The 57,388-nt window shown below is 38.4% G+C and carries 61 protein-coding genes; 56 read left to right on the top strand and 5 right to left on the bottom strand.

Annotation, left to right across the window (positions count from 1 at the left end; translation table 11 throughout):
- On the top strand, nucleotides 1–663 hold a 663-nt coding region (locus LDK52_RS15225; protein WP_277586801.1), incomplete at its 5' end, for an ISL3 family transposase.
- A gap of 476 nt (nucleotides 664–1,139) precedes the next feature.
- Here the strand turns inward: LDK52_RS15225 and LDK52_RS15220 are convergent.
- Nucleotides 1,140–1,655, bottom strand: a complete 516-nt coding sequence (locus LDK52_RS15220) for a DUF2529 family protein (protein ID WP_277586800.1) — start codon at nucleotides 1,653–1,655, stop codon at nucleotides 1,140–1,142.
- 280 nt (nucleotides 1,656–1,935) lie between these two features.
- Here LDK52_RS15220 and LDK52_RS15215 point away from each other — a divergent pair, with 280 nt between their 5' ends.
- The 41 genes from LDK52_RS15215 to LDK52_RS15015 all read left to right on the top strand — a co-directional run bounded on the left by LDK52_RS15215 (nucleotide 1,936) and on the right by LDK52_RS15015 (nucleotide 37,479).
- Nucleotides 1,936–2,292: a response regulator gene (locus LDK52_RS15215; protein ID WP_277586799.1), complete on the top strand. Its 357-nt coding sequence runs from the start codon at nucleotides 1,936–1,938 to the stop codon at nucleotides 2,290–2,292.
- A gap of 123 nt (nucleotides 2,293–2,415) precedes the next feature.
- On the top strand, nucleotides 2,416–3,273 hold the full coding sequence (locus LDK52_RS15210; protein WP_277586798.1) for a class II fructose-bisphosphate aldolase: 858 nt from the start codon (nucleotides 2,416–2,418) through the stop codon (nucleotides 3,271–3,273).
- Between the two features lie 85 nt (nucleotides 3,274–3,358).
- Nucleotides 3,359–4,006: a fructose-6-phosphate aldolase gene (fsa, locus tag LDK52_RS15205; RefSeq protein WP_277586797.1), complete on the top strand. Its 648-nt coding sequence runs from the start codon at nucleotides 3,359–3,361 to the stop codon at nucleotides 4,004–4,006.
- A gap of 18 nt (nucleotides 4,007–4,024) precedes the next feature.
- Nucleotides 4,025–5,302 carry a UDP-N-acetylglucosamine 1-carboxyvinyltransferase gene (locus LDK52_RS15200; protein ID WP_277586796.1) on the top strand — a complete coding sequence of 426 codons (1,278 nt, stop codon included), beginning with the start codon at nucleotides 4,025–4,027 and terminating at the stop codon, nucleotides 5,300–5,302.
- A gap of 129 nt (nucleotides 5,303–5,431) precedes the next feature.
- Complete coding sequence (gene glpX, locus LDK52_RS15195; protein ID WP_277586795.1) at nucleotides 5,432–6,394, top strand: class II fructose-bisphosphatase; 963 nt, start codon at nucleotides 5,432–5,434, stop codon at nucleotides 6,392–6,394.
- Nucleotides 6,395–6,527: 133 nt separating this feature from the next.
- On the top strand, nucleotides 6,528–7,811 hold the full coding sequence (rho, locus tag LDK52_RS15190) for a transcription termination factor Rho (protein WP_277586794.1): 1,284 nt from the start codon (nucleotides 6,528–6,530) through the stop codon (nucleotides 7,809–7,811).
- Between the two features lie 160 nt (nucleotides 7,812–7,971).
- A complete protein-coding gene (rpmE, locus tag LDK52_RS15185; protein ID WP_277586793.1) occupies nucleotides 7,972–8,190 on the top strand; it encodes a 50S ribosomal protein L31 in 219 nt (72 codons plus the stop codon).
- Nucleotides 8,191–8,318: 128 nt separating this feature from the next.
- Nucleotides 8,319–8,891, top strand: a complete 573-nt coding sequence (locus LDK52_RS15180) for a thymidine kinase (RefSeq protein WP_277586792.1) — start codon at nucleotides 8,319–8,321, stop codon at nucleotides 8,889–8,891.
- A gap of 776 nt (nucleotides 8,892–9,667) precedes the next feature.
- Nucleotides 9,668–10,747 carry a peptide chain release factor 1 gene (gene prfA, locus LDK52_RS15175; RefSeq protein WP_277586791.1) on the top strand — a complete coding sequence of 360 codons (1,080 nt, stop codon included), beginning with the start codon at nucleotides 9,668–9,670 and terminating at the stop codon, nucleotides 10,745–10,747.
- Nucleotides 10,740–11,594, top strand: a complete 855-nt coding sequence (prmC, locus tag LDK52_RS15170; RefSeq protein ID WP_320415369.1) for a peptide chain release factor N(5)-glutamine methyltransferase — start codon at nucleotides 10,740–10,742, stop codon at nucleotides 11,592–11,594. Before prfA ends, prmC begins: the two co-directional genes overlap by 8 nt.
- Nucleotides 11,595–11,952: 358 nt before the next feature.
- Entirely contained in the window at nucleotides 11,953–12,480 is a 528-nt protein-coding gene (locus LDK52_RS15165) for a stage II sporulation protein R (protein ID WP_277586789.1), read from the top strand.
- Nucleotides 12,481–12,548: 68 nt separating this feature from the next.
- Complete coding sequence (locus tag LDK52_RS15160; protein WP_277586788.1) at nucleotides 12,549–13,577, top strand: L-threonylcarbamoyladenylate synthase; 1,029 nt, start codon at nucleotides 12,549–12,551, stop codon at nucleotides 13,575–13,577.
- A 63-nt stretch (nucleotides 13,578–13,640) separates the two neighbouring features.
- On the top strand, nucleotides 13,641–14,144 hold the full coding sequence (locus LDK52_RS15155) for a manganese efflux pump (RefSeq protein WP_277586787.1): 504 nt from the start codon (nucleotides 13,641–13,643) through the stop codon (nucleotides 14,142–14,144).
- Nucleotides 14,145–14,203: 59 nt separating this feature from the next.
- The gene (locus LDK52_RS15150) at nucleotides 14,204–14,650 is read left to right on the top strand and encodes a low molecular weight protein arginine phosphatase (protein ID WP_277586786.1); all 447 of its coding nucleotides are present in this window, start codon (nucleotides 14,204–14,206) and stop codon (nucleotides 14,648–14,650) included.
- On the top strand, nucleotides 14,647–15,951 hold the full coding sequence (locus tag LDK52_RS15145; protein WP_277586785.1) for a methyl-accepting chemotaxis protein: 1,305 nt from the start codon (nucleotides 14,647–14,649) through the stop codon (nucleotides 15,949–15,951). Before LDK52_RS15150 ends, LDK52_RS15145 begins: the two co-directional genes overlap by 4 nt.
- A 231-nt stretch (nucleotides 15,952–16,182) precedes the next feature.
- Nucleotides 16,183–16,623, top strand: coding sequence for a ribose 5-phosphate isomerase B (rpiB, locus tag LDK52_RS15140; RefSeq protein WP_277586784.1), 441 nt, complete (start codon nucleotides 16,183–16,185; stop codon nucleotides 16,621–16,623).
- 15 nt (nucleotides 16,624–16,638) lie between these two features.
- Entirely contained in the window at nucleotides 16,639–17,184 is a 546-nt protein-coding gene (locus tag LDK52_RS15135; protein ID WP_277586783.1) for a TIGR01440 family protein, read from the top strand.
- Nucleotides 17,181–18,440, top strand: coding sequence for a serine hydroxymethyltransferase (gene glyA / locus LDK52_RS15130; RefSeq protein WP_277586782.1), 1,260 nt, complete (start codon nucleotides 17,181–17,183; stop codon nucleotides 18,438–18,440). Before LDK52_RS15135 ends, glyA begins: the two co-directional genes overlap by 4 nt.
- 155 nt (nucleotides 18,441–18,595) lie before the next feature.
- Nucleotides 18,596–18,856 (top strand): PAS domain-containing protein, encoded by a 261-nt coding sequence (locus LDK52_RS15125; protein WP_277586781.1) that lies wholly within the window; start codon nucleotides 18,596–18,598, stop codon nucleotides 18,854–18,856.
- A complete protein-coding gene (locus LDK52_RS15120; protein WP_277586780.1) occupies nucleotides 18,849–19,208 on the top strand; it encodes an EAL domain-containing protein in 360 nt (119 codons plus the stop codon). Before LDK52_RS15125 ends, LDK52_RS15120 begins: the two co-directional genes overlap by 8 nt.
- A gap of 73 nt (nucleotides 19,209–19,281) precedes the next feature.
- The gene (gene upp, locus LDK52_RS15115) at nucleotides 19,282–19,911 is read left to right on the top strand and encodes a uracil phosphoribosyltransferase (RefSeq protein ID WP_277586779.1); all 630 of its coding nucleotides are present in this window, start codon (nucleotides 19,282–19,284) and stop codon (nucleotides 19,909–19,911) included.
- 737 nt (nucleotides 19,912–20,648) lie between these two features.
- Entirely contained in the window at nucleotides 20,649–21,023 is a 375-nt protein-coding gene (locus LDK52_RS15110; RefSeq protein ID WP_277586778.1) for an ATP synthase subunit I, read from the top strand.
- Nucleotides 21,024–21,049: 26 nt separating this feature from the next.
- On the top strand, nucleotides 21,050–21,763 hold the full coding sequence (gene atpB / locus LDK52_RS15105; protein ID WP_277586777.1) for a F0F1 ATP synthase subunit A: 714 nt from the start codon (nucleotides 21,050–21,052) through the stop codon (nucleotides 21,761–21,763).
- Nucleotides 21,764–21,825: 62 nt separating this feature from the next.
- Nucleotides 21,826–22,050 carry a F0F1 ATP synthase subunit C gene (gene atpE / locus LDK52_RS15100; RefSeq protein WP_277586776.1) on the top strand — a complete coding sequence of 75 codons (225 nt, stop codon included), beginning with the start codon at nucleotides 21,826–21,828 and terminating at the stop codon, nucleotides 22,048–22,050.
- 118 nt (nucleotides 22,051–22,168) lie between these two features.
- Nucleotides 22,169–22,693 (top strand): F0F1 ATP synthase subunit B, encoded by a 525-nt coding sequence (gene atpF, locus LDK52_RS15095; RefSeq protein ID WP_277586775.1) that lies wholly within the window; start codon nucleotides 22,169–22,171, stop codon nucleotides 22,691–22,693.
- The gene (locus LDK52_RS15090; RefSeq protein WP_277586774.1) at nucleotides 22,690–23,226 is read left to right on the top strand and encodes a F0F1 ATP synthase subunit delta; all 537 of its coding nucleotides are present in this window, start codon (nucleotides 22,690–22,692) and stop codon (nucleotides 23,224–23,226) included. Before atpF ends, LDK52_RS15090 begins: the two co-directional genes overlap by 4 nt.
- A gap of 28 nt (nucleotides 23,227–23,254) precedes the next feature.
- Nucleotides 23,255–24,763, top strand: coding sequence for a F0F1 ATP synthase subunit alpha (gene atpA / locus LDK52_RS15085; protein WP_277586773.1), 1,509 nt, complete (start codon nucleotides 23,255–23,257; stop codon nucleotides 24,761–24,763).
- A 45-nt stretch (nucleotides 24,764–24,808) separates the two neighbouring features.
- The gene (gene atpG, locus LDK52_RS15080) at nucleotides 24,809–25,669 is read left to right on the top strand and encodes an ATP synthase F1 subunit gamma (RefSeq protein ID WP_277586772.1); all 861 of its coding nucleotides are present in this window, start codon (nucleotides 24,809–24,811) and stop codon (nucleotides 25,667–25,669) included.
- Between the two features lie 35 nt (nucleotides 25,670–25,704).
- Nucleotides 25,705–27,120, top strand: coding sequence for a F0F1 ATP synthase subunit beta (atpD, locus tag LDK52_RS15075; protein ID WP_277586771.1), 1,416 nt, complete (start codon nucleotides 25,705–25,707; stop codon nucleotides 27,118–27,120).
- Between the two features lie 24 nt (nucleotides 27,121–27,144).
- Complete coding sequence (locus tag LDK52_RS15070; protein ID WP_277586770.1) at nucleotides 27,145–27,549, top strand: F0F1 ATP synthase subunit epsilon; 405 nt, start codon at nucleotides 27,145–27,147, stop codon at nucleotides 27,547–27,549.
- A 226-nt stretch (nucleotides 27,550–27,775) separates the two neighbouring features.
- On the top strand, nucleotides 27,776–28,012 hold the full coding sequence (locus tag LDK52_RS15065) for a DUF1146 family protein (protein ID WP_277586769.1): 237 nt from the start codon (nucleotides 27,776–27,778) through the stop codon (nucleotides 28,010–28,012).
- 323 nt (nucleotides 28,013–28,335) lie between these two features.
- On the top strand, nucleotides 28,336–29,631 hold the full coding sequence (murA, locus tag LDK52_RS15060; protein WP_277586768.1) for a UDP-N-acetylglucosamine 1-carboxyvinyltransferase: 1,296 nt from the start codon (nucleotides 28,336–28,338) through the stop codon (nucleotides 29,629–29,631).
- Nucleotides 29,632–30,583: 952 nt separating this feature from the next.
- Complete coding sequence (spoIID, locus tag LDK52_RS15055; RefSeq protein WP_277586767.1) at nucleotides 30,584–31,525, top strand: stage II sporulation protein D; 942 nt, start codon at nucleotides 30,584–30,586, stop codon at nucleotides 31,523–31,525.
- Between the two features lie 31 nt (nucleotides 31,526–31,556).
- Nucleotides 31,557–32,219 carry a M23 family metallopeptidase gene (locus LDK52_RS15050; RefSeq protein ID WP_277586766.1) on the top strand — a complete coding sequence of 221 codons (663 nt, stop codon included), beginning with the start codon at nucleotides 31,557–31,559 and terminating at the stop codon, nucleotides 32,217–32,219.
- A 68-nt stretch (nucleotides 32,220–32,287) separates the two neighbouring features.
- Entirely contained in the window at nucleotides 32,288–32,560 is a 273-nt protein-coding gene (locus tag LDK52_RS15045) for a sporulation transcriptional regulator SpoIIID (protein ID WP_211893058.1), read from the top strand.
- Between the two features lie 883 nt (nucleotides 32,561–33,443).
- A complete protein-coding gene (gene mreB, locus LDK52_RS15040; protein WP_277586765.1) occupies nucleotides 33,444–34,436 on the top strand; it encodes a rod shape-determining protein in 993 nt (330 codons plus the stop codon).
- Nucleotides 34,437–34,503: 67 nt separating this feature from the next.
- Nucleotides 34,504–35,343, top strand: coding sequence for a flagellar hook-basal body protein (locus LDK52_RS15035; RefSeq protein WP_277586764.1), 840 nt, complete (start codon nucleotides 34,504–34,506; stop codon nucleotides 35,341–35,343).
- A 44-nt stretch (nucleotides 35,344–35,387) separates the two neighbouring features.
- On the top strand, nucleotides 35,388–36,227 hold the full coding sequence (locus LDK52_RS15030; RefSeq protein ID WP_277586763.1) for a flagellar hook-basal body protein: 840 nt from the start codon (nucleotides 35,388–35,390) through the stop codon (nucleotides 36,225–36,227).
- A gap of 24 nt (nucleotides 36,228–36,251) precedes the next feature.
- Nucleotides 36,252–36,524 (top strand): DNA-directed RNA polymerase subunit beta, encoded by a 273-nt coding sequence (locus LDK52_RS15025; protein WP_277586762.1) that lies wholly within the window; start codon nucleotides 36,252–36,254, stop codon nucleotides 36,522–36,524.
- Nucleotides 36,525–36,550: 26 nt separating this feature from the next.
- The gene (gene fabZ, locus LDK52_RS15020; RefSeq protein ID WP_277586761.1) at nucleotides 36,551–36,991 is read left to right on the top strand and encodes a 3-hydroxyacyl-ACP dehydratase FabZ; all 441 of its coding nucleotides are present in this window, start codon (nucleotides 36,551–36,553) and stop codon (nucleotides 36,989–36,991) included.
- A gap of 152 nt (nucleotides 36,992–37,143) precedes the next feature.
- Nucleotides 37,144–37,479 carry a hypothetical protein gene (locus LDK52_RS15015; RefSeq protein ID WP_277586760.1) on the top strand — a complete coding sequence of 112 codons (336 nt, stop codon included), beginning with the start codon at nucleotides 37,144–37,146 and terminating at the stop codon, nucleotides 37,477–37,479.
- Between the two features lie 1,056 nt (nucleotides 37,480–38,535).
- Here the strand turns inward: LDK52_RS15015 and LDK52_RS15010 are convergent.
- Complete coding sequence (locus LDK52_RS15010) at nucleotides 38,536–38,964, bottom strand: YwpF family protein (RefSeq protein ID WP_277586759.1); 429 nt, start codon at nucleotides 38,962–38,964, stop codon at nucleotides 38,536–38,538.
- Between the two features lie 258 nt (nucleotides 38,965–39,222).
- Here LDK52_RS15010 and LDK52_RS15005 point away from each other — a divergent pair, with 258 nt between their 5' ends.
- Entirely contained in the window at nucleotides 39,223–39,618 is a 396-nt protein-coding gene (locus LDK52_RS15005; RefSeq protein WP_277586758.1) for a single-stranded DNA-binding protein, read from the top strand.
- Nucleotides 39,619–39,712: 94 nt separating this feature from the next.
- Here the strand turns inward: LDK52_RS15005 and LDK52_RS15000 are convergent, their stop codons facing one another.
- From LDK52_RS15000 to LDK52_RS14990, 3 genes are all read right to left on the bottom strand, one after another.
- Nucleotides 39,713–42,424: a DEAD/DEAH box helicase gene (locus LDK52_RS15000; RefSeq protein WP_277586757.1), complete on the bottom strand. Its 2,712-nt coding sequence runs from the start codon at nucleotides 42,422–42,424 to the stop codon at nucleotides 39,713–39,715.
- Entirely contained in the window at nucleotides 42,421–44,001 is a 1,581-nt protein-coding gene (locus tag LDK52_RS14995) for a hypothetical protein (protein WP_277586756.1), read from the bottom strand. The genes LDK52_RS15000 and LDK52_RS14995 overlap by 4 nt, the downstream gene beginning before the upstream one ends.
- A gap of 142 nt (nucleotides 44,002–44,143) precedes the next feature.
- Nucleotides 44,144–44,542, bottom strand: a complete 399-nt coding sequence (locus tag LDK52_RS14990; RefSeq protein WP_277586755.1) for a helix-turn-helix domain-containing protein — start codon at nucleotides 44,540–44,542, stop codon at nucleotides 44,144–44,146.
- Between the two features lie 259 nt (nucleotides 44,543–44,801).
- On the opposite strand from LDK52_RS14990, the gene LDK52_RS14985 reads away from it, so the two are divergent.
- The 13 genes from LDK52_RS14985 to LDK52_RS14925 all read left to right on the top strand — a co-directional run.
- Nucleotides 44,802–45,083, top strand: a complete 282-nt coding sequence (locus LDK52_RS14985) for a hypothetical protein (protein WP_277586754.1) — start codon at nucleotides 44,802–44,804, stop codon at nucleotides 45,081–45,083.
- Nucleotides 45,084–45,895: 812 nt separating this feature from the next.
- Nucleotides 45,896–46,336, top strand: a complete 441-nt coding sequence (locus tag LDK52_RS14980) for a transcriptional regulator (protein WP_277586753.1) — start codon at nucleotides 45,896–45,898, stop codon at nucleotides 46,334–46,336.
- Nucleotides 46,337–46,734: 398 nt separating this feature from the next.
- Nucleotides 46,735–47,547 carry a flagellin N-terminal helical domain-containing protein gene (locus LDK52_RS14975; RefSeq protein ID WP_277586752.1) on the top strand — a complete coding sequence of 271 codons (813 nt, stop codon included), beginning with the start codon at nucleotides 46,735–46,737 and terminating at the stop codon, nucleotides 47,545–47,547.
- Nucleotides 47,548–47,730: 183 nt separating this feature from the next.
- Complete coding sequence (locus LDK52_RS14970; RefSeq protein WP_277586751.1) at nucleotides 47,731–49,104, top strand: S41 family peptidase; 1,374 nt, start codon at nucleotides 47,731–47,733, stop codon at nucleotides 49,102–49,104.
- A 16-nt stretch (nucleotides 49,105–49,120) separates the two neighbouring features.
- A complete protein-coding gene (locus LDK52_RS14965; protein WP_277586750.1) occupies nucleotides 49,121–49,801 on the top strand; it encodes a hypothetical protein in 681 nt (226 codons plus the stop codon).
- A complete protein-coding gene (locus LDK52_RS14960; protein WP_277586749.1) occupies nucleotides 49,798–51,057 on the top strand; it encodes an efflux RND transporter periplasmic adaptor subunit in 1,260 nt (419 codons plus the stop codon). Before LDK52_RS14965 ends, LDK52_RS14960 begins: the two co-directional genes overlap by 4 nt.
- A 549-nt stretch (nucleotides 51,058–51,606) precedes the next feature.
- Entirely contained in the window at nucleotides 51,607–51,867 is a 261-nt protein-coding gene (locus LDK52_RS14955; protein ID WP_277586748.1) for a YhdT family protein, read from the top strand.
- Nucleotides 51,864–53,312 (top strand): sodium/pantothenate symporter, encoded by a 1,449-nt coding sequence (gene panF / locus LDK52_RS14950; protein WP_277586747.1) that lies wholly within the window; start codon nucleotides 51,864–51,866, stop codon nucleotides 53,310–53,312. Before LDK52_RS14955 ends, panF begins: the two co-directional genes overlap by 4 nt.
- Before the next feature lie 11 nt (nucleotides 53,313–53,323).
- Entirely contained in the window at nucleotides 53,324–54,229 is a 906-nt protein-coding gene (locus tag LDK52_RS14945; protein ID WP_277586746.1) for a DMT family transporter, read from the top strand.
- A 167-nt stretch (nucleotides 54,230–54,396) separates the two neighbouring features.
- Nucleotides 54,397–54,774 carry a hypothetical protein gene (locus LDK52_RS14940; RefSeq protein WP_277586745.1) on the top strand — a complete coding sequence of 126 codons (378 nt, stop codon included), beginning with the start codon at nucleotides 54,397–54,399 and terminating at the stop codon, nucleotides 54,772–54,774.
- A 261-nt stretch (nucleotides 54,775–55,035) separates the two neighbouring features.
- A complete protein-coding gene (locus LDK52_RS14935) occupies nucleotides 55,036–55,725 on the top strand; it encodes a hypothetical protein (protein ID WP_277586744.1) in 690 nt (229 codons plus the stop codon).
- A 175-nt stretch (nucleotides 55,726–55,900) separates the two neighbouring features.
- Nucleotides 55,901–56,644: an RNA polymerase sigma-I factor gene (sigI, locus tag LDK52_RS14930; RefSeq protein WP_277586743.1), complete on the top strand. Its 744-nt coding sequence runs from the start codon at nucleotides 55,901–55,903 to the stop codon at nucleotides 56,642–56,644.
- A partial coding sequence (locus tag LDK52_RS14925; protein ID WP_422662708.1) for an anti-sigma factor domain-containing protein occupies nucleotides 56,641–57,388 on the top strand: 748 nt, incomplete at its 3' end. The genes sigI and LDK52_RS14925, both read left to right, overlap by 4 nt.

Here is a 57,388-nt window from a genome sequence, read left to right as displayed (position 1 = left end):
AAAAAAACGATAAAGCACTATCTTCAACAACATGGAGCAAATGTAGAAATTGTCATCATGGACATGAGTCCATCTTTTAAAGCTGCAGTTACAAGTGCTCTTGGTAAGCCTGTCATTGTGGCAGATCGTTTTCATTTTGTTCGTTATATTTACTGGGCATTAGATGGTGTACGGAGAAGAATCCAATCTACTTGGAATGATTATGACCGAAAAAAGTGTAAGAGAATGCGGTACGTATTCCACCGGAATTCCAAGAAATTAACAGAGGAAGACCGTTGGTATTTAGATCGTTATCTCTCCATGTCTGAAGAATTAAAGCAGGCCTATGAATTGAAGGAAGCCTTTCAACTATGGTTTACTCAAGCAAAAGAGAATGGTCCAGAGGAAATCCTCCAGACCAAAGAAACATTATATGCTTTTTATGAGCATGTAAAACAAGTGGATATTCCGGAATTCAATAAGGCTATAAAAACGCTACAAAATTGGCAAGTAGAAATTCTTAATAGCTTTGTTTACAACTATTCTAATGGTTTTTTAGAAGGCATTAATAATTTGACAAAAGTGATTAAAAGAAACGCATTTGGTTATCGAAATTTCTTGAGATTTCGAGCTAAAATCTTACTAACGCACAAGTATAAAAAGATTGGAACTCATGTTGGTTAAGGTGAAGGAAATTTTACTTCACCCCAACATTTGACGTAGAACCTATATAACAAATTAAACACATCTCACAGTATAAAAAAGGGAAAAAATTCCGTTCCGCTAGTATTTCCTCAACCTGCGCAAGTAAACGAAGAATAACCGCCAGTAACTAACAGTGGACCACCAGTAAAGTTTCATTGGGCGCAAGTAAAGAACCCGGCTCCGCAAGTAACGGATTATATATAATGGAATCTCTGTTTAAGAAGGAATTCTCTCAGTAATTACTCTATATTTGATTGGAATGTAATTACCGATCCGTGCGGAAAGTGTCCGACTGTAACGGAAATCATAGTACTTGCTCTTAACCTCTGTTTACTCTCGTTCAACAGGCAAATACTCGCGCTGCTAGATTACACACTCGCGAAAAGGGGAAAAATACCAAAATTCATCAACAAAAAATGCCTAAAGAAAACTATCTCTAGGCATTTTTGTATAAACTATTCACCAACCAGCATTTCGTTTATCTTCATCTTCACTGCTTCATAAACAAATAATCCACCCAGAGCATGCGGGAGAACGATACGTGTTCCATCTTCCGCGGGAAGTAGCCCTTTAGTGAGTTTTGTAGGTATGTATGTATAAGCAAGGTCGGCTAGCATATTATCATAGCTTGCCGGTTCAGCCGCTAAGGCACTAAAAGGAATAAACTCATCACTCAACTTTTTAGCTAGAGTCAGGGCCTCTTCGTCGTAACAGGAACGAGTGAGAATCCAAACACGATCTGCACTTGTCAGTTCGATTTCGTCTGACCAAGATTGCATAGAAGGGAATGGCTCCGCTGCAAACTGTGCATTAATGGAAATACTTTTCATTTCCCCGAAAGTAGCGAAAAAAATAGTTCCTTCACCAGCTGCGGCTTGCGCAAGTAAACGAGCTGTTTCCTCGATATTCTCTTCCTCAGAGCTAGAAATTCTTTGTAGCAAACCCGAAAGTTGTGTAGTTAACATTTTCATAGTAATTCACCTCTCCTTTATTATAAAGTAAAAATTCCGTCAATAGTGGTTTGACAGACTGCTTACATTCCACCTATTTTTCTCGGATTACCTAAAAAGTTTGAGGTGGGGGTATTACAGCCTGTTAAACCGGGATAAAACAAAGTTCGTCACTCCGTACGCTATCAATTAGTAGGTAATATATCTATAAAAGATGGAAAATAGTTTAAAAAATAGAGGACTTGTCTTAATCGATATCGTATTATATAAGTAGGGATTAACAAAGAAGGGGTTTTCTTGTATGAGACATATTTTAATAGTGGATGATCAGTTAGGAATACGGTTGTTGTTAAAAGAAGTGTTTACGCAAGATGGGTATGAAGTCAGTCTAGCTGCAAATGGGTATGAGGCGTTGGAACTTATTAAGAAGCACAAAATCGATGGAGTTTTACTCGATATGAAAATCCCTGGTATGGATGGAATTCAAATTTTAAAGTTAATCAAACAACAGTGGAGTGATCTCCCGGTCATGATGATGACCGCATACGGGGAGTTAAACTTCATAGAAGAAGCAAAGAGATTAGGGGCGTCTTTGTATTTCACTAAGCCATTTGATGTATTTGAACTAAGAGATTCTGTAAATAATCTCCTGAAATAAGTTGTAACACCGGGCAGTGGAAAACATCGCCTGTTTTTGTTATGATGGAGAAGAAAAGTAGAAAATACCATTAAATTAAAGATAATCGCGGAGTGTAACAGCAAACAGAGGAGGTCCATTTCAATGGCTTTAGTTTCGATGAAAGAAATGCTGGAAAAAGGGAAAAGAGAAGGATATGCAGTAGGACAATTTAACATTAATAATTTAGAGTTCACGCAAGCAATCCTTTTAGCGGCAGAGGAAGAAAAATCACCAGTAATTCTAGGTGTATCTGAAGGTGCAGCAAAATATATGGGTGGCTTCATTGCAGTCGTATATATGGTAAAAGGATTAATGGAATCTTATAAAATTTCCGTACCAGTGGCAATTCATTTAGATCACGGATCTAGCTTTGAAAAATGTAAAGAAGCAATTGATGCAGGATTCACATCTGTCATGATTGATGCTTCTCATCATTCCTTTGAAGAAAACGTTGAAATCACAACTAAAGTTGTAGAATATGCACATGCACGCAATGTATCTGTAGAAGCCGAACTGGGAATAGTAGGTGGACAAGAAGATGACGTTATTGCGGATGGAGTTATTTACGCAGACCCTGCTGAATGCGCAGAACTTGTCAAACGTACAGCAATCGACTGTTTAGCACCTGCTTTAGGTTCTGTTCATGGACCATATAAAGGGGAACCAAACTTAGGTTTCAAAGAAATGGAAGCAATCTCGAAACTTGCGGACCTTCCACTTGTATTACATGGTGGAACAGGTATACCAACACATGATATTACACGCTCAATTTCATTAGGAACTGCGAAGATTAATGTAAATACAGAAAGCCAAATTGCCGCAACTAAAGCAATTCGTGAGTATTTAGCGTCTGACACAGAGCAATATGACCCGCGTAAATATTTGACGCCTGCCCGCGATGCTATTAAAGCAACAGTAACCGGTAAAATGCGTGAGTTTGGCAGTTCAAATAAAGCCTAATTATAAGTAAGAAAAATAGCTACAGGGGAGAAGAGTTCAAAAGAACCTTCTCCTGTTTTTCCATCATGAGGAGGATATGAGTCATATGAAATTTTTTATCGATACTGCCAATTTTGACGAAATAAAAGAAGCACATGCTTGGGGGATTCTATCCGGAGTAACAACGAATCCATCGCTAGTAGCAAAAGAAAATATCTCATTTCACGATCGCCTTCGTGAAATTACTGCGTTAGTTGACGGTTCTGTTAGTGCGGAAGTAATTGCACTTGATGCAGAAGGTATGATTAACGAAGGAAGAGAACTTGCTGCCATTGCACCGAATATTACGGTAAAACTACCTATGACTCCAGAAGGACTTAAAGCTTGTTCTGTATTCCGTTCAGAAGGTATTAAAACGAATGTAACGCTTATTTTCAGCGCAAACCAAGCGTTGCTAGCAGCACGTGCTGGAGCAACTTACGTATCGCCATTTTTAGGTCGCTTAGACGATATCGGTCATGATGGAATGGAATTGATAGCAAAGATTGCGGAGATCTTTAATATCCATAATATTGAAACTGAAATTATTGCAGCTTCAATTAGACATCCGCAACATATTACGGATGCAGCTTTAAACGGTGCGCATATTTCCACAACACCTATTAAAGTCCTAAGACAACTATTTAATCATCCTTTAACAGACAAGGGAATTGAAGGATTTCTAGCGGATTGGAACAATCGTAAAAGCGAGTAACAAGACGAGGAGAACTGTATGGAAGTTTATAAAATAAAAGGGGGAAAACGCCTTCAAGGAACCATTAAGGTAAGCGGGGCGAAAAATAGTGCAGTAGCACTTATTCCCGCTTCATTATTGGCGAATTCCCCTGTAACTATCGAAGGTTTGCCAGAAATTTCAGACGTTTTGACATTAAAAGAAATTTTAGAAGAAGTAGGAGCAGTAGTAACATTTGAAAATGGAACAATGACGATTGATCCGACAAATGTTGTGGATATGCCTCTTCCAAATGGTAACATCAAAAAACTACGTGCTTCTTACTATTTAATGGGTGCAATGCTTGGAAGATTCAAAAAAGCAGCAATAGGCTTACCTGGTGGATGCCACTTAGGCCCAAGACCAATCGATCAACATATTAAAGGTTTCGAGGCGTTAGGTACATCCGTTTCAAATGAACATGGTGCTATTTATTTGCGTGCGCAAAATTTAGTCGGTGCGAAAATCTATTTAGATGTTGTGAGCGTAGGTGCTACCATTAATATTATGTTGGCAGCTGTTAAAGCAAAAGGTCGTACGATTATTGAAAATGCTGCAAAAGAACCAGAAATTATTGACGTAGCAACTTTGTTATCTAATATGGGTGCTAATATCAAGGGTGCAGGAACAAATGTTATTCGAATTGATGGTGTAGAAGAATTACACGGGACAAAGCACACGATTATTCCCGATCGTATTGAAGCTGGTTCTTTTATGATCATGGCAGCTTTAGCTGGAGACGGCGTTACGATTGACAATGTGATTCCCTTTCACGTGGAGGCATTAACTGCTAAGCTCCGTGAAATGGGTGTGAAAGTGGAAGAATACGAAGAACAGATTGTCATTCCTAAAGTGGAAAATCTATTACCTGTTGACGTGAAAACATTGGTGTATCCTGGATTTGCAACTGACCTACAACAACCTTTTTCTGTATTGATGACCCAAGCAACGGGAACTTCTGTAATCACAGATACTATATATTCTGCTCGTTTTAAACACATCGATGAGTTACGTCGGATGAATGCAAATGGACGAGTGGATGGAAGAACAGCAATTATTACAGGTCCAGTGAAATTAGAAGCTGCTACCGTAAGGGCAAGTGATCTTCGGGCCGGAGCAGCGCTTGTACTGGCAGGTTTAATTGCTGATGGAGAAACGGAAATCCAAGATATTTTTCATATAGAACGAGGATATAGCTCTTTAGTTGATAAGCTTCAAGGACTAGGTGCGGATATTAGAAGAGTAGAAATAAAAGAAGTGGAAATAAATAATGATTAAAATTCTACTAGCCATGTGATTTGTTTATGGATAATTGTCACTTAGTAATCTTGACAAATATGCTACAATGAGACAGGAAGAAATTAGGCTCGGAATTCGGATAATGCAAAACTGGAGGCTTATATAATAATGGAACGTAGTTTATCAATGGAATTGGTTCGAGTAACAGAAGCAGCAGCAATCGCATCTGCACGTTGGATGGGTAGGGGTTTAAAAAACGAAGCGGATGATGCAGCAACAACTGCTATGCGTACAGTTTTTGACACAATCCCTATGCAAGGCGTCGTTGTAATCGGAGAAGGAGAGATGGACGAAGCACCGATGTTATATATTGGTGAAAAACTTGGTCTTGGTACTGATGGTCCTCACGTAGACATCGCAGTAGATCCTTTAGAAGGTACAAATATCGTAGCCTCAGGTGGTTGGAATGCACTTGCGGTAATTGCAATAGCTGATCGTGGAAATTTACTCCATGCCCCAGATATGTATATGGATAAACTTGCTGTAGGGCCTGAATCTGTGGGTCTAGTTGATATAAATGCATCGGTTTTAGATAATCTAAAAGCAGTTGCTCGTGCAAAAAATAAAAACATTGAAGATGTTGTGGCAACTATTTTAGGTCGTCCTCGTCATCAAAAAATGATTGATGAAATTAGAGCAGCTGGAGCACGTATAAAGCTAATTACTGATGGTGATGTTGCAGGAGCTATTAATACAGCGTTTGATGAAACAGGTGTAGATATTTTATTCGGAATGGGTGGAGCTCCAGAAGGTGTTATCTCTGCTGTCGGATTAAAGTGTCTAGGTGGAGAAATCCAAGGGAAACTTGTGCCTCAAAACGAGGCAGAGCTAGCACGTTGCATCAAGATGGGTCTCGATGTAAACAAAGTTTTACGCATGGAAGACTTAGTTAAAGGCGATGACGCTATTTTTGCAGCAACAGGTGTGACAGATGGAGAACTTCTTCGTGGAGTACAATTTAAAGGTGCCTTCGGTTCAACGCATTCTATCGTTATGCGCGCTAAATCAGGTACAGTTCGATTTGTTGAAGGACGTCACAGTCTGAACAAAAAACCAAATTTAGTACTGTAAAATAAGAAACTTTCCTTTATGTTTTACCCGGCGACCAAACAAGGACGTCGGGTATCCTCTTATAAAACTTCTTTCTTCAACATTTCAAAATTAGCAAAACAATAAAAAATTATAAAGAGTGGTGCATTCCTATATGACACAAACAACAATTAATGAGTTAGAAAACATGACTCTAAAAGAACTTTACACACTTGCGCGGAAATTTAAAATAGCCGCTTATAGTAAACTTTCAAAAAAAGAACTTATCTTCGCAATCTTAAAATCTCGTGCGGAACAAGAAGGATTTTTCTTCATGGAAGGCGTACTGGAAATTATTCAACAAGAGGGCTTCGGTTTCTTACGTCCAATTAACTACTCACCTAGCTCAGAGGACATCTATATCTCTGCTTCTCAAATTAGAAGATTTGACCTTCGAAATGGGGACAAAGTTACAGGGAAAGTGCGACCACCAAAAGAAAGTGAACGCTATTATGGATTGCTGCATGTAGAATTAGTTAACGGCGAGGACCCAGAAGTAGCGAAAGAAAGAGTTCATTTTCCAGGACTAACTGCTTTATATCCTGACCGCCATATCAAATTGGAAACAGAACCTGATAAACTATCAACTCGTATTATGGATCTAGTTGCGCCTGTAGGTTATGGACAACGTGGATTAATTGTGGCGCCACCGAAAGCTGGTAAAACATCACTTATTAAGGAAATTGCTAATGCAATAACAACGAATCATCCCAATGCAGAACTAATTGTTTTATTAATAGATGAGCGTCCAGAAGAAGTAACGGATATTGAGCGTTCTGTAAAAGCAGACGTTGTAAGTTCGACATTTGATGAGGTTCCAGAAAATCACGTCAAAGTGGCAGAGCTAGTACTTGAAAGAGCCATGCGTTTAGTAGAACATAAACGCGACGTAATCATTTTGATGGACTCCATCACTCGTTTAGCACGTGCCTACAACTTGGTTATCCCACCAAGTGGTCGTACACTTTCAGGTGGTATTGACCCAGCAGCATTCCATCGTCCAAAACGATTTTTCGGAGCAGCACGTAATATTGAAGAAGGTGGTAGCTTAACTATTCTTGCTACTGCACTAATCGATACTGGATCTCGTATGGACGAAGTTATTTATGAGGAATTTAAAGGAACTGGTAACTTAGAACTTCATTTAGACAGAAATCTTGCAGAGCGTAGAATCTTCCCAGCTATCGATATTCGCCGTTCTGGAACGAGAAAAGAAGAGTTACTTATTCCGAAAGATCAGTTGGAAAAACTTTGGGCAATTCGTAAAACATTCTCGGATTCATCTGACTTTGGTGAGCGCTTCTTGAAAAAAATTCGCTTATCTAAAACAAACGAAGCATTTTTTGAGCAACTAGCTGTAGAAATGAAAGCACATCGCAGCGGAAAAGTAACCTTATAATAACTAAACATTTGCATTAGATTTCTAAATGTGGTATTATATTTAACGTAACAACACATATTTCTGCTACATATGCGATTGACAACAATCGGATCGTGTAAGGTATCAGTATCATAACCAACTCTGTTCCAGATGGTTCAGGGCGAGAGGAGAGATAGAGATGAAAGCAGGAATTCATCCCGATTACAAAGAAGCAACAGTATCATGTTCATGTGGTAACGCATTTACAACTGGTTCTGTAAAATCTGACATTAAAGTCGAGTTCTGTAACGAATGTCACCCATTTTACACTGGGCGTCAAAAATTCGCATCAGCTGATGGCCGTGTAGATCGCTTCAACAAAAAATACGGCATTAAAGAAGAAATCGAAGAAAACTAATACTAGAGTACCTGCAAAGCATTATGCTTTGCGGGTATTTTTGTTTTTGGGTAAATATGATTTCCGATAATAGTTCACGTATGTTATAAATAAGTAGAAGAAATACATAGAACACAAGGAGACAAATTATGGCACAATTATTTTATAAACATGGGGCAATGAATAGTGGGAAATCAATCGAAATCTTAAAAGTTGCTCATAATTATGAGGAACAAAACAAACCGGTTTTAATATTCACACCAGGTATAGATACACGGGACGAAGTTGGTCATGTTTCTAGTAGAATTGGATTGAAAAGAAAAGCAACAGCTATCTACGATGAAACCAACTTATTTGAATTAGTTCATGCAGAATCTCCAAAACCTTACTGTGTCTTAATCGACGAAGTGCAGTTCCTATCAAAGGACCATGTGCTACAACTAACAAAAATTGTCGACGAATTAGACATTCCGGTAATGGCCTTTGGACTAAAAAATGATTTCCAAAACGAACTTTTCGAAGGTAGCCGCTACCTGCTGATCTACGCCGACAAAATTGAAGAAATGAAAACCATCTGTTGGTTCTGTCATAAAAAAGCAATCATGAATCTACGTGTTGACGACCAAAGAAAACCTGTCTACACGGGCGAACAAATCCAAATAGGCGGCAACGACTCCTACTACCCAGTATGCAGAAAATGCCACGCCAACCCACCGTTATAAAGTATATTAAAAACACTTCATGCATTTTTTGAAGTGGTTTATTAAAAGAATAAAATCCAAAATTACTATTGATTTCCGTTTCAGGCGAACGCTTTCCGCGGGGTGAGCGATGAGCTATCACCGTCGCTCCGCGTCGTTGTGATATCTCATCTGTCTCACTCATCCCACCGGAGTCGTCACCTTTCACTACAATCAATGAAGTGAGTAGTACTCAATATTTAGATTTAACATATCCTATCGCTTAGATGATAATAGTGCTCAAAGTTAGTATAGTGACAAACCCTCTGCTAAATTAGGAATACTATTCTGAAATGCAGGATGAAACAAGTAGATTTTCTTTCATCTAGTGGAAATAAGAGAAATAGTAAGTGTTTACTAAATAAAGAAGCGAGATTGCGAACGAAATTGTATCTTCGTGAGCTTCCTCTATAAGTAGGAAAGTACCTTTTCTCTAGTTACCCAAAAAGCCCTTAACCTGTTTCTAAGAGTTTCAGGAGGGCGACGGACAGATAAGTCCATAAAATTACCGAAAAAAGAGAGGCTAGTCGTGACAAAGTCACGACTAGCCTCTCAAAAAATCAATCGGTAATAACATAGTAACAAGTCTGTCCAAAGCCCTTCGAAAACGATAGAAAACAGATTTTGACCTTAAAGACCATCGCATTTTTCTTAATATTTTTATACTACAACCAAAACCTTTACAGAAAAAGTAGCGGGAATGTTACTTTTTCTTTATAATAGGAATGATATAGACTTAAACGAACGAGGTGAGCTCGATGTTTGATCGATTACAATCGGTAGAAGATCGTTACAATAATTTAAACGAATTACTTAGTGACCCAGAAGTGGTCAATGATCTAAATAAACTAAGAGAATATTCAAAAGAACAATCGGACTTACAAGGAACTGTAGATGCGTACCGTGAATACAAAGAAGTTAAAAGCCAGTTTAAAGACTCAAAGCAAATGCTTGAGGAAAAACTAGACACGGATATGCGAGATATGGTGAAAGAAGAAGTCAGTGAATTAGAAGACCAAATCGAAGTATTGGAAGAACGACTAAGACTGTTGTTAATTCCAAAAGATCCAAATGATGATAAAAACGTTATTATGGAAATTCGTGGCGCAGCAGGTGGAGACGAAGCTGCTTTGTTTGCAGGGAACTTGTTCCGTATGTATAGCAGATTTGCAGAAACCCAAGGCTGGAAAATTGATATTATGGACTCTAATCCAACAGGACTTGGCGGCTTCAAAGAAATAATTTTTATGATTAACGGAAAAAGTGCATTTTCCAAAATGAAATATGAAAATGGTGCACATCGCGTTCAACGTGTACCAGAAACAGAATCCGGCGGTCGTATTCATACTTCCACTGCTACTGTTGCCGTACTTCCGGAGGCTGAGGAAGTAGATGTGGAAATCCATGAAAAGGAAGTCCGCGTAGATACATTCGCTTCATCTGGAGCTGGGGGACAATCGGTAAACACTACGATGTCTGCGGTTCGTATGACACATTTACCAACGGGAATTACTGTTTCCATGCAAGATGAAAAATCACAGATCAAAAACAGAGAAAAAGCGATGAAAATTCTTCGTGCTCGCGTAGCGGATAAATTCCGTCAAGAAGCACAAGCAGAATACGATGCTGTTCGTAAATCAGCAGTAGGAACGGGTGACCGCTCGGAACGTATTCGTACGTATAACTACCCGCAAAATCGTGTGACGGATCATCGCATTGGTTTGACTTTGCAAAAACTCGATCAGATCCTAGAAGGTAAAATGGATGAAGTGATCGATGCTTTAATAATGGAAGACCAAGCAGAAAGATTAGAGAGAATGAATGATACCAATGTGTAAAACAAATTTTGAGGCCCTAAAACGGGCTTCTTCTTTTTTAGAAGGAAATAACCGTGAAAAAGAAGTTGCTCGCTACTTATTGCAGCATGTCTTACAGAAGAATTACTCCGAGTTAATGATTGCTATATATGATGATATAACTCCCGAAGCATATCAAACCTTTTGGACTTATGTGGAAGAACACGCAACAGGTCGCCCTTTCCAATATATTATTGGACAAGAAAGCTTTTACGGTCGGGATTTTTTAGTTAATGAGGATGTCCTGATTCCAAGACCGGAAACCGAAGAATTAATTGAAGAGGTCAAAAAAAGAGCCAGAAAGCTTTTCGAGGTAAATAAAACGATAAAAATTGCGGATATCGGAACAGGTAGTGGTGCAATAGCTTTGACTATTAAAAAGGAAATGCCTAATGCATGGGTGACCGCAACAGACATATCTTCAAAGGCACTAAACGTTGCAAAAAAAAATGCCGAACGCTTAAATGCAGAGGTAGAATTTAACCTAGGAGATTTACTAGAACCAATTGCCGATCAAAAATGGGATATTATTTTATCGAACCCTCCTTATATCGGGTCACTTGAAGCAGAAAACCTATCGGACACAGTGATAGATTTTGAGCCACATCTCGCTTTATTTGCAGCAGAAGATGGCTTACAGTTATATAGAAAAATGACAGAACAGCTTCCGGTTATGATGAATACTCCAGCCTTCATAGGATTTGAAATTGGTTACGAGCAAGGTCCAGCTGTCCATAAAATGCTTCAAAATGCCTTCCCGGATGCACTAGTAGAAGTAGTTCAAGATATTAACCAAAAAAATCGCTTTGTTTTTTGCACAATCAAGTAGTTTCATCATTTCACTAGTAAAGCTTATATTCATTTGTTTGCATATAATCCAATTATAACAGTGGACCTCATTGATTGGAACGCAGGTGGCGACTCCAGCGGGAACAGCGCGAGCTGAAAGCCCCGCAAGAACGCTTGAAAGGGACAAAGGCTAAAAGGCGCCACATCGTGTGGCAACGCCTTCGTGACCAACATCCTGTTGGCCCGAGGAGATTGAAGTCGTGCCCGCGGAAAGCGTCCGCCTCAAGTGGAAATCAACTATATTCGAGTTTCAGTAATAATTAATTTTATGAAGTTGACTCAATCACTGAATAAAATATGAATCTACTGGTAACAATGTTCCTAAGGGGGAATGTTAGATGTTACCAGATTACGAGATTAAGAAGACACCGAGGATAGGAAAACAAATAGATGCATTAATTTTCTTCGTATGGATGCTGTTACTAATTCAGTTTTGTTTATTCCTACTGTTTCAAGGAGAAGAACAAGAAGGTATTCGTTTTAGACTAATTGCAAATAGCAATACAATAGAAGATCAACAAATAAAAAATGACGTGAAGCATTATATCGAACCGATCTTACTAAACTACCAAAATAATCCGCAAAATACGTTTAACGAATTAGAGCAAGTTGTTCAGAAGCTATCAAACTCACTAGACACTAAAATTACAATTTCTAAAGGGCTGGCAAGTTTTCCACCGAAAGTTTGGAATGAAGGAATTTCTTCGCAAGTAATGACAGAATCGATTGTTATTTCCATTGGTGACGCAAGGGGAGATAACTGGTGGTGCGCACTTTTTCCAAAAGTATGCTATAAAGAAGAACTAAAAGAAGAAAAACCTAAATTCTGGGTTTGGGAGTGGTTGAAAAAGAAGTTTTCCACATAGTTACTAACAATTTCATGAAAGTTATCAACAATTTGTGGATAAGTATGGAAGAATGGAGTAAAACTAATATGAAAACTACCATCGTGGTTGTGGATAATTTATCAACAAACAAGTCTAGTTATACACAGGCTGTGGATTTGTTAACAAAAGGGGAATTAGTAGCTTTTCCAACTGAAACTGTATACGGATTAGGTGCGATTGCCACGTGTGAAGAAGCTGTAGCTAAAATATTCGAAGCAAAAGGTAGACCGCAGGATAATCCACTTATTGTCCACATTGGCTCTAAAGAGGAGATAAAAGCATTTACGCACGATATTCCAAAGCTTGCGGAAATGTGTATGGATATGTTTTGGCCGGGTCCATTAACACTTATATTGCCACTAAAAACAGATACTTTGGCTAAAAATGTAACAGCTGGACTACAAACAGTAGGTGTTAGAATACCAGAACATACTGTAGCCTTAGAACTATTGAGATTATTAAAGCAACCTGTTGCTGCTCCTAGTGCAAATAAAAGCGGAAAGCCAAGTCCAACAAAAGCAGCTCATGTATATCATGACTTAGAAGGAAAAATCCCTCTTATCTTAGATGGCGGAACAACAGGTATAGGACTGGAATCTACTGTAATAGATTTTGTAAGTGAAATACCAACTATTCTTCGTCCAGGCGGAGTAACAAAAGAGATGCTAGAAAAAGTGATTGGGCAAGTGAGAGAAGCGAAACCAACGGATCATGAAGAAGCTCCGCGGGCACCGGGTATGAAATATGCTCATTACGCACCGGATTCTCCTGTATATTTAATAGAAGCATCTATAGTAAAACTCCAAGAAGCAGTAGAAAAAATACATAGTGAACAGAAAAAAGTAGCGATCATTGCAAGTGAATCATTTAATCAGGTGAAGGTAGACTACTTCTTTTCATTAGGTAAAAAAAATGAGCTGAATGATGCAGCACACTTACTATATCAGGCTTTAAGAGATTGTGATGAAACAGATGTCGATATCATTCTTGTACCGGTATTGTCTACAGAAGGTGTAGGAACGGCTATTATGAATCGTCTGGAAAAAGCATCAAATGGAAAATGGTATATTGGCTAATATTGTATTCTCCTTCGTCTATTTGCATACATTTAAGTATGTAAATAGACGGGGGAGATTTTTTTGTGGCGTGAAATTTTAGCAGGCGCCTTGATGTCTGTGGATGTACTTATTTTATTTTCATTGGTTGTATATCGAAAGCAAATCTTTACACTGGCTGCATGGGTTGCGTCTTTACATATGCTTTTTCCATTAATCGGGTATTATGCGGGGGTGGTCGTACAAAGTTATTTGGCGTATGCAAGTCCTTATTTATCGGGTATTTTGCTGTCGCTTGTAGGATTACAAATGATTTTAGCCCAATCTCCAAAACAGGTACCACTGTTGTCTCCTTATTTACTTGCAGTATTTGCAAGTTTAGATACCTTTTCAGTTAGTGTTTCATTTGGTATGCTTAAATTAGAAAAATTTGTGTTTATTTTGAGTGCTGGATTCTTTTCTTATATCGCTGTATTTATAGCGCAAAAGGTCATATTTAAACATACTTTTATGAACCGAGCGATTATTTTAAGGTTGGCCGGCGTACTTATTTTCTTAATGGGTATTCTGACTTTACGAAATATTTAACAATTTTTAAAACAATTATAGGAATAATTAATATATACTAGAGATGAGGAAATAGATCTATGAAAATTCTGTTTGTTTGCACAGGTAACACATGTCGCAGTCCGATTGCCGAGGCATTATTAAAGGCTCGAAACATGGATGGCTTGGAGGTTCGTTCCGCTGGCATCTATGCTATGGAAGGCGGGCTTATATCTCGAAATAGTCAATTAGTATTAGAACAAGGAATGATACCATTTACGCATACATCTGCTTCTGTGGATGAGAAGTTGATAGATTGGGCGGATCTTATCCTAACAATGACTGCCTCTCACAAACACACAATTATTTTAGGATTCCCTCACGCAATCTCCAAAGTGTATATGTACAAAGAGTTTGCCACCCCTAATGATGTAATGGATGTATCAGATCCATATGGGGGAGATTTGCTTACATATGAAAATACCTTTCGAGAACTACAAGTTTTAACAGATGAACTAGTGAAAAAACTACAGGGGGAAATGGGATGAACAAGAAAAAGAAAAAGTACAGTTTTGGACTTCAAAAAAAGATTGTGCTGTTTGTTACGGTTTTAGCATTGATCACGTATACAACAAGTGCTGCATTTATACACTTCTTGCAGCCAATATTGTTTGAAGGAGCAACGAGTTCTCGGGGATTTGAAATTGCGACTTATGCACTTGGAATTTTCTGGTCAGGTGTTTTAGCTTATTTTTTCAGTGGACTTATTATCAAGCCTTTATTCAACTTAGAAAAGGTCGCAATTTTGGCATCAGAGGGGAAAATTGGTGTTAATGTTGATGTGCCGAAATCGAAAGATGAAATCCAGTCAGTGGCTATAGCTTTTCAGTCTATGCTAGTTAACTTAAGGGAAATGGTTCAAAGTATTGAAGATAACTTTGAGAAAACAAATAAAACAGTTCAACAGCTTTCCGTAGAATCGTCCATTGCTTCTGAGCAGGCAGAAGCAATCGCTCAAACGATCGGTCAGATTTCAGAAGGTGCAGAGCAATCCGCTGTAGCAGTTCAGGAAACAGCAGAATCAGTAGAGGATGTTCGAGTATTAGCTTCCGAAGTAAATATTCGTGCAGAAAAGTCTTCTAAACAATCCAATGAAATGATCACAGTTTTATCCAAAACGACGGAGGTTATTGAGTCGCTAGTAAATGGAATTCAAAAAATTGCTACTGGTAATGAGGCGGCCCTTGGAAATGTTCATCAATTAGAAGTCAATGCTGGGAAAGTAGAAAGTATTATTCAATTAGTTGGAGATATTGCGGCACAAACGAATTTGCTTGCACTAAATGCATCCATTGAAGCAGCACGCGCTGGAGAACATGGCAAAGGATTTGCTGTAGTAGCGGAGGAAGTTCGTAAACTAGCAGATGAAAGTGCTAAAGCTGTACAAGGTATTTCTGAATTGATTTTAGCTATACAAACGGACGTACAAACAGTTGTCCACCAGATGACGGACCAAGTAAGCTTTGCAGTTGGGGAGGCTAAACGAGTTTCCGAAACAAATGCAGCAATTGAAGGAATGTCTACAAAGATTCATGAGATGGCGGATTCTGTAGTGGAAATTTCATCTCTAGTGGAAAAACAATTAACCAATATAGAAAACACGGCACGTCAGTCACAAGATGTAGCGGCCATTGCCGAACAGACTTCTGCAGGAGCTGAAGAGGTTCGCAGTGCGACGGATGAACAAGCTCGTTCCATCGAGCAAATTGAATTCGTATCATACGACTTAAAGCAACAATCGGAAGAATTATTTAAAGTTATATCTCAATTTGATCGAAAAACTACCTAGTAGAAAGATCGATTTACTAGTAAGATATAAACACGAACGTTATATATAAAAAAATAGGTAAGGTTCGTGTTTTGTAGATTATTTCATGTTATTCTATGATTTATTTATTTTATTTTCAGAAATTGGTCCAATTTAACAAAAATAACACAACTCAATTTGCATGAGTTGTGTTATTTTTTATTGATAGATGGTATGATGATATGGAGTAATATACAGAAAAGAGGGAACGCGTTGAAAATTGCTATTTCTTCCGATCATGGCGGAAATAATCTTCGTCAGGAAATTATGCAGCTTCTTGAAGAATTAGGATTATCTTATGAAGATTTTGGACCAAAAAATGACGATTCTGTTGACTTTCCAGACTTTGCAATGCCAGTAGCAGAAGGTGTGGCAAATGGTCATTTCGATCGTGGTATTTTAATCTGTGGTACTGGTATCGGTATGTCTATTGCAGCAAACAAAGTGAAAGGTATCCGATGTGCACTAGTTCATGATGTGTTTTCTGCGAAGGCTACTAGAAATCACAATGATTCCAACATTATTGCAATGGGTGAACGTGTTATTGGAGCAGGGCATGCAAGAGAAATAGTTTCAACTTGGCTTGCACAGGACTTTGAAGGTGGACGTCATAAGCGCCGAGTAGAAAAAATTACAGAAATAGAAAATGCATAGAAGAAGGGATTCCTGATGGAAGCAAAAAATTTATGGGTAGAACAAATCGAACAGCTTCTTATAGAAGTGGAACAGCAAATCGTATTTCGTGAAAATGATTTATTTGTCGTTGGATGTTCGACCTCAGAAATTATTGGTGAAAAAATTGGAACTGCAGGCGGATTAGAAGTTGCCGAGGTTTTATTCACCCCCTTGGAAGCATTTGCAAAGCGCAACAATATCCATCTAGCTTTTCAAGGCTGCGAACATATTAATCGCGCCATCACAATGGAAAGAAAAGCACAATTATTATATAGATTACCGGAAGTAACAGTTATTCCAGTAGTTCGTGCTGGTGGCTCTATGTCTGCATATGCATACACACATTTAAATGACCCTGTTGTAGTCGAGCATGTAAAAGCACATGCCGGCATTGATATAGGACAAACCCTAATTGGGATGCAGCTTCAACCTGTCGCTGTACCAATTCGCTTGTCCATTAAGAAAATTGGGGAAGCAATCGTACTGATTGCGAATACACGGCCTAAGCTAATTGGCGGAGAACGTGCATTTTACGGATGAATTTGGAGGAGGAACGAATAGTGGAGAAAATTTTATCACAAGATCCAGCAGTATATGAGGCAATGTTAGCGGAGAAAAAGCGTCAACAGGCAAATATCGAGTTAATCGCATCAGAAAACTTCGTATCAGAGGCTGTAATGGAAGCGCAAGGCTCTGTGCTAACCAATAAATATGCAGAAGGTTACCCTGGTAAACGTTACTATGGTGGCTGCGAGCATGTAGATGTAGTGGAAAATATTGCACGTGATCGTTTGAAAGAAATTTTTGGTGCTGAACATGCCAATGTGCAACCACATTCAGGTTCTCAAGCGAATATGGCAGTTTACATGACTGCCCTGCAACCGGGTGACACAATCCTAGGGATGAATTTATCCCACGGTGGGCATTTAACTCACGGCTCTCCTGTCAATTTTAGTGGTATTCAATATAATTTTATCGAGTATGGTGTTAACAAAGAAACGGAACTAATCGATTATGAAGAAGTTCGTGGAATCGCATTAGAGCACAAGCCGAAAATGATCGTTGCTGGAGCAAGCGCGTATTCACGTACCATTGACTTCGCAAAATTCCGTGAAATTGCAGATGAAATTGGGGCATACCTATTTGTAGATATGGCGCATATCGCAGGCTTAGTAGCTGCTGGTCTTCATCCTAACCCAGTTCCACATGCACATTTCGTAACATCTACAACACATAAAACATTACGTGGACCACGTGGTGGATTAATCTTAACGACAGAAGAATTCGCAAAGAAAATTGATAAAACCATTTTCCCAGGAATTCAAGGTGGTCCATTAATGCACGTAATCGCAGCAAAAGCAGTAGCATTTGGGGAAGCGCAAAAACCAGAATTTAAAGAGTACCAAGCACAAGTAATTGCCAACTCAAAAGCGTTAGCAGAAAGCCTTACTGAAGAAGGAATCCGTATCGTTTCTGGTGGATCAGATAACCACCTGATGTTGTTAGACGTATCTGCTCTAGGTCTAACAGGAAAAGTAGCGGAGCATGTCTTGGATGAGGTAGGAATTACAGTCAATAAAAACACAATTCCATTTGATACAGCAAGCCCATTCATCACTTCAGGTGTCCGCATTGGTACGCCAGCTGTTACGTCTCGTGGATTTAAAGAAGCAGAAATGAAAGAGATCGCATCTATCATTGCTAAGCTATTAAAAAATCACGAGAATGAAGAAGTACTAAAAGAAGCAAAAGAGAGAGTTGCAACATTAACAAACAACTTCCCATTATACGAATAAATCAGCATATAAGAGAGCCAGCTACTTAAATATCTAGTAGCTGGCTTTTTTGTACAAAGATTTTGAAAAATATTAGTCTAGCGTGTATCTCTATAATTGTTTAAAGATTATTTAAAATAGAATATTCAAAAAAGGGAAGTAGTGGTGAGTTGCCTATGAATGAAATGGATAGAGAGAATTTGTTGAATCTGTTATGTCGTATGGGTATGCAATATAAACTTGGTTTTATCATCACGAATCCTTCCAAACCAAATAATCCGATTATATTTACTAATTCGCAATTTACTGAAATCACTGGTTATACGCAAGAAGAAGTACTAGGAAGAAATTATAAATTTCTTCAGGGAGAGGATACGAACAAAGAAACAATTATTGAAATAAAGGAAAATCTAAAACAAGTCTATCGGGTTGTTTGATCTAGAGTTAGCTAAGTACAAGTTAAATGAATTAAAAGAAATTGGCATAAGTAGTTCGGTGGATGATTTTGGTATGGGATTCTCCTCTTTAAGTTATTTACACCAATTGCCTATTACAGAAATGAAGATAGATCGAAGCTTCATCCAAGAGATTCATCAGTCAGGTACTAAAACTATTGTACAAACACTCATACTACTAGCAAAAAACCTAAATCTAACAATGGTTGCAGAGGGAATAGAAACGAAAGAACAGGTAATAACACTAAATGAATTAGACTGTCCAATTGGTCAAGATTTCTATTTTTACAAACCGATGTCATTGTTACAAATAGACGCAATATTAAAAACGTAGGATTACTGTATGTATCCTTCTTTTTTTGTTATAATTAGTAGAATTTAAATAAAACATAAGGGAGCTACTTGATATGCCGAAAGTATTTGTATTTGATCACCCACTTATTCAACACAAGCTTACATATATCCGCGATGTAAAAACAGGCACAAAAGAATTTCGTGAGTTAGTAGATGAAGTTGCCACACTTATGGCGTTTGAGATCACGCGGGAAATGCCATTGGAGGAAGTAGAAGTAGAAACGCCAGTCCAACTGACAAAATCTAAAGTACTTACAGGGAAAAAAATAGGAATAGTTCCTATTTTACGCGCTGGAATAGGGATGGTTGACGGAATTCTTAAGTTAATTCCTGCTGCAAAAGTAGGACATATCGGACTTTACCGCGATCCAAAAACGTTAAAGCCAGTAGAATATTACGTGAAGCTTCCCGCAGATGTAGCAGAACGCGATTTCATATTAATAGATCCTATGTTAGCTACTGGTGGTTCAGCAATTGAAGCGGTAAACTCTTTAAAATCTCGAGGGGCAACTAGCATTAAGTTCATGTGTTTAATCGCAGCACCCGAGGGAGTAGAAGCTCTTCAACAAGCACATCCAGACGTAGATATTTATATCGCTGCTCTTGATGAGAAGCTAAATGATCACGGGTATATCGTTCCAGGTTTAGGGGATGCCGGTGACCGTTTGTTTGGTACAAAATAAAGTGAAACTTCCATCAGTGGTATTCATCCCACAATGATAGAAAAGTTGAACTCAGGTAAATAACTCCGCGTCGTGTGGTAATGTCTGAGTAACCAACATCCAGTAGGTCCGAACCAATCGGGGGATTTACAGGCTGTTTATCCCCCAACTTAAATTTCTAGATTTTCTCTCACCAAAGTTGAGGTAGGGTATTACAACCTGTTAAACCGCGATAAAAGAAGTGTTTGTAATAAAAAATGGCTAGAGCAAGTAATCCTTATGGAGATGGTGATGCTTCACAAAGGATTATTAAAATTCTAATAAACTTCCTTCAAAAAGACTAAAAGTAAATTTTGTCGATAAATTGTCGGAAATGTTAACTTACTTAGGTTTTTCTCTATAAGCAATTGACATCATTTTGCCCCTATTGTATGCTTAAAAAGGATAATCATGGTAGGGGTTTCATACTTGAAACAGTTGCCAGATTAACTTTCTACTAGATTCACAGTTTTTACTTAATAAGAAAAAATGTGAGGATTCTTTTCTACGTCATATTAGACGTCCTTTTAAAGAGAAAGCATTGTTTTCTGCGATTCTCTAACAGTTTACCGGTTCTATCTCATTCACAGAAATGTGAGTGAATGAAATATTAGAACCACCTCATTATTACTAGTAATATGTCTTCAATTTAACTTTACAGTTGCATGTCGACAATAATTGCTACCATTCGAAAATATGATTCAGGAGATTAACGATCAATGCTAGAAATGCAACGTATATTTACGAAGCAAAAGAAGTACATATTTTTTTTGCTCGCAGCTTTTGCGCTAGGTTGGGGTTTATCGGCCTATTCGACAATTTTTGCAGGCTTGGCACTCGGTTCTTTATTTGGTCTGTATAATTTCTGGATTCTAGTACGTAGAATGGAGAAATTTGATCGTGTGCTTGAAAGTGGAAAAGGACGAGCAAGTTTAGGTACAACATTTCGATTTGCATCGGGTGTTGCCGCCGTTGCAATTGCCCTTGCCCTTCCAGAGTATATCCATCTCATTAGCACCGTTATCGGATTAATGATTCCCTATGTTTTACTTGTTGTAGAACGTATTATGTTTCATTCAAAAAATCAGCAATGAGAATGTGAAAGAGAGGTGAATTAATCGTGGAACATAAAAATCCCACATTTGAACTTTTTGGGATGTACGGTAACTGGTCAAACATTTTAATGCTTGCTGTTACTACACTCATCGTATTTCTAATCGCTTTTATTGCGACTAGAAACTTAAAGATGAAGCCAACTGGTATGCAAAACTTCATGGAGTGGATTATGGACTTCGTGAAAGGAATTATTAAAAGTAACTTTGACTGGAAAACAGGCGGACGATTCCATGTTCTTGGAATAACGTTTCTAATGTTTATTGCTGTAGCAAACGTACTTGGTCTTCCATTCTCGATATCCTATGATGGAGTTCTTTGGTGGAAATCCCCGACAGCAGATCCAACAATTACCATGACACTTGCAGTGATGGTTATCATGTTATCGCACTATTACGGAATAAAGGCAAAAGGAATGAAGGGCTATGCAGTAGATACATACTTAAAGCCGATGCCGTTTTTATTTCCATTAAAAATTATCGAGGAATTCGCAAATACGTTGACACTTGGTCTTCGTCTTTACGGTAATATCTATGCAGGTGAGGTTCTTTTAGGACTTATCGCAGGTTTAGCAACATCCTCAGCATTTGGCTTTGTTGGAGCAATTATTCCAGCAATGGCATGGCAAGGATTCTCCCTATTTATCGGTGGTATCCAAGCATTCATTTTCGTTATGTTAACAATGGTTTATATGTCACACAAAGTGTCAACAGACCATTAATATAACTGTTTAGATTCTTAAACAGAAAAAATAAGTACAACATTCCAAGGAGGAAATAAACAATGACAGGTTCAGTAGGATTATTAGCAGCAGCTATAGCAATCGGTTTAGGTGCACTTGGTGCAGGTATTGGTAACGGATTAATCGTTTCAAAAACAGTAGAAGGTATCGCTCGTCAACCAGAAGCACGTGGAGCTTTACAAACAGTTATGTTCATCGGGGTAGCATTAGTTGAGGCGATTCCAATTATCGCTGCAGTTATCGCTTTCATCGTATTAAACAAATAAAAAATTATAATGGCGGAAACATTTCCGTCATTCTCTTTATGTATGAATATGGACGAATACATTTAATAGATTATAGAAGTACTACCTCTTAATAACGTTTGAAAGGAGTGAAACAATCGTGTCTTTTGATTACCTTGTACTTGGTGCTAGTGGCCAGGATGGGCTGAATATTTGGGATAGTTTAGCTACATTATTCTTCTTCATCCTACTTATGGCTTTATTGAAGAAAGTAGCTTGGGGTCCACTTATGGGGATTATGACTCAACGTGAAGAGTTAATCGCTAGTGAAATCGCAGCAGCTGAAAATAGCCGTGGAGAATCTGAGCGTTTACTTGAAGAACAACGTGACTTACTTAAAGAAGCACGTACGGTAGCTTTAGCGATTGTAGAAAATGCGAAAAAGCAAGGCGATGCATCTCGTGAGGAAATTATCACAATTGCACGTTCTGAAGCTATCCGTTTGAAAGAATCTGCTATCCGTGAAATTGATACAGAAAAAGAAAGAGCGATTGCAGCGGTACGAGAAGAAGTAGTTTCACTTTCAGTACTTGCAGCGTCGAAAGTTCTTGAAAAAGAAATTTCGGAAGAAGATAATCGTGCGTTAATCGAGGCGACGATTGCGAAGGCAGGCGAAGTTAATTGAGTAATTTAACTCTAGCAAAGCGTTACGCAATCTCTTTGTTCGATTTAGCAACAGAAAAAAATGAAGTACAAGCAGTCGAAAATGATTTACGTGAACTTAAAATTGTTTGGAATGGTATCAAAGATGTGAAGACTTTATTCACTTCTCCAAAGTTATCTATAAACAAGAAAAAAGAGTTAATCCGTCAAATTTTTGCTAATGCTAACCCAATCGTCATTAATACACTTTTAGTGCTTATTGATAAGAATAGATTAGCGGATGTATCTGACATTATTTCAGAATTTATGATCCTTTCGAATGAAGCGCAAGGTGTTGCTGAAGCAAAGGTATATACTACACGTCCATTGACAGAGGAAGAACGTACAAACATTTCATCTGTATTTGCTAAAAACGTTGGTAAACAATCTTTAAATATCCAAAACATTGTAGATCCATCTATTATTGGTGGTATACGTATTCAAATCGGAAACCGCATTTACGATAGCACTCTAATCACAAAATTAGATCGCTTAAAACGTAATTTGATCGGTTAATATTATGAAATTATGAGAGGTGACATACATGAGCATCAAAGCTGAAGAAATCAGTGTCTTGATTAAGCAGCAGATTGAGAATTATGAATCTGAGATGAAAGTTAGCGACGTCGGTACAGTTATCAAAATTGGTGACGGTATCGCCCTTGCTCATGGTCTCGACAACGTCATGGCCGGAGAACTTTTAGAATTCTCAACTGGTGTATTAGGTATGGCACAAAACTTGGAAGCAAATAACGTTGGTATTGTTATCCTTGGACCATACACAGACATCAAAGAAGGCGATGAAGTACGTCGAACTGGCCGTATTATGGAAGTTCCTGTTGGTAAAGAATTGATTGGTCGCGTTGTCAATCCACTTGGCCAACCAGTTGACGGACTAGGTCCTATCGCAACTACAAAATCTCGTCCAATCGAAAGTCCTGCACAAGGGGTTATGGCACGTAAATCCGTACATGAGCCACTTCAAACAGGTATTAAAGCGATTGATGCACTTGTACCAATCGGACGTGGTCAACGTGAGTTAATCATCGGTGACCGTCAAACAGGTAAAACTTCTGTTGCGATTGATGCAATTCTTAACCAAGCAGACCAAGATATGATTTGTATCTACGTTGCAATTGGTCAAAAAGAGTCGACTGTTCGTAACGTAGTTGAAACACTTCGTAAAAAAGGTGCTTTAGAATACACAATCGTTGTAACTGCATCTGCGTCACAACCAGCTCCATTATTATACTTAGCTCCTTATGCTGGTGTAACAATGGCAGAAGAATTCATGTTCGATGGTAAGCATGTCTTGATCGTTTATGATGATCTATCTAAACAAGCAGCTGCATACCGTGAGCTTTCATTACTTCTTCGTCGTCCTCCAGGCCGTGAAGCATATCCAGGGGATGTATTCTATCTTCACAGTCGTTTACTTGAACGCGCTGCGAAGTTAAATGAAACACTTGGAGCAGGTTCAATCACTGCATTACCGTTCGTTGAAACACAAGCTGGAGATATCTCTGCTTATATTCCAACAAACGTAATTTCTATTACAGATGGTCAAATCTTCTTACAATCTGATTTATTCTTCTCGGGCGTACGTCCAGCAATTAACGCTGGTTTATCGGTATCTCGTGTAGGTGGATCAGCTCAAATAAAAGCAATGAAAAAAGTTGCGGGTACACTTCGTCTTGACTTAGCGTCATTCCGTGAACTAGAAGCATTCTCACAATTTGGATCAGATCTTGACGTAATTACTCAAGGGAAACTTAACCGTGGTGCTCGTACAGTTGAAGTATTAAAACAAGGCTTGAACAGTCCTATTAAAGTAGAAAAACAAGTACTTATTTTATACGCTCTAACTCGTGGACATTTAGATGATATTCCAGTAAAAGATATTGTTCGTTTTGAAGCTGAACTATATAGCTGGATCGATTCAAACCACACAAACGTTTTAGATCACATTCGTACGACTAAAGATCTACCTTCAGAAGAAGACTTAACAAGTGCACTTACTGCATTCAAAAAGACTTTCGCTAAATCTGAATAATTCTTATGTCCTAGTGAAAAAAAACGATAAGGTGGTGAAATACCAGTGGCATCATTACGCGATGTAAAAAATAAAATTGCGTCAACAAAGAAAACAAGTCAGATTACAAAAGCCATGCAAATGGTTTCTTCTTCTAAATTCAGACGTGCAGAGACAAATGCAAAAGCATACATTCCTTACATGGATAAAGTTCAAGAAGTAGTAGCTGCAATTGCATCAGGAACAAATGATAGTGGACATCCAATGTTAACTACTCGTCCTGTGAAAAAAACAGCATATCTTGTCTTCACTGCAGATCGTGGTTTAGCTGGCGCATATAACAGTAATATAATTCGTGCTGTATCTACTGCAATAGCAAAACGACATGCTTCTAAAGATGAATATGTTATTTTAGCAGTTGGTCGTATGGGACGTGACTTCTTCGTAAAACGTGGTTCAAATGTAATCGGGGAAATAGTTGGTTTACCAGATCAGCCAGTTTTTTCCGATATTAAAGAAATAGCGCGAAAAGCTGTTGGTATGTTCACTGATGGTACATATGATGAACTTTATATGTACTATAACCACTTTGTCAGTGCCATTTCTAATGAGGTAACTGAGAAAAAGGTATTGCCGCTTACGGATATTGCAGTAAAAAGAGACACAAGCGCTTCTTATGAATTTGAGCCTTCTGCTGAAGCAATTCTAGAAGTGTTACTTCCACAATATGCGGAAAGTCTTATTTTTGGTGCATTACTCGACGGTAAGGCAAGTGAACATTCAGCTCGTATGAATGCAATGAAGAGCGCGACAGATAATGCAGCTGACATGATTAGCGGTTTAACTTTAGTTTATAACCGAGCACGTCAAGCAGCGATTACGCAAGAAATTACCGAAATTGTCGGCGGTGCATCCGCTTTAGAATAGTCGGAGATAGAAAAGTAAGACAGGAGGGAACAGTAGTGAACAAAGGACAAGTATTACAAGTAATGGGTCCAGTTGTTGACGTTAAGTTTGACAACGGGCAATTACCAGCTATTTATAATGCAATAACAGTAGCAATTGAACGTCCAAACGAAGCGCCTACTACGTTAACGCTAGAAGTAGCTTTACACTTAGGGGATGATTCTGTTCGTACAATTGCTATGTCATCCACAGATGGCCTTAAGCGTGGTACAGAAGTAACAGATACTGGTAAAGCAATTTCTGTTCCAGTTGGTAATTTAACATTAGGACGTGTTTTCAACGTACTTGGTGAAATTATTGACTTAGGAGAAGAAATTCCAGTAACTGAACGTCGTGACCCAATTCACCGTTTAGCTCCAACATTTGAACATCTTTCAACTGAAATTGAAATTCTTGAAACAGGTATTAAAGTAGTAGATCTTCTAGCACCTTATATTAAAGGTGGTAAAATCGGTCTATTCGGTGGTGCCGGTGTAGGGAAAACAGTTCTTATTCAAGAACTTATTCATAACATTGCTCAAGAACACGGTGGTATTTCGGTATTCGCTGGTGTTGGTGAGCGTACACGTGAAGGAAATGACTTATTCCATGAGATGAGCGATTCCGGCGTTATTAAGAAAACAGCAATGGTATTCGGTCAAATGAACGAACCACCAGGTGCACGTATGCGTGTAGCATTATCTGGTCTTACAATGGCTGAGTATTTCCGTGATGAACAAGGTGCAGACGTACTTCTATTCATCGATAATATCTTCCGTTTCACACAAGCTGGTTCTGAGGTTTCAGCTCTTTTAGGTCGTATGCCTTCTGCTGCTGGTTACCAACCAACACTTGCTACTGAAATGGGTCAATTACAAGAGCGTATTACGTCAACAAATACTGGTTCTGTAACATCTATCCAAGCGATATATGTACCAGCCGATGACTATACGGATCCAGCTCCTGCAACAACGTTTGCTCACTTAGATTCAACAACAAACTTAGAACGTAAATTATCTGAGATGGGTATTTACCCAGCTGTGGATCCTTTAGCTTCTTCCTCTCGTGGTCTTACTCCAGAAATCGTTGGACAAGAGCATTATGATGTTGCACGTAAAGTGCAATATACATTACAACGCTACAGAGAGCTTCAAGATATCATTGCAATCTTAGGTATGGATGAATTAGGAGACGAAGACAAGTTAACGGTTAACCGTGCTCGTCGTATTCAGTTCTACCTATCTCAAAATTTCCACGTTGCAGAGCAGTTCACTGGTCAAAAAGGTTCATACGTTCCAGTTAAAGAAACAGTTCAAGGATTTAAAGAAATTCTTGAAGGAAAGCATGATCATCTTCCAGAAGATGCTTTCCGTTTAGTTGGACGCATTGAAGATGTTATTGCAAAAGCTAAAGGCTTGGGCGTTGAAGTATAATAAATCGGACCAGGAGGTAAAAATATGAAGACACTTAAAGTCAATATTATCACTCCCTACGGCCCGGTATACGATTCTGAAGTAGACATGATCATCGCTAATACAGCAGCTGGTGAAATCGGTATTTTACCTGGACATATTCCAATGGTTGCGCCACTTGTAGTTGGTGCAGTTAAGTTAAAAAAAGATGGAAAAACAGAGTACGTAGCACTAACTGGTGGATTTGTTGAAGTTCGTCCTGAAAAGGTATCAATTTTAACTCAATCTGCCGAGGTTGCTTCAAATATCGATTTAGCTCGTGCTAAAGAAGCGTTGAAACGTGCAGAAGAACGAATTCAAAGTAAGCAAGACTCGGTTGATTCTAGCCGTGCTGAACTTGCATTGAAACGTGCGATGAATCGTATCAACGTTCATGAGGGTAATTTTTAAGCGAATTCTAGAATCTTAAAGCCTCTTGTGAAGCCAGATGTTTTGTAAGGTTCTAGTATGGATTAGTTACTTGATAGAGGTCAGTTAGCCTATGAGAAGTTTGGTGTCTCAGGTTAACCTTCTTACATAATTCTGAGCTGAAGCCTAGGCGAATTTGATTTAAATGGAGCGGGCAGAATGAATTCTGTCTGCTCTTTTACTATTGCCTAAAATCGGAGGACTATAAATGGGATTATTAAGTAGTGAACAAGCACTAATTGCTATTCTAGCAAATATCTTTTTTATTGGTATAGCTTTCTATGCGTTACAGGCATTAATGACAGATAAAATAATAAAGAAAAATCATGTATTTCAAGCACAATTATTTTATATATTAACTAGTATTGTGATTGGTTCCATTGTCGCAAACTTCTTCTTGAATTTAACAAGTTGGTCAAATCAACTTCCATTTTTATTCGAGTAGAGTACATAGATCCTATATGCTCATGCAAATGAAGGGAAAGTTTGTATGAGCATGTAGAATCTTCACGTATTTCCTGGGAAATTTTTTTGAAAACAGGTTTACTCTTTTGTACTATGGGTATTTTAAAATTATCTACACGAAAAGGCTGGGTAATACGTATAATAGAACAAGAAAAATAATGGATAAAGTCAAAAATAGTGTTTTAGATGCTTGTATGTAGTCGAATTACATTGTATGATGAACATTGTTTTAAATACCGAAAATTAACATCATATGTATTCTTTTATATAAAGCAAATGGATAATGAACGCGGAGGGAAAGTAGTGGACAAAATTATTGTTAAAGGTGGCCAAACGTTAAATGGCACGGTACGAGTAGAAGGAGCAAAAAATGCAGTACTACCAGTATTAGCTGCAGCTCTACTTGCGACTAAAGGCAAAAACGTAATTAAAGATGTACCGACACTTGCAGATGTTCTGACAATAAATGAAGTATTGAAAAGTTTAAATACAGAGGTTATTTATAATCCGGAAAAGAATGAAGTAATCATTGATTCACAAAAGGAACTATCTAGTGAAGCCCAATTTGAGTATGTGCGTAAAATGCGTGCTTCTATACTTGTAATGGGTCCGATTTTAGCTCGAAATGGATTTGCTCGTGTAGCTCTTCCAGGTGGTTGTGCAATAGGATCACGTCCGATTGATCAGCATTTAAAAGGTTTCGAAGCAATGGGTGCAGTAATATCCTTTGGACATGGATTTGTTGAAGCAACGATAGATGGACGTCTACAAGGTGCCAAAATTTATTTGGATGTTCCAAGCGTAGGCGCAACAGAAAATATTATGACTGCTGCAGCATTAGCAGATGGTACAACAATTATCGAAAATGCAGCGAAAGAACCAGAAATTGTCGATTTAGCTAACTTCATCAATGAAATGGGTGGAAGAGTTAAAGGTGCAGGAACCGACACTATTCGCATTGAAGGTGTGATAGAACTTCATGGCACAGAACACCATATCATCCCGGATCGCATTGAAGCTGGAACATTTATGGTAGCTGCCGCAATTACAAAAGGTGACGTACTAATTGAAAATGCAGTACCAGAACATATGACAGCGCTTATTTCTAAAATGCAAGAAATGGGCATTGAAATTACTGAAGAAGAACAAGGTATTCGTGTACGCTCTGAAGGTAATCTAAAATCAGTTGATATCAAAACAATGCCACACCCAGGTTTCCCAACAGACATGCAATCCCAAATGATGGCATTAATGATGACTGCCCAAGGAACTGGTATTATAACTGAAACAGTATTTGAAAATCGCTTCATGCATGTGGAAGAATTCCGCAGAATGAATGGTAACTTAAAAATCGAAGGACGTTCTGTCATTATGGAGTCCCCATCCGACCTTCAAGGCTCAGAAGTTGCAGCAACCGACCTTAGAGCGGCAGCGGCACTTATTCTTGCAGGATTAGTCGCGGAGGGAATCACACGAGTTACAGAACTCTATCACCTCGATAGAGGGTATGTCGATTTTGATAAAAAATTGGCAGCATTAGGCGCAGATATCGAGCGCATCGGCACCGAGTCTGCTGAGAGAGAAGTACAATTAGTATAATTTATATGTATAGCACTACACATTTATACTTGTGTAGTGCTATTTTTGTGTGTTTGTTTATGAGAGGCTCACAGGAAGTGTTGGATTGCTCTCGGATAGGTGGAATTCTCTCTCGTATAGCAAGAGTACTCTCGTATAGCGTGGATTCTCTCTCGAATAGCGGCGGATTGCTCTCGGATAGGATGAATTCTCTCTCGTATAGCAAGAGTACTCTCGAATAGCGGCGGATTGCTCTCGGATAGGATGAATTCTCTCTCGTATAGCAAGAGTACTCTCGAATAGCGGCGGATTGCTCTCGGATAGAATGAATTCTCTCTAGTATAGCAAGAGTACTCTCGTATAGCGTGGATTCTCTCTCGAATAGCGGCGGATTGCTCTCGTATAGGTTGAATTCACTCTCGTATAGCAAGAGTACTCTCGTATAGCGCCGGATTGCTCTCGTATAGGATGAATTCACTCTCGTATAGCAAGAGTACTCTCGTATAGCGTGGATTCTCTCTCGAATAGCGGCGGATTGCTCTCGGATAGGATGAATTCTCTCTCGCATAGCAAGAGTACTCTCGTATAGCGTGGATTATTTCTCGAATAGCGGCGGTTCGCTCTCGGATAGGATGAATTCTCTCTCGTATAGTAAGAGTACTCTCGTATAGCGTGGATTCTTTCTCGAATAGCGGCGGTTCGCTCTCGGATAGGATGAATTCTCTCTCGTATAGTAAGAGTACTCTCGTATAGGTTGAATTCACTCTCGTATAGCGTGGATTCTCTCTCTCATAGCAAGAGTACTCTCGTATAGCCTGGATTCTCTTTCACATAGCACCGAACTGTTCTTAAAGTAGAATCTCTTATTTAATTTTAAAGCTATGTTTTTACGTTTTCTTATCAATCAAAATTTTACTAGTTTTATCTCCTAATAAAAATCATCTATCCCATCACACGCGCATATAGTATCTCTATGAAACAAAACATACTCTTTATAACCTTATGCTTAGCCCTCTTGTTTTTGCCCTTTTTATTAATAAAAGAAAAACCACATGAAGAAACAGTACCAGCACCAACATCGGAACTCGAAATTGCTTGTCCAATACTAATCGAAGTGAAAGGGGTTAAGGAGAAGATTCCTCTAGAAAGTTATGTGCTTGGAGTTGTCGCCGGAGAAATGCCGGTTACGTTTCATGAAGAGGCATTAAAGGCACAATCTATTGCGGCAAGGACATATGTACTAAGAGATACGAATTATGGACAAGTACCAATAGATCGAACAGTATTGAAACAAGTCTATGTTAGTGAGGAAGATCGTCAGAAAAAGTGGGGGTCCTCCTTCCATCAGTATGAGGACAAACTTGAGAAGGTTATCGCGATGACAGAAGGAGAAATTATTGTCTACAAAGATCAACTGATTACAGCGATGTTCTTTTCTTCCAGCAACGGCCAAACGGAAAGTGCGGAAAATTATAGTGGCAATGTGATTCCTTACTTAGTGTCTGTACCAAGTAAGTCGGAGGAATTGTATGCACAAAATAGGTCGAAGCAGTTTGAGTTCACACACGCAGAATGGTCGAAAGCTTTTAATATGAAATGGACTTCAACTATACCTAAAACTTTTCAAATAACAAAAACGGATACGGACCGAGTAAAATCAGTCCATATGAATGGGAAGTCATGGGCAGGCCGAGAAGTTCGAACACTACTAGGTCTACCATCTACCGATTTCACCATAACGTTTCAATCTGATAAAGTAGTAGTTGAAACGGTTGGATACGGGCATGGGGTAGGGATGAGCCAGTACGGTGCAGAGGTTCTCGCCAATGATTCTGTGTTGGCAGCAGACATTTTACTGCATTACTATAAAGGTACAGAAATAAAAAAATTCTCACCATGTTTAAAATCTCCTTAATTTGCAAACAATGCAATTAGAGGTGATGAAAATGAGAGAAGAACAAAAGAACAATACTTCTCAGAAGAAAAATAATACCCCGAAAAAGCCGTGGTTTTGGCCACTAATTTATGCAGGTTTTTCGGTAGCTTTTGTAGGAATGATTTGGGGGTACAATGTGTATGTCAGCGATGATTCAGCAACGGATTCAAAATGGACAGATGCAAGTAAAGACCCTGACTCAGTAACGATTGAAACAAATGCCAAAGCAGAATCGTTGAAATACCCTTTTAAAGAGGCTCTGCTAGATAATGTGGAAATCGTTCAGCACTATTACGATATGGAAGCAGATGAGTCGATTCGTGAAAAGGCGATACTTGTATTCGATCATAGTTATGTAATGAATACAGGCGTATCGCTATCTATTAATAGTGAGCCATTTGAAGTAGTTGCAGCACTTAGTGGAAAAGTAGAAGAAGTCAATTTAGATCCATTTTCTGGAGATGAAATCGTCTTGTCACATGCAAATGGTATGGTAACCAAATATCGCTCTGTCACTGGTATTCTAGTAAAAGAGGGAGACGTTGTAGAACAAGGAGACTCCCTGGCAATGACAACAGACAATGAATGGAATCCATCTGCGGGTAACCATTTACAGTTTGAAGTATTGCAAGATGGTGTTTTAGTAAATCCAGAGACCAAGCTAGCATTTTAATTCATAAAAACTAAGACGTATGCATAAATTGATGGAAAGTGTTCCTTTACTAACGAAAGGAAGAGTAAGTGCACGAAACGATTCGTCATAGATGCATACGTTTAGGTGAAATGGTCATTGAGACTAAAAAAACTGTCCGTGCTATCGCAAGCACAACCGGTCATTCCAAGAGCACTGTGCATAAGGATTTGACGGAAAGACTCCATTTAGTAGACCCGCAACTGGCAAAAGAGGTAAAAGAAATTTTAGCGTATCATAAATCGGTCAGGCATCTACGAGGTGGAGAAGCGACGAAAAGAAAGTGGAAAACGAAAAAAGAAGATAGAAGAGGTCGTGATTAGTAATTGATCACGGCTTTTTCTTATTATTTCAGAAGTTACAAACCAGGAATTTTAAAGAATTGGTTTTATCTAGTAATAATACTGATTTGCTTTCCATGTAAAGGAACAGAGGTTAAGATCGCCACCTCGTGTGGCAACGCCTTTATGACCAACATACTGTTGACCACCGCCGAAATAGAGACCTTTTACTACGATTAATAAAGGAAGTAGTACCCAATGACTAGACTTAGCATACCCTATCGCTTTGATGATAAAAGTAGTGGAAGTTAATATAGTGATGTAACGTATGTTGAATAATGGATACTATTTTCTAATGAAGGATAAAGAAAGTAAATCTGCTTTTATGCTAGTGGAAATAAAGAGAAATAATAAGTAATTACTAAATAAAGAAGCAGAATAGCGAACGAAATTGTATCTTGGAAAGCTCCCTCTACGAATAGGAAGGTATTTTTTCTAGTTATCCCAAAATGCACTCCCCTGTTTCTAAGAGTTGTAGGAAGGCGACCGGATAGACAACCAGCATCACTAAAAATTCACTCGGTAATCATATAGCAAAACGTTTGTTCAAAGCTCTTCGAAAAGGATAGAAATAGGTTTTACCTTAAAGCACCTGACATGTCTTTTGTTTAATTGTTCTTATATTATTCAATGTTGCATAGTGATGTACCCTCAGCAACTGGCTCATATACCTATATACTTCCAAAATCAATACTACTTAGCAGAATAAATGATTATTTAGAACTACTTTACATGCCATTTTTTCACAAATTTTATTGTTAAATAAAGTGTATTTCTAGTAAAACTATGATAAAATTTAAAGTTAGAGACGTATCGAAAAATATACATACATAATGGGTTTAGCAGGGAAGGAGAAACATCAGTAATGTTTGCGAAGGATATAGGAATTGATTTAGGTACAGCAAATGTATTAATACATGTCAAAGGAAAAGGGATCGTTTTAAACGAACCCTCAGTCGTTGCTATAGATAGAAATACCAAAAAGGTACTTGCAGTTGGGGAAGAAGCAAGACAAATGGTCGGGAGAACTCCAGGGAACATTGTAGCAATTCGACCACTTAAAGATGGTGTCATTGCTGATTTTGATATAACCGAAGCAATGTTAAAGCATTTTATCAATAAATTAAATGTAAAAGGATTTTTATCAAAGCCCCGCATTTTAATCTGCTGCCCTACCAATATTACGAGTGTAGAACAAAAGGCAATACGCGAAGCAGCGGAGAAGTCTGGTGGAAAGAAAATCTATTTAGAAGAAGAGCCAAAAGTAGCCGCAATCGGTGCTGGAATGGATATTTTCCAACCGAGTGGTAACATGGTTGTTGATATTGGTGGAGGTACAACAGATGTTGCAGTACTTTCCATGGGAGATATTGTAACGAGTGAATCCATTAAAATTGCTGGAGATGTTTTTGACAATGACATTCTTCAATATATTAAAAAAGAATATAAGCTTTTAATAGGTGAACGTACTGCTGAAAATATAAAAATTTCGATAGGAACTGTTTTTCCTAATAGTCGTCACGAAGAGATGGATATTCGTGGGCGCGATATGGTCACTGGTCTTCCAAGAACGATAACCATTAGATCGGAAGAAATTGAAAAAGCCTTGAAAGAATCTGTTTCAGGTATTGTACAAGCTGCAAAGAATGTGCTAGAAAGAACACCACCTGAGCTCTCTGCAGATATTATTGATCGCGGAGTTATCATAACAGGAGGTGGGGCACTTTTACACGGTATGGACCACTTGTTAATGGAAGAACTAAAAGTACCAGTATTCGTAGCAGAGAACCCAATGGATTGTGTCGCTATAGGAACAGGAATCATGTTAGATAATATTGACAAAATATCAAGAAGATAATTGTAAATTGTCTGCGGAGCAATAAAATAATGCCCGTATACTTAGTTTGCAGAGTGGAGGCTATCTTATGTTTCGCGGATTTAATACAGTTGCATCAGGAATGATTGCACAACAACGTAGAACAGAGCTACTAACAAATAATATGGCAAATGCAAATACACCAGGATTCAAAGCAGATCAATCGACGATCCGCTCTTTCCCAGATATGCTCATGTCCAGACTAGGACCTACTAAAATTCCTACAAAGGATCCTATAAGCGGGAAATATGCTGCTGAAGTTGGTGCAATTAGTACGGGTGTCTACATGCAAGAAACAATGGCATTAATGACCCAGGGACAACTCATTCAAACAGATTTAAATACAGATATAGCATTAATCGATGGTTCAATCCCAGTCGATGAAGAAACAGGGCAAACAGGAGCAGTATTTTTTCGTTTGCAGCATCCAACTGAAGGGGAAGCATACACTCGAAATGCGAATTTCACGCTAGATAGTTCAGGATTCTTAACCAATCCTCAAGGTCTATATGTACTAGATTCTGAAGGGCAAACGATTCAGCTGCAAAATGATGATTTTCAAGTAGATTCAAGTGGTCAAATATTTGTAGACAATGCTGCAGTAGCCCAAATTGGAGTATCATTTTCTGAGCAGCCTAATACATTGGTGAAGCAGGATAACGGTTTATTTCAAACAATAGACGGTACCGACCTACCATCTGCATATAATATAGATGCAGTTACTTTTTCAATGCAACAAGGTTATATTGAAGGTTCAAATGTGGACACAGCTAGAACAATGACAGATATGTTAACGGCGTATCGTGCATTTGAAGCAAACCAAAAAGTACTGCAAGCATATGATCGAAGTATGGACAAAGCTGTTAACGAAGTAGGCCGTGTGAATTAATAAAGCTAATACAATCCTTTAACCATGAAAAGAGGTAGGCTTAAATGCTACGCACGATGATTACAGCGACTAATACGATGTCGCAACTACAAAGTCAAATAGATATTATTGGGAATAATCTTTCCAATACGGGTACGCATGGCTACAAAGCGAAGGATGCAAAATTCCAGGAATTATTATATCAACAATTCAATAATGATAAATTGGATAGAGTAGAACGTGATTCTCCTACAGGTATTCGCTATGGTGTTGGAGCAGCACTTGCACAGACGCAAATGAACTGGAAGCAAGGCAGTCTACAATCTACAGACCGTGATTTAGATTTTGCTTTTCAAGAGCCAAAGCAATATTTTAACGTGCTTATGCCAGATGGTGAAGATGGACAACAAACAGTTTATACTCGTCAAGGTGCCTTTTATGTTTCACCAATGGAAAATGGAGCGCTTATGCTAGTAAACAGTGATGGATATCCAGTGGCAGATGCAGGAGGACAAGCCATTACTATTCCTGATGGAGTTACAGGTTTTAGTGTAAATGAAACCGGAATGCTAACGGCAACATATCCTGACGGTACTACTCAGCAACGTGAATTAGCAGTTTCTGTGCTACAAAAGCCAAATGCGATGGAGCATTTATCTTCCACATATATTGGCATGCCAGATAACCTAGCAGAATTAGGCTTAAACGCAGAAGATATTATGATAGATCTACAAGATGCAGGTCGTGGTGAAATAGCAATGGCAAATGGGATGTTAGAGTTGTCTAATGTGGATACATCTAAAGAGATGACAGACCTAATGACTGCTCAACGTTCTTATCAGTTCAATGCCCGTTCGATTACAATTGCGGACCAAATGATGGGACTTATAAATGGTATTAGATAATTATTTGTGTAAGGAGTTGTGTTTATGACAGAAGAAAGTAAAATTTCTGCTAGACAACAGCGAAGATTAGAAAAAGAACAAGAAAAGGCACATGAACAAGTCAAATCAACAACCAAATGGGTCCAAATCCGCATGTTCCCTATATGGTTGCGTATACTACTCGTGTTCCTATTCTTTGCTGGAGCGGCTATGGCAGGTCTTATAGTTGGCTATGGCATACTTGGTGATGGAGAACCAAAGGATGCGTTAATATGGGATACATACCAGCATATGATTGATATTAAAGATGGAAAATAATTACCGCCCATTTGGAGGATGATTTAATGTTAACAACAGAGCAAGTTCAAGCAATTTTACCTCATCGTTATCCATTTCTTATGATAGATAAAATTCTAGAAGTAGAAGAAGGAAAACGCGCAGTAGGATTAAAAAATGTAACGATTAACGAAGAATTCTTTCAAGGTCATTTTCCAGGATATCCAGTAATGCCCGGAGTACTAATCGTAGAAGCACTTGCTCAAGTAGGAGCAGTTGCAGTCCTTCAAATGCCAGAGAATAAAGGAAGACTCGCATTCTTTGCTGGAATTGATAATTGTCGATTTAAACGACAAGTGAAGCCAGGAGACCAATTAAAACTAGAAGTTGAATTGACAAAACTTCGCGGTTCAATGGGAAAAGGTCGCGGAATCGCTACAGTAGATGGAGAATTAGTATGTGAGGCAGATATACTATTTGCTCTAGGACCAATAGTCGAAAACAACTAGTAATAGTGTTTCACTTTTATTTCAACTTATACTATAAATTATATCTTGCAAAAACAGGCATTAATGCCATTGGATAGTTCCTTTTTTCTTGGATAACCTATCGTAAGTCACAAATAAGTGATGACGATATCTAAGAAAGGAGGAATTTTTTTATGTGGAAAAAAGCCGTTCCTGCTGTAGCTTTATGTTCAATTTTATTAGTTGGGTGCAATAACAATGGTGCTGTCCCTAAAAACAATGAAACCCCAATGCAGGATGTGCGAGAAGATATAAATACACCATCGCCGAACACAAATAACGGGATGAATAACAATGGGAATGGAACACTAGACAATGGAAACGTCAACGATGGAATCAATAATAATGGTGCTGGTGTAATGGATGGAACAGAAAATGTACCAAATGACGGTAAATTGATTGAAGAACCAATCACAGAGCGCGATAATAATGACGAGGTAATAAATAATAACACGAATAATATTAAATAATTTGTGAATAAAGCAAAAAAGATGCTGGCTCCTAAATCTAATTTAGGGTCAGCATCTTTTTTACAAGATAAGAAAGTATATAAAAATACAGCATGAACATTGGTTTTACAGAACTTTAAAGAATGAATAATACTACTGATTTCCGTTACATGTGGACGCTTTCCGTGGGCACGGCTTCAATCTCCTCGGGCCAACAGGATGTTGGTCACGAAGGCGTTGCTATCGCGATGTGGCGCTCTTAGCCTTTGTCCCTTTCAAACGTTCCTGCGGGGCTTTCAGCTCGTGCTGTTCCCACAGGAGTCGCCACATTTCACTCCAATCAATTAAGTGAGTAGTACTCCACGATAAGATTGACCATAGCCTCTCGCTTAGATGATAAGAGTAGTCCAAGTTAATGTAAGGATAAAATCGTCTTTTTAATGAGGGATACTATTTTGCAAGGAGGGAGGAAGAAAGAGGATTTCCTCTAATCTAGTGGAATTAAAGAGAAGTAGTAAGTGATCCCTAAATAAAGAAGCGAACGAGCGAACGAAATTGCATCTTCGTGAGCCTTCTCTATTGGTAGTATCGTATCTTTTCTCTAGTTATCCAAAAACGAACTAACTTGTTTCTAAAAGTTATAGGAGGACGACGGACAGTTGAAAGCCATAAGAATACCGAGAAAAAAGAGGCTGGTCGTGACGTCAGTCACGACCAGCCTCTTTAAAAAATCAAACGGTAATCATATAGCAAAACGTCTGTCCAAAGCCCTTTGAAAACGATAGAAACAGGTTTTGACTTTCAAGGACCGGTCGTTTTTTTGCCTGGTTTTTCTTATATGCCCAGACTAATAAAGGGGAAATATTCCATTAAGCAAGTAAATGCCACCTGAAAGCGAGTAAACATACATAGAGCGCAAGTAACAGAACGAGTTGAGCAAGTAAATTTACCAGTACCGCTAGTAAACGTCACGCCAACGCCACTAAACAGTATTCTACGTCCAATTATCAACAAAAAATCCCCGTAGAAATTCACAGGGATATCAGCAATAGTATGGGTTCCGTTCAATACTTCAAACTACTCATTTTTCTTTAAGGCAGGTCGCATTTTCATATCATTTTCAAATTTAGCAAGTAAATCTTCACCAGTCAAACCATCTTCGATTAGTTCTGCTAGCAATGACTCGGCATACTTTCTTCTTACCCGTTTTAATGTACCTTTGAGCAGCACAGAGAGATGATCGCCTATTTTTTTAACAGAATAGGTGACAACTTCAAAATGAGCAGGTTCGTTTTCTGGATAAGAGATAATAACTTTTACATCATATACTTCATTAGACATTTTTAATTCAGTAAAATAATTTTCATAGTTTTGATCTGTAAATAGTTCTAATACCCAAGAACGGCTAGAATTTTCCTGGTTAATCACTATACCATCCTCAATTGTAATTGGAACCTCAACATTGTCCGAAATAACACTCACTGAAATCATTTTGAAAGTTTTCATGCACAAATCCCCTTTGGAAAAGCATTAATTAGTTTCCATTATAGCATAGTGATTTAGGTGGAAAAAATAATAGTACGAACTACTAAAATAGCATTATTGAAAATGTGAAAAGGGTAATATAAAAGGATTTAAGATGAAAGCAGGTTTCAGGAATTCAATTTTGTGCCAGAAAATAGCTTGGAAATTGAATTGCTGGCTTTTGCCAACAATTTATACGGTCGGTATGCTAAGACTTATGAAAGGTAAGGAGGTGACAGATTGAACACTGTTTCAATAATCGGACGTATGACGAAATCTCCACAATTAAAGCAATTGTCTGAAGGGAGAATGCAAACGAATTTTGTAGTCGCGGTGAATAGAAGCTATAAAACAGATGAAGCGGATTTTGTGTTATGTACAATTTGGGGGAAGCTCGCTGAAACGACCGTCAAATATTGTGGTAAAGGGTCTCTTGTCGGGATAACAGGCAGACTTAATACAAGGTCTTATGAGAAGGAAGAGGGAGCAAGGATATTCGTTACAGAAATAGTTGTGGAAGACATCCGATTTTTAGTAACAAAGAAACGAGACGAGGAACCAACACAATCGTCAATTAAGAATAATGAGAGTGATTTTGAATTTCCAGTAACACCACCAAACCAACTACCAGTTTAATGATTGAAAAGACCGCAATCTTATTCAATGATTATCAAAAGAGGAAAAACCCTGACCGTAATTTTTCCTTGGTCAGGGTTTTAATAAAAAATTATTAAATAGACAGTGTGAGTAACTCTTTTATGTCATTATCTGACATCTCCGTAATCCACTGACTAGAATGGATTAAATCCTCTGATAGCGCTTGTTTCTCAACTAAGAGCTTATCAATTTTTTCTTCAATTGTTCCAATGGTGATGAACTTATGGACATGAACAAAGTTCGTTTGCCCAATACGATAGGCACGATCGGTTGCTTGGTTTTCAACTGCAGGATTCCACCATCGGTCGGCATGGAGCACATGGCTTGCCGCGGTTAAGTTTAGTCCAGTTCCCCCAGCCTTCAACGACAATAAAAACACCGGAAACTCTTTTGCCTGGAATGCTTCCACCAAATGGTCACGCTGATTTTTAGGCATGCTACCAGTCAAAAATGGAGCATCAATTTCATAAAGCTCAGTTAAACAATGCTGAAGTAAGTGACCCATCCCGATATATTGAGTAAAGATCAAACATTGCTCACCACGTGCAGCAATTTCCCCAGCAAGCGTCACAATTTGGGCTAGCTTTTCGGACCGCTCAAGCATATTCTCCGCATCATCAAAGGGCTCTTTTAAATAGAGAGCAGGGTGATTACAAAGTTGCTTAAGCTTGCTAAGCATTTTTAAAATAAGACCCTTTTTCTCAAACCCAGTAAGTGTGTCGAGCTTACTAACGGTCTCTTGTATAAGTGATTCATACAAAGCTGCCTGCTCTGTAGTAAGTGCGCAGTATTCTCGTTGCTCCAGCTTTTCCGGTAAGTTAAGCTGCAACTCTGGATCCTGTTTCGTTCTTCTCAATAGGAAAGGCTGGATTTTCACTCGTAATTTATGCTTTGTTGCATCGGAATTATCTCGTTCAATAGGTGCGATGTAATTTTCTTGGAACTTACGGAACGAACCTAAATAACCTTTATGGATAAAATCAAAGATAGACCATAGCTCTGATAATCTATTTTCCACAGGCGTACCAGTCAGCGCAATATGATGCGCCCCAGTTAACTTTCGAATAGCGCGTGATTGTTTTGTATGCATATTTTTAATGTTCTGTGCTTCATCTAGCGTAATACTGGTCCATGTAACTTCAGAAAGTGAATGGATATCCTGCATAGCAGTCCCAAATGTAGTTAGAACGACATCGCTTGTCATATCAATTTCTTTTGTTCTAGTAGCTCCATAATGTGTTTGCACTTTAAGGGAAGGAGCAAATTTCGCAATTTCTTTTTGCCAGTTTCCTAACACGGAAGTAGGACAAATAATGAGAGACGGTGTTGATTGCTCCGTATTTTGATGGACATTCAGTAAATAAGCTATTAATTGTACGGTTTTTCCGAGCCCCATATCATCCGCAAGACAGGCTCCAAATTTTTCATTTCGCATAAAGACAAGCCATTCTAATCCTTGCTGCTGGTATGGACGTAAAGTCGTTAATAAGTTAGGTGAAATCTCTACGGAAGGATAACCCTTTTTCTCCGAAAGCTCTTTCAGAAGTGTTTGTAATGAGTTTTGCATTTCAAATGCAAATAACGGATCCACATCCGATTCCTCATCGTCATCAAGTGCAAGTGCAAGCTCTTCAGGAATTTCGCGGAACAGCAGTTCTTTCACAGTCCAATTCTCATCCTCAGATTTTCTTATAAGCTCACGAACTTCATGCATCCAAGCCGAATCAATACGGAACCATTCATTGCCAGCCTGTATAAAGGAACGATTTTCATTTACCATTTGTTGAAACTCATCGGCCGAAATCTCTTGGCCATTTAAAGAAAAACTCCAGTTAAATTGCAGTATTTCATTTAGACCAGCAGTAGTTTTATAAGAATTTGCTGTCTTAGCGATCGTTTTCACGCGCATTTTTGTATCTTTTACTGCCTTCAGCCAAGCTGGAAGAACAATCTCAAATCCAAGTGCTTGAAGTTTCACTAAGTCATCACGAAGAAACATTCGCACTTCTTCATCAGTTAAGGTAGAAGAATAGAATGTTTCTGTGTTTGTTTGATCGATGGAAGAAACAAGAGTAAACATTTTAGACTGTGTTTCCTCTATAAAATCACTAAATTCAAACCATTTATCTGGTAGAGCCTGACTAATGGGTAATGATTTCTTTCGATAGGCAGGTGTCCAGTAAACGCTGCTTTTTTTCCCACGAACTACGGTTTCTAGCAGCCATGTATCCTCGAGTGCCTCTGGTTCTGACAACCTAAGTGCAACTAATAAGCTTGGATGAGTAGCCTGAGACTTGATTGGCCATCCACCTCGCTGGAAAAACGGTATTAGAGGTTCTATATCCTCCATTGATAGACCAGCTTGAAAAAGTTTTTGTTTAACAGCATTCACAAGGAGTGCTTGCCCACTTTCATCTATTGGAGCAGTAACTTTGAGTTCATTTCCTTCTACATTTATGAAATTCCATAAGTCAGGAGTTGCCCAAACTTTTGCTGTATCTTTAAATGTTTCTAACCATTTTTTAGAATCATCATTGATACCGTCAAATAAAGTGAATGGATTCATTTTTTTTGAAAAAAGTTCAACTAATTCAACGGGAGTGGCGATTAATGCATCATCTTCAATTTGAGCATTGAGGCCAAAATAGCTTTCTCGATGATTCAAATAAAGGGATGGGACCCACTTTTCAGCAGGTATATTTATAGAAACTAAGCGGAACTGCCCGGTTTCTAATGGATGAATATTCAAAGAAAATTCTTTTGTAATAGATAAAGGCTGAGTCATAATGGCAGGTTTCCTTTCTCTATTTCTTGTTGCAGTGCACGAAGACGGCGATACTTTTCACGGACATTTTCTACGTAAGCATTCCAATAATCCGTGTCATTCGATTTTTTAGCAACTTGCTTCATTTTTTTCCAAATCCGAACGGCCTGTTTGTAGCTATAGCGGTTTTTTTCCTGTACGAAACGCATCGCATAGTGATGATAAAGTGGAAGCAACATCTCTGGAGCTTCTTCCTTTATAATCGAAAGTCCACATGCTTCTGCATACTCTAGGGAGGAATTAGCCGATTGATGGAGAGCCACCCAATCATAATAACGCTTTTCCTTAATGAGTAAGTTCGAATAAGACTGTAGGCCATACATTCCAAAAGATTGATATACTTTTTCTAACTCTGTAGGCTGCAACTGAACTGTATCAAACAATAGCTCTAATCTCCGAATGAGTATAACACGAGACGGATTTTGTATTACTTCGTTTAAGTAATATGAAACATGAGGCAGTAGCTTGCGAACTAGGTTTGTTCCTAATTCTTTTTTGCCATTATGAAGCGCTTTTTCACATACTTCTATCCATGCAAGTAATTGGTTTCCCTCCATTTGTTCCGCAGCCAATAATAGTTCATCGGTCATGGACAAGGTTAGGTAAAAATATGGTAGTACCATATTTAACGGAATACCATCTTCTACCGTATCTAGAGACTCTAAGTATTTCACTTCCTGCATTCTTTTATTCTTGTCTGTTACGAGCGCATCCCAAAATGACAGATACACTTGCTTTCTATACTGCACAAGGTTTTCCATATCAAAGTAAAAGTGATTAACTCGCACCATAATTTCATCGTAAAAGGCATCTGCTGCAAACATCCGTGGCTTCGATGATAGTTGGTTTAGATGATCATTCAGCTCAGCTAAGTATTCATTTAAAAAATGAACCACTCTGTTTTGCATATTAGATTGTGCAAGTGGTTCAATATATGGCCAAGACTTTATGAGTATAGATAGTTCCACATACACGTCAAAAATAGGCTGCCACTCTCGTTCAAATGGACGGGACTTTCTAATTTGCGATTTCAAATCATGAATAGCAAATTCAAGTAAATAAAAACTAGTAGGTGGGTAATTGGCGATAAATTTACGGAAAAAGTTTTCAACAATAATATCCCAACTTCTCGGACTGCGTTCATCCTTTAGCAAAGTCAATTGCGCCTGGTCGGCCAGTGAACGCCATTCAGAAATCCATGAAGACAAGGAATTCGTTTGCTGGTACAAATAAAAAACAGCTGCCACCATATGTCTACACGGCTTATGGATAGGACAAGGGCAGTGAAAATTATCTTTTGTAATATGATAATTCACTTCAATATTCGTCACATCGCGTATGGTAAAGTCGACCCGATGCTCTTGAGGTGAATAATTCGTAATAGAAACAGCGCCGTTACGCACAAAAAAAGCAGCACGACGAACAAGCTCCTCATCCTCTAACATAGAGGGATGTAGCTTTTTCGAAATTGTATCCATAGATTGGTGAATCTGTTTATTATAATGGGTTGCAAGTTTTTGATATGAAGTAAGGTTCAAACAGATCTCTCCTAAGAAAAAAAGCTTTCCTTCCATTATACGTTTAAAACCCACTGATTAAAAGCCGAAGCTAAAACAAATTGTCTAAAAGGCGGCGTAATAACAGAAAAAGCCTTTACTTATCGCAATGTAAGTAAAAGCTTTAATCTCTTTTCAATCGATTTAATATGTACTTTCTTCGTTCTTTGTCACTTTCGGCAAAATGAACAATATCCATCGTAAAATCACGATATTCTTTCAAGTGAATGATTTCATTCACATATTCCTCTTGAAAATTTTCTATGTATCTTTCTTTACTTTCTCTAGCTTCTAAGATTGGATTTTCGCTTTTATAGCGTTTATCTTGGAGCATATATAAAAATTGATCATCTGGAATTTTGTATTTTTCTTTTATTTTCGTTAGCAACTCGATAGATATACCAAGATCGCCTTTTTCATATTTTGATAATGCGGAATGATCAATACCTAGAATCTTAGCAGCTTCTATTTGTGTAATGTCTAGTTTTTCACGATAAGCACGCAAATGCTCCCAAAATGCCATATTCATCCCTCCCATATACAATGCAAGGATAGCGAAATTAGAAGAATAATGAATAAAAATCGCCAAATTGGAGATATGTATAAATACGATGAGGATATATAGTATAAAAGATATACATCCACTAACAATTATGAGAAATATAGGAATAATTATAATGTAAAAGGAAGTGATAGCTATCGAAAGATTACAATTTTACATACCGTCCTTATTTGAGTACCAGGATAAGCATTCAAGAAAAAACGAGAAAGAAATAAAGGTTGTGGGCGTTAAGAAGAAGTATATAGCGTATTTTAGTGGATATCGTGAAAAAGAGATGACTCATATTGAGCAAATTGTTGCAGAGGATTTCACCGTTTATGATTTACAACTCGATTATAAAGCTAACCTCTTATCTTTTTATCTGGAACACGAAGGGGAGCTCAACCAAACAAAAGTATTAGAAAAAGTATTCCAAACGTTTATCGTTGAATACAACCCCAAAATATTCGGCTATTTCACCATAGCCAAAGGAAGAAATAGACCAACAACTCTTCGTAAATAGAAGGACCTTCCAAAAGCGGATGCAGCGTGCATTCGTTTTTTTGCAGATTAAGTATATAAAAACGTCCTGTGTAAACTGGGTTCGTAATACTTTAAAGAATGGATAATACTACTGATTTCCGTTACATGTGGAGAACAAAGGCTAAGTGCGCCACCTCCTGTGGCAACGCTAACGAAATTTCATCTTCGGGTCCGCACGATGCGAGTCAGGCAGTCGTTGCGAAATATTTTTTTATTTTGCGACGAACTTTGCGCAGGAGCACCACTGTCGCCTATTTAGACTGTCATCATCTTGCCTCTATTAATAGGAAATTAGCTTTTCTCTAATTAACAAAAATTGCACTAACGTGTTTCTAGAAGTTGTAGAAGGGCGACGGACAGAAAAACGCCATAAGATTACCGAGAAAAAAGATGCTGGTCGTGACTTCAGTCACGACCAGCATCTTTTAAAAAATCAAACGGTAATTATATAGCAATAAGTCTGTCCAAAGCCCTTCGAAAACAGTAGAAACAGATTTAGATCCTAAAGGACCGTGCGTTTTTTTCGTTCAGCAATTTTTCAATAGGACCATTCACTCTCTACATAAATTGGAAGATCCTTCCGTTTAGCGAGTAAATCACGCCTTGCCGCAAGTATTTAGATTACAGCCGCAAGTAAATCCACCAGCAACGCGAGTATCCACCTCCAAGCAGCGAGTAAATGAATTCCCGGCTGTTAAGTATATTTTTAGAGCCATTAACTACACGAAAAAGAGAAAATGTGATAAACTAATAATAATCAGAAAATTCCACCGAATGAAAGGAGAGGAGAATATGATACTTGTACAGTTAATGAAGCCGTTTTATACAAAGTATGAAGGGAACAGTATTAAGATGGTGTTTGCCTATCAGTACTTTTCCATTAGGAAAGATGAAGAGCTGTTTCATTTTATACCAGTAGATGGGAAGGAAATCATTTTAAATGCGCAGACATTGCAGGTAGAAAATTTATCGGAAGTATTTGTTTTTCAAAAAGGGAATAGGTTTATTAGACTTCCGCTCTATCAATTATTGCTTGTGTCCGATATTCATACACATTTACAAACGATTTTAGAAGAAGCCAACCAAGTCGACACGCAGGATGTATCCGTAGTAGGAACGGAAGAAGTCATTCAATTACTCGAGCAACAAAATGTAGAGCGCATGATTGATTTTGCTTTAACTACAAGAGACGAATCATTGTTCAATAAACTACTAAAGTATAAAGAAAATTAACGGAGGCTTTTACATTGTATAATTTACTAAAATAGAAAACACCTACCGAATAGCTAATTTCGATAGGTGTTTTTATGTGCTATCCAATTTACTAAGACGTAAAAAAGTAGAGGAACAGCACAAATCCACTTGAGCCGAGCACCCCAAACCAAATGTCCCCCCAACTAAATCCAAACTTGTCGATTTTCATTAACAAAAACTCCTTTCTTGTCAATTTCCCGGGAAATAACTCGATTTTTAAATTAATTATAAAAAAATTTCAAAACTTACATTAATATTCTCCTAAACTAGAAGGAATTAATCATTTTTACTCGAATCAATATTAGATTCCTCCAAAATTGAAATATATTACAATTTGGACGATATAAAGATAAAAGAATCAAAAAGGAGCTGAGATGATGCTTGGAAATTGGAATGCTACTGGACTAACTATTTTACGGAACATGAACTCTCAATGGACAATGGTAAATAAGTCCATGGAACGCATTTCTTCTGGGTATCGTATCAACCGAGCCGGCGATGATCCTGCCGGTTTAGCTATTTCTGAAAAAATGCGCGCACAAATTCGGGGACTAGGACAGGCTTCGAGGAATATACAGGATGGGATTTCCCTTGTCCAAACTGCAGAGGGTGCACTAAATGAAACAAATTCTATTTTACAAAGAATGCGAGAGTTAAGTGTTCAAGCTGCAAATGACACGCTAACCGACAAGGACCGAAGTCAGTTAGCAATAGAATTTGATGAACTAAAAAAAGAAGTGTCTAGAATTTCAAAGGATACTGAGTTTAATACAAAGCCATTAATAGATGGATCTCAAACCTCTCTTAAAATTCAGGCGGGTGCTAATGCCGGACAAACTATCGAATTGTCATTTAGCAATATGGGTGCGACTAGTATTGGAATACAGAATTTATCCCTTTCTACGAGAGAAGATGCAGACAAAGCCATTGGAGAACTTGATAAAGCAATTCAAAAGGTATCGAGTGAACGCTCCAAAATGGGGGCTTATACAAATCGAATGGAACACGCGTATAATAATGTCGTTAATATGGAAGAAAATTTGACTGCGGCAGAATCTAGAATAAGAGATGTAGATATTGCAAAGGAAATGATGGCGCTCACTAAAGCTAGTATATTAATGCAAGCCAATCAATATGTTCTTAGCTTGCATATGCAACAAGCACAGGGAGTACTGCAACTACTCAAATAAAAAACGGCTATTATAATGATTGTTATATTTAAGTGATAGAAAATGCATGCTTTTATTGTGAATCCATCTAATCATTTTAATATTTCAGTTACTAATCCATTTAATAGTAAGCATAGAAATTTCTGCAGTTCTTGTAAATTTAAGCTATGATAGGTTTAGAGATATTCAAAAGGGGGAAATTGGATGAAGAGGTTTACTATCCTAGCAGCAATCATGATCGGATTAATCTCAGCACCGATTTCTACATTAGCAGCACCGCTTGATGAAGTGAAGAGTTTGCTCAGTACGCACTATAAAGGAGAACTTCCTTCTAATATAGATGAGTTAGATTCTATTGATGAGATAGTGGAGCAATTAGATCCCTACTCTACTTATTTTACGAGGGAAGAATTTGAAGCGTATACAAACTCCATCAATAATACGACGACTGGCATTGGTGTGATAATTGAGGAACATCCGAATGGCATTCAAATTATCAGCACGTTTGAAGGTGGAGCAGCTGGCCAAGCTGGAATTTTTCCTGGTGATATTATTCTGTCAGTCGATGGTATATCGACAATTGGGATGGCAATTCAACAAGCCTCTTCAATCATCAGTGGGAAGGAAGGAACCGCAGTACAACTACAGATTTTGAAAAGTAATAATACGAAACAAACGTATAATTTAACGCGCAAGAAATTTACAGTCCCTGTCGTAACAAAAGAGCTCTTAGCAGGAAATACTGGATATATAGGGATGAATTCATTTTCAGATGATGGGGCAGTCCTTGTTCAAAAAGCGAAAATAGAGCTTCAAAAGTTAGGTGCAACCTCGTTTATTTTAGACTTACGAAATAATGGAGGAGGATATGTACATACAGCAGAAGAACTTATCGGTCTATTTCCCAACAGTCCTGATGCGTTTACAATTATTACCACTAGCGAGTCTGCGTTAACTAAATCGACTAAACAAACCTCGTTATTTCCTGCAAACACCAAAGTACTAGTCAACGGATATAGCGCGAGTGCGTCTGAAATGACTGCAGCAGCTTTACTAGACCAAAACTCAGCATCCCTCTATGGGCAGACTACTTATGGAAAAGGTTCGATGCAATCATTTTTTAATCTTTCTGACGGATCAATTTTGAAGCTAACAATAGCAAACTTCACAGGTCCTAAAGGTACCCTCATTCACGAAATAGGCGTGAAGCCACATTACGAAACAGAGGTCGGTTACGAGCTAATACAAGCACATCTGGATGCATTAGTGGAAGTAAATAAAAACTATAAAAAGATGTCCGCATTACATAATGTACCGACAACGAAACAATTTACGATTACTTTTTCCAACAATGTAATACAAACTACAAAGCAAAGAGTGGAATTAGTAAAATTAGGAACGACCGACACCGTTCCCGTAACAATTGAACCAAAATCAGCTAAACAGTTCGTTGTCATACCAACAGCACCACTAGAAAAAGGAGCATCTTACCTACTACTCATACATCCTACTTTCCAAACGAATGCAGGAGTCATGATGAAAAATGGTGCTTATGTGGAAGTAACTGTTCAACCATAAGAGGGGGAACACTTGAATGTTTTTTGAATTTCGATTTTGGAAATATCTTTTCAATAGAAACGATCTCCTTGTATCCTTAAAGAATGATGCAACGATGCGAGACTTTCAGAGTCGCGTATGGTTCGTCGCGATTTTTGGGGTCCTAGTATACGCACTACGAGATATTTGGGGGTTACATACGGAAGATCTAACCGCTCTATTTGTCAGCGGCTATGAAGATACCTTTACGATTGCTAGAATCATCTCTTTAATAGGGACAATTTTTTGGTCTTTACTGTATATGGCCTTTCATTTCTTCGGAATGGCGTTTATTTTACATAAAATCACGAATGTCGAATTATCAAAAGTAGCGATACTTCAATTATTCGTCGTTGCATTTTTATTAATAGAAAAAGCATTTAACTTTTTCTTATATACTGTAGTTGGCTACGCAACGGATTACTCAGTACTCTCTTTTGGTCCGTTAGCTGCGACCTTTATTGAGCATTCCTATGTCAATTATTTTTTCAATGAATTATCTCTAATTACGGGATTAATAATCGCTATTCAGTTGCACTTTTTACGAGCATTTACAACAATGTCTACTCGTAATCTATTCCTAATATTAATAGCAATTCAAGTAATATTAGCACTGATAACAGCGGGCTTTGAAGTACTCCCAATTGAAACGTGGATCGAAGGGGGGCAAACCGAATGAATAAATGGTTAACTATCGGGATATCCATAGTTGTCGCTACTTTTATCGGGGCTAATGCGATCCTCATCTATTCAGACAAAAGTCAAATCAGTCGAACATTTTACGTGAGTGAATATGATCGGGTGAATGAAAATACGTATGCGGAAGAACTAGAAAAAGAATCTATTGTAGTTCCTGCCAATGAGCTGTCGGTTACGATAGATGTTGAAGCTGTAAATGATATCGTTGTCGCAGAAGGAGATTATGTGGAGGAAGGTACTGACCTTGCAACACTGAAGACGGATTCCGCAGAGGAACAGCGTTTACTGTGGGAAACAGAGCAACAGGCCTATATGCAGGAGCAGTCAGAGCTTCTTAGCATCATCAGCGATTTGGAATCCGAGCGTGATGGAGCAGATTCCAGTTCATCAAGCGACGGCCAGGCAACTGGTGGGACGGCAGACGAGATTGTGGATGTAAATGTTCAAGTCGACGTCAATGTATCCCAAGATGGTAATTTTGCTCAGGGCATAGCTGAAGCAAAGCAAAAACTGGCAGAAGTCGATCGTAAACTTCAAATTGTTGATGCGCAGCTTGCACAAGATTCAGGCGCTCTTTCTTTATTAAGCCCACTAAGTGGTACGGTTTCATCTATTGAAGAACGAAATGGAAAATATTTCATCCTTTTATACGGAAATGAAAAATCAGTTATCACTTACGTAAAAGAATCCGAATGGCATGATATGGAAGAAGGACAAAACGTAAAAAACTACTCAACCCATCGTGAAGGAGTAGTAGAAGGTAGTATTTTGGTAAAAACACAAGTACCTGCAAATGCATCCAAATGGCTAACAGCTTACGAACAGTTTGAGCGAAAAACTCACGAACCTGTCTACGAAGTTCGGATTCAGTTAGCAGAACAACTAGAAACCTTACCTTTTGCGGCAAATCTAAACTCAGTCATCATAACAAACCAAGCAGAAAATGCTGTACAAATAAAATCGCAGTGGCTACTAAACCGCTCTGACACAGTAGCGGAAGTATACACACTTTCGAGTGAAGGCAGAATCGCTCGTACACCTGTCACCGTGCCATTCGATTTGAAACAATATGCCATCCTTTCAGAAGGACTAAGCAATGGTAACGTCGTCCTCAACGCAGACCAAAAAACAGACGGTGCCGAAGCATTCCTACCATTCCCAGTAGACCTTCCAACCTGGAACAGCATCAAATCAATCAGCTGGAAAGACTACGTGAAATACTTAACCTACAAATAAATACTTAGAAACCAACCGGAAAGCATAGCGCCTTCCGGTTTTAAATTTGCTTTTACGAGAGAGCGAACTATGCCTATACGAGAGAGCAGACCATCTTTACGAGAGAGAATTCTAATCTAAACGAGAATGGTCAGGCTATGTGAGAGAGAACTACGCCTATGCGAGAGAGCGGACCACCTTTACGAGAGAGAATCCACTCTAAACGAGAATAGCCATGCTATACGAGAGAGAACTACGCCTATGCGAGAGAGTAGAGCATCTTTACGAGAGAGAGTCCACTCTATACGAGAATGGCCAGGCTATGCGAGAAAGAACTACGCCTATACGAGAGAGCAGACCATCTATACGAGAGAGAATCCACTCTATACGAGAATGGCCATGCTATACGAGAGCGAACTACGCCTATACGAGAGAGCCTAGCATCTATACGAGAGTAACTCAGCCGCATTCGAGAGACACCCCCCTCAACTTTTCACAAACCCCTATTAACAACTGAATTCATCTTGGTTATACTAGAGTGAAACAGTATGAACGGCAGGAGCGGATAAAATGGATCCTAGATTTAAGATTGCACATCGGGAGGCGTTGATTGGCGTTGCGTTGGCGATTGTGCACTTTATATGGTGGTTTGGTTTTGCGTATGGGCTTGGCTCGAAACCGGTAGAGGAGTATTCGTATATTCTCGGGTTTCCCGATTGGTTTTTTTATAGCTGTATTATGGGGTTTATTCTGGTGGCAATTACCGTTATTGTTCTTGTGAAATTCGTGCTGAAGGATGTTTCGTTAGAGGAAGAGGGGGATGAACGGTGAATATACAAGTTATCATCCCGATGGTCATCTTTCTTGCCATTATTTTTTTCATTGGCTTTTGGTCTAGTAAGAAATTAGAATCATCAACAGGCGGTTTTCTACAGGAGTATTTTCTAGGTGGGCGCGAGCTTGGCGGATTTGTGTTGGCCATGACAATGGTTGCTACGTACGGTAGTGCCTCGAGTTTCTTAGGAGGACCTGGAACTGCATACACGATGGGCCTTGGTTGGGTACTACTTTCCATGACTCAAGTAGTGACTGGTTATTTTGTTCTACTGATTCTTGGGAAGAAGTTTGCGATTTTAGCTCGAAAATATAACGCAATCACACTCATTGATTTTTTAAAGGTTCGCTATAGCAATAGTAAAGTGGTTGTATTACTTGCAGCAGCTAGTATCATTATCTTTTTATTTTCCGCAATGACAGCACAGTGGGTTGGTGGTGGCCGTTTGATCGAGTCGCTCACTGGCATGAAGTATACGACCGCATTATTTATTTTCGCTGTATCGGTACTAGTTTACGTAGTCATCGGTGGTTTCCGAGCAGTGGCAGTAACGGATGCTGTGCAAGGTGGTGTCATGGTTATTGGGACGCTCATACTACTAATCGCAGTTATTATCGCGGGTGGTGGAGTACCGAATATTATGCAGGATCTTTTGAACGAAAACCCAAATCTAGTGACGCCATACGGCAATGAAGGGAATCTATCTGCCGCCTATGTATCATCCTTTTGGATACTTGTAGGAGTAGGTGTTGTCGGACTCCCACAAATGGCAGTGCGCGCAATGTCCTACAAAAACACACGCTCCATGCATCGTGCGCTAGTGATCGGAACAATTGTCTCTGGTTTTATTATGCTGAATATGCATCTCATCGGTATTTTTGCTCGACCGATTATGCCCGGCATTGAAGTGGCAGACACTGTCATTCCGCTTGTTGCACTGAAAATTCTACCTGCATGGCTCGCTGGTATTGTACTTGCTGCGCCGCTTGCTGCAATTATGTCAACCGTAGATTCCCTACTCATTCTAGTGAGTTCTTCTATTGTGAAAGACGTTTATATAAACTATATCAATCCAAATGCAACCGAGAAAAAAGTAAAAATCTTAAGTTTTGGGGTAACAACTCTTTTAGGTTCCATCGTCTTCTTATTAGCACTGAATCCGCCAGAACTTTTAATCTTCTTAAACTTATTTGCTTTTGGGGGACTCGAGGCGGCCTTTATTTGGCCGGTCGTGCTTGGTTTGTACTGGCCATACGGCAATAAATACGGAGCAATCGCATCAATGATTACAGGAATTATTTCCTATATTGCACTCCATTTTTACAACAGTGCATACGGCAATCTATTTGACATTCATACAGTGGTAATCCCGGTTATCTTATCGTTACTTGCCTATGTATCATTCAGTTTATTGATCAATAAAACAAAATATATATTTTAAGGAGATCCCAGATGAAACAGTGGAAAATATATGCAATGCTCGTATTTGTCATGTTCGCTTGGGGAGCAAACGTATCACTACTCAAATATATGGTAGAAGAAGTATCACCCGTAACACTTACCGCATTTCGAATATTTGTGGCGGGCTTAGTCGTATTACCAATCTTATGGAAAATGAAACTACTACGTAAACCAATGCCTAGTGAATGGAAGTACATTTTACTCGGCACGCTCACCAATGTGGTAGTCCACCACTACTTTTTAAACATGGGATTGTCTATTACAAGCGCAACCCACGGAGGATTAATACTAGGAACTGGGCCAATGCTGACTGCAATTTCAGCGGCAATTATCTTGAAATATTTCCCTACAAGGATTCAGTGGTTAGGACTAGTATTTGGTCTAACTGGAATTGCAGTCTCGATCCTAGTAGGCAGTGAAACGATGGGAGCAAATCTAGGTGATTTCTATGTATTCCTATCGATATTCGTTCAGGTTCTAAGTTTTATGGTGGTGAGTAAAGCTGCTAAAACATTGGATCCACGACTACTTACGGTCTATATGCTACTGATCGGTTCGGTCATCCTTTTTATCATTAGCCTCATTCAAGAACCAGGTGCCATTAAGCAGTTTTCAACAACAACACCAACCTTTTGGATTATATTCTTAAGTTCCGCTGTCGTCTGTACTGCAATTGGTCACTTAATGTATAATTATGCTGTCGGTCAAGCTGGTGCAACAAAAGCAGCGATATTTATGAACTTAAACCCATTGTTTTCATTAATCATTTCCGCTCTTTTCTTAGGAGAAGTACTGCGCCTCAACCACTTCCTAGGCCTAATCTTAATCGTAACAGGCGTCATGCTAGGCTCAGGAGCAGCAGAGGATTTATGGAAAAAACGAAAACGAGTGGAATAATCGGTACTTTAACCCTAACATGTAAAATGAACGTAATACCAAAGTAATCTTAGCTCTCCATTTAACATTCCGCATATTGCCTGCTCCTAGGTGCAAAGTGTCCATATACACACTAAAACCTATAGCCTATAATCAAGTAAAAGCTACTTGGCAAAAGGAGCAATATAATGGACTTTCAAGAATTATTAAAACAGCTCAATAAAAGTATAGATAGTTTAGATTTAGTATCAGCCAGAAAGTATATCGAAGAAAATATCGAAGTATTAACAAAAAATAGACAGCTTTTGCGCGGAAATTCAAGGGCTATGTTTGATCTGATCAAACAGAAAAAAGATACAGGTGAAAAAGCCTTAAGCCGCCATGAAATAAACGTAATCTATTCGATAAACTCGTACGCTACTAAATTCGACCTCGTAGGTCTCAAACTAGTAGTGAACAACAACCCAGAACTCTTCATAAACGAAGGAATAAAAAATTACTTAAACGCAGATGCAAAAACACTACTCCAAGGCATGAACGTACTCCACAAAAACCCGAACGCATAAACAGCGTTCTTTTTTTATGCACTAATATTGGAAATTTATCCCGTTCCGCCAGTAAAAGCCACCTCTCCGCCAGTAAACACAACCAAAGAGCAAGTAACCCCCGCACGACCGCAAGTATCGACCAGTCGACCGCAAGTATTCACCGCACGACCGCAAGTAAAAATAAAGTTTTATCCACCCGACCCCCATAAAAAAGATAAGCCCTACGAATAACTAAGTGTCCGAACAAAAAGGACAAATACAACACGAGGTGATTAGACAATGCAGATGAAATTTAAGAAAACTGGAGCAGCTCTATTAGTAGCGACAATGACAGTAACGGGAGCAAGTTATGCTTGGGCAAACGAAAATCTGTTTGATACAGTAGATTTGAGCAAAGTACTTAATCAAAAAGAAACTGAAACTGTTGAAACACCGAAAACCACTACAACTGATACAACACCAGTAGTCACAACTGGCGATACGGTAGGAATGGATATTGAAATTCCTGAAGGATACACAGCTGGAAACTTAGCAGCACTTTCTAAAGCATACGAAAATGCTGGAAATGAAACTGCTAAAGCAGCAATTAAATCTAATGCAGAACGCGCAATTGCAAAATTTGAAGCTCAACAAAAAGAAGCTACTGAAACACCAAAACCAGAAACACCAAAACCAGAAGAACCTAAAGTAGAAACACCAAAACCAGAAGAACCTAAAGTAGAAGCACCAAAAACAGTGGAACCTGTTACAGAAACTCCTGTAGTAGAACCAGTTAAAGAAGAACCTGTAGTAAAACAACCAACAAAAGAAATCAAACAAGCTGAAAAAGAAGAAAGAAAAGCTCTACAAACAGAACAAAAAGAAGAACGGAAAGCACTACAAGCTGAACAAAAAGAAGAAAAGAAAGCATTGAAAGAAGAACACAAAGCTGAAAAACAACAAAACAAAAAGAACGAAAACCAAAAATAAATCCATTTATAATAAATAACTAACTATTATATGCAGAAGAAATAAATCGTGTAGATACTTTTAATTTCGTCTAGCAATCTAAAAAACTATCAAAACAAAAATAACACCGCTTTTCATTCTCCACTAAGCCTAGTACAATAATAGGCTAATGGAAATTTGGGAACGGAGGGTATGTATGCTCTTGTCAATTATGCAAGTTCTATTCAAAACAAAACAAAATATGCAAGAGCTTATAACAAAGGCGCAAGCAGGTGATAAGGAGGTTCTAAACGACCTCCTTCTTGCCCATACCCAATTTTCCAAAAAAACAGCCAGTTTCATATGTAAACGGGCGATTGACGAGCAAGATGAAGAATTCAGCATCGCATTAAATGGATGTCATGAAGCGATCAATGCATACAATCCAACTGAAAATACTTCCTTCCAAACATTTGCTCACTTAATAATAAAAAGACGCCTCATTGATTTTATTCGAAAAGAAACGGTTCGTAATAAAAAAGAACTACTCCTCGATTACGAGGAAAATGAGTCAGAAGATGACAATTTCTTATTAAAACAACTTGCAGTAACTACCTATTCGGAAGAACAATTTAAAGAAACAAGAAGAGAAGAACTTATAAAATACAGCAAATTATTAGCCACTTTTAACCTATCATTTGACGAACTAACAAAAGCAGCACCGAAACATGCGGATGCTAGAAAAACAGCCTTTCAAACGGCCCAAATTATCGCAGATTCAGAAGAACTATATACACTATTAATAAAAAACAAAAAACTACCTTTGAAAGAAATAGAAGCACTGGTGGAAGTCTCCAGAAAAACACTGGAACGGCAACGAAAATACATAATTGCAGTTGTACTTCTATTAAACAGTGATTTCGTTTACATAAAAGACTACGTGAAAGGAGAAATCATATGATGCGCAAATATAGAGGCATTGTTTGTGAAAAGAAGGCGACCTACTCTGTTTTCCTGACAGAAGATGGCGAGTTTCTTCGTGGAGTTCCACTTATTGCAACCGTTCAAATAGGCGAAGAAGCAGAGTTTCACTTAATTGCTTCTGCCAAACCCACAAAACGTTTGAAACCAATATTCATAGCACCAGCCTTAGTAGCAGCAGTCCTCCTCCTATTTTTAGTCGCATCTTGGTTTCCCAAAACCCCAACTGCTTACGCCCACATACAAGTGGAAGGTGATTCGACCATTGAAATCGGGGTAGATGAAGAGGGAAATGTAATTTCCGTACGCTCTTTGGATAACAAGAAAGTTGAATTGGATGAATGGCAAGGACTACCGGTGGAAGCTGTGTTAGTAAAAGCAGTAAAGGAAGTCGGCGCAACCAATCATAAAATCGATATGAAAACAGTCTATAAAAAACAGAACCAAAAAGAGCTAAACAAACGAATTGAACACGCAACAAAACAGATTCCTGAACCGAAAAAACAAAAGCCAGTAGAAAATAAAATCAAAACAAATGAATCATCTGAGAAATCAACTCAGCCTAAAATGAATAAAGAAACTAAAGAAACTAAAGAAACTAAAGAAACTAAAGAAACTAAAGAAACTAAAGAAACTAAAGAAACTAAAGAAACTAAAGAAACTAAAGAAACTAAAGAAACTAAAGAAACTAAAGAAACTAAAGAAACTAAAGAAACTAAAGAAA

It is taken from the genome of Psychrobacillus antarcticus (assembly GCF_029533155.1).
GTDB lineage: Bacteria > Bacillota > Bacilli > Bacillales_A > Planococcaceae > Psychrobacillus > Psychrobacillus antarcticus.
The sequence above is the reverse complement of the archived record's forward strand: the minus strand, read 5'-3'. Positions and strand labels throughout refer to the sequence as shown.

What these genes read in the sequence shown, in the direction of transcription:
- LDK52_RS15220 (WP_277586800.1), bottom strand. Translation starts at nt 1,655, where the DNA reads ATGAAAATGTTAACTACACAACTTTCGGGTTTGCTACAAAGAATTTCT.
- LDK52_RS15215 (WP_277586799.1), top strand. Translation starts at nt 1,936, where the DNA reads ATGAGACATATTTTAATAGTGGATGATCAGTTAGGAATACGGTTGTTG.
- LDK52_RS15210 (WP_277586798.1), top strand. Translation starts at nt 2,416, where the DNA reads ATGGCTTTAGTTTCGATGAAAGAAATGCTGGAAAAAGGGAAAAGAGAA.
- fsa (WP_277586797.1), top strand. Translation starts at nt 3,359, where the DNA reads ATGAAATTTTTTATCGATACTGCCAATTTTGACGAAATAAAAGAAGCA.
- LDK52_RS15200 (WP_277586796.1), top strand. Translation starts at nt 4,025, where the DNA reads ATGGAAGTTTATAAAATAAAAGGGGGAAAACGCCTTCAAGGAACCATT.
- glpX (WP_277586795.1), top strand. Translation starts at nt 5,432, where the DNA reads ATGGAACGTAGTTTATCAATGGAATTGGTTCGAGTAACAGAAGCAGCA.
- rho (WP_277586794.1), top strand. Translation starts at nt 6,528, where the DNA reads ATGACACAAACAACAATTAATGAGTTAGAAAACATGACTCTAAAAGAA.
- rpmE (WP_277586793.1), top strand. Translation starts at nt 7,972, where the DNA reads ATGAAAGCAGGAATTCATCCCGATTACAAAGAAGCAACAGTATCATGT.
- LDK52_RS15180 (WP_277586792.1), top strand. Translation starts at nt 8,319, where the DNA reads ATGGCACAATTATTTTATAAACATGGGGCAATGAATAGTGGGAAATCA.
- prfA (WP_277586791.1), top strand. Translation starts at nt 9,668, where the DNA reads ATGTTTGATCGATTACAATCGGTAGAAGATCGTTACAATAATTTAAAC.
- prmC (WP_320415369.1), top strand. Translation starts at nt 10,740, where the DNA reads ATGTGTAAAACAAATTTTGAGGCCCTAAAACGGGCTTCTTCTTTTTTA.
- LDK52_RS15165 (WP_277586789.1), top strand. Translation starts at nt 11,953, where the DNA reads ATGTTACCAGATTACGAGATTAAGAAGACACCGAGGATAGGAAAACAA.
- LDK52_RS15160 (WP_277586788.1), top strand. Translation starts at nt 12,549, where the DNA reads ATGAAAACTACCATCGTGGTTGTGGATAATTTATCAACAAACAAGTCT.
- LDK52_RS15150 (WP_277586786.1), top strand. Translation starts at nt 14,204, where the DNA reads ATGAAAATTCTGTTTGTTTGCACAGGTAACACATGTCGCAGTCCGATT.
- LDK52_RS15145 (WP_277586785.1), top strand. Translation starts at nt 14,647, where the DNA reads ATGAACAAGAAAAAGAAAAAGTACAGTTTTGGACTTCAAAAAAAGATT.
- LDK52_RS15135 (WP_277586783.1), top strand. Translation starts at nt 16,639, where the DNA reads ATGGAAGCAAAAAATTTATGGGTAGAACAAATCGAACAGCTTCTTATA.
- glyA (WP_277586782.1), top strand. Translation starts at nt 17,181, where the DNA reads ATGAATTTGGAGGAGGAACGAATAGTGGAGAAAATTTTATCACAAGAT.
- LDK52_RS15125 (WP_277586781.1), top strand. Translation starts at nt 18,596, where the DNA reads ATGAATGAAATGGATAGAGAGAATTTGTTGAATCTGTTATGTCGTATG.
- upp (WP_277586779.1), top strand. Translation starts at nt 19,282, where the DNA reads ATGCCGAAAGTATTTGTATTTGATCACCCACTTATTCAACACAAGCTT.
- LDK52_RS15110 (WP_277586778.1), top strand. Translation starts at nt 20,649, where the DNA reads ATGCTAGAAATGCAACGTATATTTACGAAGCAAAAGAAGTACATATTT.
- atpE (WP_277586776.1), top strand. Translation starts at nt 21,826, where the DNA reads ATGACAGGTTCAGTAGGATTATTAGCAGCAGCTATAGCAATCGGTTTA.
- atpA (WP_277586773.1), top strand. Translation starts at nt 23,255, where the DNA reads ATGAGCATCAAAGCTGAAGAAATCAGTGTCTTGATTAAGCAGCAGATT.
- LDK52_RS15070 (WP_277586770.1), top strand. Translation starts at nt 27,145, where the DNA reads ATGAAGACACTTAAAGTCAATATTATCACTCCCTACGGCCCGGTATAC.
- LDK52_RS15065 (WP_277586769.1), top strand. Translation starts at nt 27,776, where the DNA reads ATGGGATTATTAAGTAGTGAACAAGCACTAATTGCTATTCTAGCAAAT.
- spoIID (WP_277586767.1), top strand. Translation starts at nt 30,584, where the DNA reads ATGAAACAAAACATACTCTTTATAACCTTATGCTTAGCCCTCTTGTTT.
- LDK52_RS15050 (WP_277586766.1), top strand. Translation starts at nt 31,557, where the DNA reads ATGAGAGAAGAACAAAAGAACAATACTTCTCAGAAGAAAAATAATACC.
- mreB (WP_277586765.1), top strand. Translation starts at nt 33,444, where the DNA reads ATGTTTGCGAAGGATATAGGAATTGATTTAGGTACAGCAAATGTATTA.
- LDK52_RS15035 (WP_277586764.1), top strand. Translation starts at nt 34,504, where the DNA reads ATGTTTCGCGGATTTAATACAGTTGCATCAGGAATGATTGCACAACAA.
- LDK52_RS15030 (WP_277586763.1), top strand. Translation starts at nt 35,388, where the DNA reads ATGCTACGCACGATGATTACAGCGACTAATACGATGTCGCAACTACAA.
- LDK52_RS15025 (WP_277586762.1), top strand. Translation starts at nt 36,252, where the DNA reads ATGACAGAAGAAAGTAAAATTTCTGCTAGACAACAGCGAAGATTAGAA.
- fabZ (WP_277586761.1), top strand. Translation starts at nt 36,551, where the DNA reads ATGTTAACAACAGAGCAAGTTCAAGCAATTTTACCTCATCGTTATCCA.
- LDK52_RS15015 (WP_277586760.1), top strand. Translation starts at nt 37,144, where the DNA reads ATGTGGAAAAAAGCCGTTCCTGCTGTAGCTTTATGTTCAATTTTATTA.
- LDK52_RS15010 (WP_277586759.1), bottom strand. Translation starts at nt 38,964, where the DNA reads ATGAAAACTTTCAAAATGATTTCAGTGAGTGTTATTTCGGACAATGTT.
- LDK52_RS15000 (WP_277586757.1), bottom strand. Translation starts at nt 42,424, where the DNA reads ATGACTCAGCCTTTATCTATTACAAAAGAATTTTCTTTGAATATTCAT.
- LDK52_RS14990 (WP_277586755.1), bottom strand. Translation starts at nt 44,542, where the DNA reads ATGGCATTTTGGGAGCATTTGCGTGCTTATCGTGAAAAACTAGACATT.
- LDK52_RS14980 (WP_277586753.1), top strand. Translation starts at nt 45,896, where the DNA reads ATGATACTTGTACAGTTAATGAAGCCGTTTTATACAAAGTATGAAGGG.
- LDK52_RS14975 (WP_277586752.1), top strand. Translation starts at nt 46,735, where the DNA reads ATGCTTGGAAATTGGAATGCTACTGGACTAACTATTTTACGGAACATG.
- LDK52_RS14970 (WP_277586751.1), top strand. Translation starts at nt 47,731, where the DNA reads ATGAAGAGGTTTACTATCCTAGCAGCAATCATGATCGGATTAATCTCA.
- LDK52_RS14965 (WP_277586750.1), top strand. Translation starts at nt 49,121, where the DNA reads ATGTTTTTTGAATTTCGATTTTGGAAATATCTTTTCAATAGAAACGAT.
- LDK52_RS14960 (WP_277586749.1), top strand. Translation starts at nt 49,798, where the DNA reads ATGAATAAATGGTTAACTATCGGGATATCCATAGTTGTCGCTACTTTT.
- LDK52_RS14955 (WP_277586748.1), top strand. Translation starts at nt 51,607, where the DNA reads ATGGATCCTAGATTTAAGATTGCACATCGGGAGGCGTTGATTGGCGTT.
- LDK52_RS14945 (WP_277586746.1), top strand. Translation starts at nt 53,324, where the DNA reads ATGAAACAGTGGAAAATATATGCAATGCTCGTATTTGTCATGTTCGCT.
- LDK52_RS14940 (WP_277586745.1), top strand. Translation starts at nt 54,397, where the DNA reads ATGGACTTTCAAGAATTATTAAAACAGCTCAATAAAAGTATAGATAGT.
- LDK52_RS14935 (WP_277586744.1), top strand. Translation starts at nt 55,036, where the DNA reads ATGCAGATGAAATTTAAGAAAACTGGAGCAGCTCTATTAGTAGCGACA.
- sigI (WP_277586743.1), top strand. Translation starts at nt 55,901, where the DNA reads ATGCTCTTGTCAATTATGCAAGTTCTATTCAAAACAAAACAAAATATG.